The organism is Cupriavidus oxalaticus (genome assembly GCF_038900635.1).
Classification (GTDB): Bacteria; Pseudomonadota; Gammaproteobacteria; order Burkholderiales; family Burkholderiaceae; genus Cupriavidus; species Cupriavidus oxalaticus_B.
Genome location: NZ_JAYMRX010000010.1, coordinates 170,966 through 228,636, shown reverse-complemented (window position 1 = coordinate 228,636; position 57,671 = coordinate 170,966). Strand labels below are relative to the sequence as shown.

At 64.8% G+C, this 57,671-nt stretch carries 50 protein-coding genes (2 of these 50 running past the window's edge); 25 read left to right on the top strand and 25 right to left on the bottom strand.

The features are described 5' to 3' along the window. Together VSR71_RS18290 and VSR71_RS18285 are read right to left on the bottom strand one after the other, a co-directional pair. Positions 1 to 391, bottom strand: partial view of an aldehyde dehydrogenase family protein gene (locus VSR71_RS18290; RefSeq protein ID WP_342915255.1) — the beginning only. It extends 1,106 nt beyond the left edge of the window; 391 of the gene's 1,497 nt are visible here — the first part of the coding sequence; it begins with the start codon at positions 389 to 391; its stop codon lies off the left edge, out of view. Positions 392 to 755: 364 nt separating this feature from the next. Further along, positions 756 to 1,700 (bottom strand): cupin domain-containing protein, encoded by a 945-nt coding sequence (locus tag VSR71_RS18285; RefSeq protein ID WP_342915254.1) that lies wholly within the window; start codon positions 1,698 to 1,700, stop codon positions 756 to 758. Between the two features lie 262 nt (positions 1,701 to 1,962). On the opposite strand from VSR71_RS18285, the gene VSR71_RS18280 reads away from it, so the two are divergent. Next, complete coding sequence (locus tag VSR71_RS18280) at positions 1,963 to 2,820, top strand: GNAT family N-acetyltransferase (protein WP_342915253.1); 858 nt, start codon at positions 1,963 to 1,965, stop codon at positions 2,818 to 2,820. A gap of 58 nt (positions 2,821 to 2,878) precedes the next feature. Further along, positions 2,879 to 4,048 (top strand): aminotransferase class V-fold PLP-dependent enzyme, encoded by a 1,170-nt coding sequence (locus tag VSR71_RS18275; RefSeq protein WP_342915252.1) that lies wholly within the window; start codon positions 2,879 to 2,881, stop codon positions 4,046 to 4,048. A gap of 57 nt (positions 4,049 to 4,105) precedes the next feature. Here VSR71_RS18275 and VSR71_RS18270 read toward each other — a convergent pair whose 3' ends face one another. From VSR71_RS18270 to VSR71_RS18245, 6 genes are all read right to left on the bottom strand, one after another. Then, positions 4,106 to 4,429 (bottom strand): hypothetical protein, encoded by a 324-nt coding sequence (locus VSR71_RS18270; RefSeq protein WP_342915251.1) that lies wholly within the window; start codon positions 4,427 to 4,429, stop codon positions 4,106 to 4,108. Between the two features lie 213 nt (positions 4,430 to 4,642). Next, positions 4,643 to 6,625 carry an acetate--CoA ligase gene (gene acs / locus VSR71_RS18265; RefSeq protein ID WP_342915250.1) on the bottom strand — a complete coding sequence of 661 codons (1,983 nt, stop codon included), beginning with the start codon at positions 6,623 to 6,625 and terminating at the stop codon, positions 4,643 to 4,645. Positions 6,626 to 6,770: 145 nt separating this feature from the next. Further along, the gene (locus VSR71_RS18260) at positions 6,771 to 7,886 is read right to left on the bottom strand and encodes a porin (protein ID WP_342915249.1); all 1,116 of its coding nucleotides are present in this window, start codon (positions 7,884 to 7,886) and stop codon (positions 6,771 to 6,773) included. A gap of 218 nt (positions 7,887 to 8,104) precedes the next feature. Further along, entirely contained in the window at positions 8,105 to 9,073 is a 969-nt protein-coding gene (locus VSR71_RS18255; RefSeq protein ID WP_342915248.1) for a glyoxylate/hydroxypyruvate reductase A, read from the bottom strand. Positions 9,074 to 9,112: 39 nt separating this feature from the next. Further along, positions 9,113 to 10,732, bottom strand: a complete 1,620-nt coding sequence (locus tag VSR71_RS18250) for an ABC transporter substrate-binding protein (RefSeq protein WP_342915247.1) — start codon at positions 10,730 to 10,732, stop codon at positions 9,113 to 9,115. Between the two features lie 155 nt (positions 10,733 to 10,887). Further along, positions 10,888 to 11,553 carry a haloacid dehalogenase type II gene (locus VSR71_RS18245; protein ID WP_342915246.1) on the bottom strand — a complete coding sequence of 222 codons (666 nt, stop codon included), beginning with the start codon at positions 11,551 to 11,553 and terminating at the stop codon, positions 10,888 to 10,890. A 524-nt stretch (positions 11,554 to 12,077) separates the two neighbouring features. Between VSR71_RS18245 and VSR71_RS18240 the strand changes: the two genes are divergently transcribed. The 3 genes from VSR71_RS18240 to VSR71_RS18230 are packed head-to-tail and all read left to right on the top strand — an operon-like array spanning position 12,078 to position 15,009. Continuing rightward, entirely contained in the window at positions 12,078 to 12,452 is a 375-nt protein-coding gene (locus VSR71_RS18240; protein ID WP_342915245.1) for a (2Fe-2S)-binding protein, read from the top strand. Then, positions 12,449 to 13,846, top strand: coding sequence for an NAD(P)/FAD-dependent oxidoreductase (locus VSR71_RS18235; RefSeq protein ID WP_342915244.1), 1,398 nt, complete (start codon positions 12,449 to 12,451; stop codon positions 13,844 to 13,846). The genes VSR71_RS18240 and VSR71_RS18235 overlap by 4 nt, the downstream gene beginning before the upstream one ends. Continuing rightward, the gene (locus tag VSR71_RS18230; RefSeq protein WP_342915243.1) at positions 13,843 to 15,009 is read left to right on the top strand and encodes an FAD-binding oxidoreductase; all 1,167 of its coding nucleotides are present in this window, start codon (positions 13,843 to 13,845) and stop codon (positions 15,007 to 15,009) included. Before VSR71_RS18235 ends, VSR71_RS18230 begins: the two co-directional genes overlap by 4 nt. 120 nt (positions 15,010 to 15,129) lie before the next feature. Here the strand turns inward: VSR71_RS18230 and VSR71_RS18225 are convergent, their stop codons facing one another. Both VSR71_RS18225 and VSR71_RS18220 read right to left on the bottom strand, forming a co-directional pair. Beyond that, positions 15,130 to 15,483, bottom strand: a complete 354-nt coding sequence (locus VSR71_RS18225; protein ID WP_342915242.1) for a cupin domain-containing protein — start codon at positions 15,481 to 15,483, stop codon at positions 15,130 to 15,132. A gap of 30 nt (positions 15,484 to 15,513) precedes the next feature. After that, a complete protein-coding gene (locus VSR71_RS18220; protein WP_342915241.1) occupies positions 15,514 to 16,695 on the bottom strand; it encodes an amidohydrolase in 1,182 nt (393 codons plus the stop codon). A gap of 383 nt (positions 16,696 to 17,078) precedes the next feature. Here VSR71_RS18220 and VSR71_RS18215 point away from each other — a divergent pair, with 383 nt between their 5' ends. Further along, positions 17,079 to 19,256, top strand: a complete 2,178-nt coding sequence (locus VSR71_RS18215; protein ID WP_342915240.1) for a TonB-dependent siderophore receptor — start codon at positions 17,079 to 17,081, stop codon at positions 19,254 to 19,256. A gap of 200 nt (positions 19,257 to 19,456) precedes the next feature. Continuing rightward, positions 19,457 to 20,563 carry a tartrate dehydrogenase gene (locus VSR71_RS18210; RefSeq protein ID WP_342915265.1) on the top strand — a complete coding sequence of 369 codons (1,107 nt, stop codon included), beginning with the start codon at positions 19,457 to 19,459 and terminating at the stop codon, positions 20,561 to 20,563. Between the two features lie 30 nt (positions 20,564 to 20,593). Here the strand turns inward: VSR71_RS18210 and VSR71_RS18205 are convergent, their stop codons facing one another. From VSR71_RS18205 to VSR71_RS18190, 4 genes are all read right to left on the bottom strand, one after another. After that, positions 20,594 to 24,007 (bottom strand): adenylate/guanylate cyclase domain-containing protein, encoded by a 3,414-nt coding sequence (locus VSR71_RS18205; protein WP_342915239.1) that lies wholly within the window; start codon positions 24,005 to 24,007, stop codon positions 20,594 to 20,596. Positions 24,008 to 24,469: 462 nt separating this feature from the next. Beyond that, the gene (locus VSR71_RS18200; protein WP_342915238.1) at positions 24,470 to 24,709 is read right to left on the bottom strand and encodes a carboxylesterase family protein; all 240 of its coding nucleotides are present in this window, start codon (positions 24,707 to 24,709) and stop codon (positions 24,470 to 24,472) included. Between the two features lie 446 nt (positions 24,710 to 25,155). Then, positions 25,156 to 25,659 (bottom strand): hypothetical protein, encoded by a 504-nt coding sequence (locus tag VSR71_RS18195; RefSeq protein ID WP_342915237.1) that lies wholly within the window; start codon positions 25,657 to 25,659, stop codon positions 25,156 to 25,158. 255 nt (positions 25,660 to 25,914) lie between these two features. Continuing rightward, positions 25,915 to 26,877: a LysR substrate-binding domain-containing protein gene (locus VSR71_RS18190; RefSeq protein WP_342915236.1), complete on the bottom strand. Its 963-nt coding sequence runs from the start codon at positions 26,875 to 26,877 to the stop codon at positions 25,915 to 25,917. A gap of 161 nt (positions 26,878 to 27,038) precedes the next feature. Here VSR71_RS18190 and VSR71_RS18185 point away from each other — a divergent pair, with 161 nt between their 5' ends. From VSR71_RS18185 to VSR71_RS18125, 13 genes are all read left to right on the top strand, one after another. Further along, positions 27,039 to 28,502 (top strand): 2-hydroxymuconic semialdehyde dehydrogenase, encoded by a 1,464-nt coding sequence (locus VSR71_RS18185; RefSeq protein ID WP_342915235.1) that lies wholly within the window; start codon positions 27,039 to 27,041, stop codon positions 28,500 to 28,502. Between the two features lie 19 nt (positions 28,503 to 28,521). Further along, on the top strand, positions 28,522 to 29,343 hold the full coding sequence (locus VSR71_RS18180; protein WP_342915234.1) for a 2-keto-4-pentenoate hydratase: 822 nt from the start codon (positions 28,522 to 28,524) through the stop codon (positions 29,341 to 29,343). A 1-nt stretch (position 29,344) separates the two neighbouring features. Next, the gene (locus tag VSR71_RS18175; RefSeq protein ID WP_342915233.1) at positions 29,345 to 30,292 is read left to right on the top strand and encodes an acetaldehyde dehydrogenase (acetylating); all 948 of its coding nucleotides are present in this window, start codon (positions 29,345 to 29,347) and stop codon (positions 30,290 to 30,292) included. 11 nt (positions 30,293 to 30,303) lie between these two features. Further along, on the top strand, positions 30,304 to 31,341 hold the full coding sequence (gene dmpG / locus VSR71_RS18170; RefSeq protein ID WP_342915232.1) for a 4-hydroxy-2-oxovalerate aldolase: 1,038 nt from the start codon (positions 30,304 to 30,306) through the stop codon (positions 31,339 to 31,341). After that, positions 31,338 to 32,105, top strand: a complete 768-nt coding sequence (locus VSR71_RS18165) for a 2-keto-4-pentenoate hydratase (protein ID WP_342915231.1) — start codon at positions 31,338 to 31,340, stop codon at positions 32,103 to 32,105. Before dmpG ends, VSR71_RS18165 begins: the two co-directional genes overlap by 4 nt. 52 nt (positions 32,106 to 32,157) lie before the next feature. Continuing rightward, a complete protein-coding gene (locus VSR71_RS18160) occupies positions 32,158 to 33,138 on the top strand; it encodes a tripartite tricarboxylate transporter substrate binding protein (RefSeq protein WP_342915230.1) in 981 nt (326 codons plus the stop codon). A gap of 8 nt (positions 33,139 to 33,146) precedes the next feature. After that, a complete protein-coding gene (locus tag VSR71_RS18155) occupies positions 33,147 to 34,487 on the top strand; it encodes a sulfatase family protein (protein ID WP_342915229.1) in 1,341 nt (446 codons plus the stop codon). Between the two features lie 26 nt (positions 34,488 to 34,513). Next, positions 34,514 to 34,942 (top strand): RidA family protein, encoded by a 429-nt coding sequence (locus VSR71_RS18150; RefSeq protein WP_342915228.1) that lies wholly within the window; start codon positions 34,514 to 34,516, stop codon positions 34,940 to 34,942. A gap of 8 nt (positions 34,943 to 34,950) precedes the next feature. Continuing rightward, positions 34,951 to 35,484 carry a 3-hydroxyanthranilate 3,4-dioxygenase gene (locus tag VSR71_RS18145; protein WP_342915227.1) on the top strand — a complete coding sequence of 178 codons (534 nt, stop codon included), beginning with the start codon at positions 34,951 to 34,953 and terminating at the stop codon, positions 35,482 to 35,484. A gap of 26 nt (positions 35,485 to 35,510) precedes the next feature. After that, the gene (locus VSR71_RS18140) at positions 35,511 to 36,512 is read left to right on the top strand and encodes an amidohydrolase family protein (RefSeq protein WP_342915226.1); all 1,002 of its coding nucleotides are present in this window, start codon (positions 35,511 to 35,513) and stop codon (positions 36,510 to 36,512) included. A 171-nt stretch (positions 36,513 to 36,683) separates the two neighbouring features. Then, the gene (gene tcuA / locus VSR71_RS18135; protein WP_342915225.1) at positions 36,684 to 38,114 is read left to right on the top strand and encodes an FAD-dependent tricarballylate dehydrogenase TcuA; all 1,431 of its coding nucleotides are present in this window, start codon (positions 36,684 to 36,686) and stop codon (positions 38,112 to 38,114) included. Next, entirely contained in the window at positions 38,098 to 39,312 is a 1,215-nt protein-coding gene (gene tcuB / locus VSR71_RS18130) for a tricarballylate utilization 4Fe-4S protein TcuB (protein ID WP_342915264.1), read from the top strand. Before tcuA ends, tcuB begins: the two co-directional genes overlap by 17 nt. Before the next feature lie 66 nt (positions 39,313 to 39,378). Continuing rightward, positions 39,379 to 40,359 carry a tripartite tricarboxylate transporter substrate binding protein gene (locus VSR71_RS18125; RefSeq protein ID WP_342915224.1) on the top strand — a complete coding sequence of 327 codons (981 nt, stop codon included), beginning with the start codon at positions 39,379 to 39,381 and terminating at the stop codon, positions 40,357 to 40,359. A 43-nt stretch (positions 40,360 to 40,402) separates the two neighbouring features. On the opposite strand, the gene VSR71_RS18120 is transcribed toward VSR71_RS18125, so the two are convergent. Further along, the gene (locus tag VSR71_RS18120) at positions 40,403 to 41,329 is read right to left on the bottom strand and encodes a LysR substrate-binding domain-containing protein (protein WP_342915223.1); all 927 of its coding nucleotides are present in this window, start codon (positions 41,327 to 41,329) and stop codon (positions 40,403 to 40,405) included. A gap of 353 nt (positions 41,330 to 41,682) precedes the next feature. Continuing rightward, on the bottom strand, positions 41,683 to 42,675 hold the full coding sequence (locus tag VSR71_RS18115; protein ID WP_342915222.1) for a tripartite tricarboxylate transporter substrate binding protein: 993 nt from the start codon (positions 42,673 to 42,675) through the stop codon (positions 41,683 to 41,685). Between the two features lie 178 nt (positions 42,676 to 42,853). Here VSR71_RS18115 and VSR71_RS18110 point away from each other — a divergent pair, with 178 nt between their 5' ends. Further along, the gene (locus VSR71_RS18110) at positions 42,854 to 43,606 is read left to right on the top strand and encodes an SDR family NAD(P)-dependent oxidoreductase (protein ID WP_342915221.1); all 753 of its coding nucleotides are present in this window, start codon (positions 42,854 to 42,856) and stop codon (positions 43,604 to 43,606) included. Positions 43,607 to 43,820: 214 nt separating this feature from the next. Here VSR71_RS18110 and VSR71_RS18105 read toward each other — a convergent pair whose 3' ends face one another. Continuing rightward, positions 43,821 to 45,182 (bottom strand): MFS transporter, encoded by a 1,362-nt coding sequence (locus tag VSR71_RS18105; RefSeq protein WP_342915220.1) that lies wholly within the window; start codon positions 45,180 to 45,182, stop codon positions 43,821 to 43,823. A gap of 307 nt (positions 45,183 to 45,489) precedes the next feature. Here VSR71_RS18105 and VSR71_RS18100 point away from each other — a divergent pair, with 307 nt between their 5' ends. Beyond that, positions 45,490 to 46,020: a nuclear transport factor 2 family protein gene (locus tag VSR71_RS18100; RefSeq protein WP_342915219.1), complete on the top strand. Its 531-nt coding sequence runs from the start codon at positions 45,490 to 45,492 to the stop codon at positions 46,018 to 46,020. A gap of 40 nt (positions 46,021 to 46,060) precedes the next feature. On the opposite strand, the gene VSR71_RS18095 is transcribed toward VSR71_RS18100, so the two are convergent. The 7 genes from VSR71_RS18095 to VSR71_RS18065 form a co-directional block, all read right to left on the bottom strand. After that, entirely contained in the window at positions 46,061 to 47,152 is a 1,092-nt protein-coding gene (locus VSR71_RS18095; RefSeq protein WP_342915218.1) for a porin, read from the bottom strand. 140 nt (positions 47,153 to 47,292) lie between these two features. Further along, positions 47,293 to 48,480 (bottom strand): SDR family oxidoreductase, encoded by a 1,188-nt coding sequence (locus VSR71_RS18090; RefSeq protein ID WP_342915217.1) that lies wholly within the window; start codon positions 48,478 to 48,480, stop codon positions 47,293 to 47,295. Between the two features lie 2 nt (positions 48,481 to 48,482). Beyond that, positions 48,483 to 49,247 carry a glucose 1-dehydrogenase gene (locus VSR71_RS18085; RefSeq protein WP_342915216.1) on the bottom strand — a complete coding sequence of 255 codons (765 nt, stop codon included), beginning with the start codon at positions 49,245 to 49,247 and terminating at the stop codon, positions 48,483 to 48,485. Between the two features lie 13 nt (positions 49,248 to 49,260). Then, on the bottom strand, positions 49,261 to 50,220 hold the full coding sequence (locus VSR71_RS18080) for an acyl-CoA dehydrogenase family protein (RefSeq protein ID WP_342915215.1): 960 nt from the start codon (positions 50,218 to 50,220) through the stop codon (positions 49,261 to 49,263). Beyond that, positions 50,217 to 51,431, bottom strand: coding sequence for an acyl-CoA dehydrogenase family protein (locus VSR71_RS18075; RefSeq protein ID WP_342915214.1), 1,215 nt, complete (start codon positions 51,429 to 51,431; stop codon positions 50,217 to 50,219). The genes VSR71_RS18080 and VSR71_RS18075 overlap by 4 nt, the downstream gene beginning before the upstream one ends. An 8-nt stretch (positions 51,432 to 51,439) precedes the next feature. After that, positions 51,440 to 53,581, bottom strand: coding sequence for an acetate--CoA ligase family protein (locus tag VSR71_RS18070; protein ID WP_342915213.1), 2,142 nt, complete (start codon positions 53,579 to 53,581; stop codon positions 51,440 to 51,442). 2 nt (positions 53,582 to 53,583) lie between these two features. Next, positions 53,584 to 54,354, bottom strand: a complete 771-nt coding sequence (locus tag VSR71_RS18065; RefSeq protein WP_342915263.1) for an enoyl-CoA hydratase/isomerase family protein — start codon at positions 54,352 to 54,354, stop codon at positions 53,584 to 53,586. A 259-nt stretch (positions 54,355 to 54,613) separates the two neighbouring features. Between VSR71_RS18065 and VSR71_RS18060 the strand changes: the two genes are divergently transcribed. After that, a complete protein-coding gene (locus VSR71_RS18060; RefSeq protein ID WP_342915212.1) occupies positions 54,614 to 55,492 on the top strand; it encodes an SMP-30/gluconolactonase/LRE family protein in 879 nt (292 codons plus the stop codon). Here the strand turns inward: VSR71_RS18060 and VSR71_RS18055 are convergent. Then, positions 55,489 to 56,439, bottom strand: a complete 951-nt coding sequence (locus VSR71_RS18055; protein ID WP_342915211.1) for a LysR family transcriptional regulator — start codon at positions 56,437 to 56,439, stop codon at positions 55,489 to 55,491. The two genes, VSR71_RS18060 and VSR71_RS18055, sit on opposite strands and share 4 nt — an antisense overlap. Positions 56,440 to 56,546: 107 nt before the next feature. On the opposite strand from VSR71_RS18055, the gene VSR71_RS18050 reads away from it, so the two are divergent. Further along, entirely contained in the window at positions 56,547 to 57,623 is a 1,077-nt protein-coding gene (locus VSR71_RS18050; protein WP_342915210.1) for an LLM class flavin-dependent oxidoreductase, read from the top strand. Between the two features lie 10 nt (positions 57,624 to 57,633). Next, a protein-coding gene (locus tag VSR71_RS18045) for a flavin reductase family protein (RefSeq protein ID WP_342915209.1) crosses the window boundary here: on the top strand, positions 57,634 to 57,671 show its 5' end (the start). Its footprint extends 760 nt past the window's final position; the window shows 38 of its 798 coding nt (coding positions 1-38); the start codon lies at positions 57,634 to 57,636; the stop codon falls past the right edge of the window.

The window sequence follows — 57,671 nt, the reverse complement described above, 5'->3', positions numbered from 1 at the left end:
CGCCCAGCTTGTCGGCATATTCGGCGAAGAATCGCAGTCCCTCCGCCGTGAACGGTACATCCCAGGCGGTAGCATCGCGGACCGGCCGCGTCGAGCACACGGCTTCGAGCGGGGCCAGGCAGCCCACATCCGCTTCGATCAGGTCCGCCCATCGACGCAGCACGCGGGCCCGCTCCCGCGGCGCCCGGCGCGCCCAGTCGCTGGTCCGCCAGGCCTTCCATGCGTCAAGCACGGCAGCATCGACCGCGGCGGCTTCGGCCACAGGAAGCTCGGCGTGCACCTGGTTATCGGAGGGACGCCGCACGGCAATACGGCCGGCATCGGGCACGAACTGTCCACCAATGAAATGGCCGGTGGATACGGCGACAGCGCGGGGGTCGAATACTTGCACGGAATGATGGGCGCTTCAGCTCGGCGCCAAGGGTGGGTTGATGCCTTCCATGCTAGACAAGAATGCCCAGAATTTATCTCAGTTAAGGACAGCACTTCCGCATCGAATTGCAAAACTGGCACCCGGCGCAAACGAATCTTCCGAGTTAAGGAGAAACCCCAATGTATTGGGGTTCCCTGGCACGAAAGCTCCTCCCGGATTGCACCAGCACGCCGCCTGGTGTGCCGGGCGAGCGCGCCCTCTTGCAGGCATGGCCGGCGAGTTATCGTCTCGTCCGAAAAAAAACCCGCAGGCATCGCTGCCTGCGGGCAAGGCTTCACAGGGAAGCGGAGACCACCGAAGTACGACGGCAAAGCTCTCCCGCCTAGGCTGGCCGGAAGATTGCATAAACCTTGGCCACATGTTCGCGGCTTTCCCAACTGCATTGCGCGTGCTGCTCGACAAGAAAAATGTCGCCTTGCGAGAACGTTCCGCGCCGGCCCGCGTCGTCTTCGAACGTCACGCTGCCGGCCAGCAGGTGCATCAGCTCATAGTGCGGATAGGACATCGCCCGCCGATGGTACGGCGTCGAATCCCATGTCCCGCAGACGAACTGGGTGTCTTCGGAACGGTAGTCCGTGAAGTTGCGACAAGCCGGCGTTGGCGTGAGCAGCAATTCCGCAGCGGGCGTGCCCGATGGCACCAGCGTCGGTGCTTCCGCGATCGGCAGGACCGTGCGCGCGCCTGGCTGGCTGATGCCGTAGCGCATGAAGATGACCGAAGCCGGGCCATCCGCGGACCAGCCGAACTCGGCGTCGTGCAACAGCATGGCGCTGCTGCCCTCGCCCAAGGCAATGGTACGGCCCTGCTGCGTCAGGATCAGCCTGCCTTCGCTGACAATGATGAATTCATCCGCCGGCTGTCCCCTCACCGTCCCACTGCCGGCATCGAGGCTGATGACGCCGACGGTGACTGGCCCCGGCGGCAGGTCCAGCAGGCGGCGGCTGGAAAGGAAGTCGTTTTCGCCGGATGGCCGGGGGAAAGGAATGCCCAGCGCCTGGTCTTGCGCAAACGCGCGCAGATCGACAAATGAAGGGGGTCTGGCGCGCAACGTGGCGCCCGGCTGTATGCTCGACATGACGTGCTCTCGCGATTCGTGAGGATCAGGCTGCATTGGTGTGGCTCGCACGATCCCTGGATAGGAAGACATGGATCCGCGCAGGCGCTGGCCGCGCTCATGGAGAATTACAGCACCATCGTGCCTGCGGTATATCGTGTTCAGATGGGCTTCAAACCTACAAGCCGTTGCATTTGGGCTCTGAATCAGCATGATTTGCTGCAGCCATCCCCCGCTTGCGTGGGATGGGCACCGGCCGTTCCTTAACGTGGGACGTGGCCGGTGCGCACACAAACCGATGGCAGGGGCATGGTTTTAGCAATGGATGCGGTCTGACACCGGCTCGACGGCATAAGCCTGGCGTCCCGAAGCGGATGCTCAGGCGAATATGTGGAATCGCATTTTCCGGCCCGGCCCTCCGTAAAAGGCATGGCGACTATGGCAAGATGGATTTTCGTACTCAAAGGAAGACGCCATGCCCAGCCACGACAGCAATGATTCAGTGACCTACCGTGCAATGACCGAACAGGACGTGCCCGCGGCGTATGCCTTGTCGCAAGCGCTGCGCTGGCCCCATCGGGCCGAAGACTGGCAATTCGTGCTGCGCCTCGGAACGGGCTTCGTCGCCGAAGAAGGCGGTACGGTGATCGGCACCGGGCTATGCTGGAAGCAGGGACAGCAGGCATCGCTGGGAATGATCATTGTGTCGTCGGACCATCAGGGCAAGGGCATCGGCAAGGAACTGATGCGCCTTGTGCTGGAAGTGCTGGGCGATCGCACCACGCTGCTCAATGCAACCCGGGCCGGGCAGCCGCTATATGAACGCCTTGGCTTTGTTGCCACCGGCACCATCCACCAGCATCAGGGCACCATGAACGCCGTCGGCCCGGTTGCACTGGCGGCAGGGGAACGGCTCCGCCCGTTCGGGCCGCGCGATATCGAGGCGGTGACTGCACTGGCAAATCGCGCTACCGGCATGTTCCGCAGCGAACTGATGAAGGCACTGTTGCCCATCGCCGAAGCTGTCGTACTGGAACGCAATGGCGAAGCTGTCGGATTTTCGGTCTTGCGCCGGTTCGGCCGAGGCCATGTAATCGGGCCGGTGGTGGCCTCCGACAGCGAGCGCGCCAAGGCCTTGATCGCCCACTGGGGAGGCGCCTGCGCCGGATCCTTCGTACGTGTGGATGTCACCGGAACCAGCGGCCTGCAGGACTGGCTCGCGCAGGCGGGATTGCCTCAAGTGGACACCGTGGTGGCCATGGCACGCAATGGCGTGCCGCAGGCCGATAACGCGCTGCAGCAGTTTGCGCTGATCAACCAGGCGCTTTGCTGAGCCATGCCCACAGCCGGCCCCTTCTTTGAATTCAAAAATAGTACTTGAGGAGCATCGAATGTCGAGCAGTCATGCCGCCGACGAATCATTGTGGGAGCGAGTTCGCGACGCTTATCCCAGGCAACAGCCGTTGCTGAATCTCAACAACGCTGCGGTCAGCCCACCGCCGCTCGTTGTCGAACAGGCGATGATCGACGCCTATCGGCTGATCAGCCAGAATCCGGACGTGAACATGTGGAGCAAGCTCGACGCTGCGCTCCCTTCCATCAAGCAGCAGCTTGCGGAACTTGCCGATTGCAGCCCGGAAGAAATCGCATTGAACCGCAATGCCTCCGAGGGCCTGAGCACGGCGATCTTCGGCATACCGCTCACCGCCGGCGACCAGGTACTGATTTCGGCGTGGGACTATCCAAGCGTGCGGGCGGCATGGGGCCAGCGGCAGCAGCGGGAGGGCATCGAGGTAGTCTCTGTGGACTTTGCACTGACGGCAAGCGATGAGGAGATCGTCGAGTCGTACGAAGCCGGCATGACGCCGAAGACCCGGGTGCTGCAACTCACCCACATGTTTCACTGGAACGGCCGCGTCTTGCCGGTGAAGCGCATCTGCGAGGTGGCGCGGGCCAAAGGGATCATCACGATTGTCGATGGGGCCCAGTGCTTCGCGCAGATGCCAGTCAGCTTCCGCGACCTCGACTGCGACTACTTCGTGACAAGCCTGCATAAGTGGCTGGGAGCGCCGGTCGGCAACGGCATGCTGATCGTCAGGGCAAGCCGGATCGACAGCACCTGGCCGTTGCTGGCGCCCTTCGATCCGCCGCCGCTGCGCATCGACAAGTTCGATCACTGGAATCTCGGCACCTACAACTCCGCCATACAGGCCGGCATTGCACCCGCGATCCGCTTCCATCGCGAACTTGGCACGGCGAACATCCACGCACGGCTGCGCGAGCTGACGCGCTACTGGATCGACCAGGTGCGGGACCTGCCGGGCTTCCAGTTGTACACACCGGTGGATACGGACAACCTGGGTGCAGTGAGCCTGTTCTCCATCGAGAATCTGGACGCCAAAACCATCGAGCAGGCACTGCGGCAGACCCACGCGGTGCACGTCAAGTTCCGCCAGGTCAGGCATGTCGCCGGGCTTCGCGTATCGCCGCATATCTATATGCTCAAGCGCGATCTCGATGTCTTTGTGAATGCACTCAGGCAGGTCGTCAGGCAAAGCTGAGCCTGGCAGCAGGTGGCGGCGTGGCAGGCTGGGGCGCCCCGCCCCGCCATGCAGCCCCTACTGCCGGTCCGACGAAAACTCGGAGACAAAGGCGGGCGCTTCCTCCATACGGTAACGCCCATCCTGGCTCACGTAGTACATGACGCCGTGGCCCCTGCATGCAAAAGTCACGCAGCAGGAATGCTCGAAGCGTCCGAAGCGGGTGATGCCGATGCCCGGCGCACCGCGCCACTCCCATATGCGCTGTTCCTCGATGCAGTCCAGAACGCGATGCTGTGTCTTTGGATGCATGGAGGAATTGAGCATCATGCTGACGTAGCCAAAGTCACCCAGCGCGGGGTAGCGCTCCCGCATTGCCACCCAACGTTGCTTAGGAGACATTGGCACTCTCCCTGTCCTGCCTGATTTTATCCGTCTGCTGCATTGCTTTTGCTTTCAGATCACGATTCCAGTGTCCGCGTTTGGTCCTTTCGCGCATAAGCTTGGACTAGATGGCGTTCGTCACACGTATCGCTTCGTGTGGCCGCTGTTGAATCGACCGGTTAGCCGCGCGGGCCGGGCCCATGGTGCGCAACGCACGGTCGGCAGCCTGGATTACCGGGCTTGCCTCAATTGATCGAGGATCGCCGGGTCTTCCAGGGTAGACAGGTCCTGCGTGATTTCCTCCCCGCGCGCGATCAGGCGCAACAGCCGCCGCATGACCTTGCCCGACCGGGTCTTGGGCAGGTTGTCGGCAAAACGGATCTCCCTGGGCTTTGCGATCGGGCCAATCTCCCTGGCCACCCAGTCACGCAGTTCCCGGGCCATTTGCTGCGCAGCGTCGCCCTGGGGGCGGACACCTTTGAGCACCACAAACGCGCAGATCGCCTCGCCAGTTGTGTCGTCCGGCTTGCCGACCACGGCGGCGTCGGCCACGTACTGGTTCGCAGCGAGCGCGGATTCGATCTCCATGGTGCCCATACGGTGTCCGGAGACATTGAGCACGTCGTCGATGCGCCCGGTGATGCTGAAATAGCCGGTCTGGTCATGGCGCACCGCACCGTCGCCAGCCAGGTAAAGCTTGCCGCCAAGGTCCTGCGGGAAATAGCTGGTGCGGAACCGCTCCGGGTCGCCCCAGATGGTGCGGATCATGGATGGCCACGGGCGCTTGATGACCAGGATGCCACCTTGCCCATGGGGCAGTTCATTGCCGGCTTCGTCCACCACGGCCGCCATGATGCCGGGCAGCGGCAACGTGCACGATCCCGGCTGCAGCGGCATCGCGCCTGGCAGCGGGCTGATCATGTGGCCGCCGGTTTCGGTCTGCCAGAAGGTATCGACGATCGGGCAACTCCCGTTGCCCACGTTCTGGTGGTACCACATCCAGGTCTCGGGATTGATCGGTTCGCCTACAGACCCGAGCAACCGCAGGCTGGACAGGTCATACTGCCCGGGGTGCACCGACGGATCCTTGTCGCAGGCCTTGATCAGCGCCCGGATCGCCGTCGGGGCCGTATAGAAGATGGTGGCGCGATGCTTGCTGGCCATCTCCCAGCACCGCCCCGCATTGGGATAGGTCGGCACACCTTCGAACACGATCTGCGTCGCCCCGACCGCAAGCGGACCGTAGGCAATATAGGTGTGGCCGGTGATCCAGCCGATGTCGGCGGTGCACCAGAACACGTCAGAAGGCTTGATGTCGAAGGTCCACTTCATCGTCAGCATTGCCCACAGCAGATAGCCGCCGCAAGCATGCTGCACGCCTTTTGGCTTGCCGGTGGAACCCGAGGTGTAAAGGATGAATAGCGGATGTTCGGCGTCAACCCATTCCGGCTCGCAGGATGCGTCCCGGCCGGCGACCAGGTCATCCAGCCACAAGTCACGTCCGGCAATGAAGCCGATGTCGGCGCCCGTGCGGCGGTAAACGACGACGCGCCGAACCGTCTCGCAACCGCCCAGGGCCAATGCTTCGTCTACGATGGCTTTCAGCGGCAAGCGCTTGCCGCCGCGCACCTGTTCGTCGGCCGTGATCACGGCCACCGCGCCAGCGTCGATGATGCGCTCGCGTAGCGACCTGGCCGAGAAGCCGCCGAACACAACCGAATGCACGGCACCGATGCGCGCACATGCCTGCATGGCGGCAATGCCCTCGATCGACATCGGCATGTAGATCACCACGCGGTCGCCCTTGCCGATGCCAAGCGCACGCAAGCCATTGGCAACCTGGCAGACCTTGGCGTGAAGCTGCGCATAGGTGATCCGGCTGACCTCCCCCTCGTCCGCCTCGAAAATGATTGCCGTCTTTCCGGCATTGCCATTTACCAGGTTGCGGTCCAGGCAGTTGTACGAAACGTTCAGTTCGCCGTCCTCGAACCAGCGGTAGAAGGGAGCATGGTCCTGGTTCAGCGTCTGGGTAAACTGCTTGTGCCAGCTGATGTTGTCGCGCGCATGCCGGGACCAGAAGCGTTCGTAGTCCTCTTCGGCCTCGGCGCACAGCGCCCGATAGGCTTCCATGCCGGAGATCCTGGCTTGCTTCACAAAATCCACGGGAGGGTGAAAGAGCCCGGAGTCCTGGTTCAACGGGGCGATGTTGGACATGGCTATATCTTTGAGCGAATGGACGGCTGTCAGCTGATGAAGATTGCACGCCGATCAGTCAGCGCGCTGTTTGTGCTGACTGATCGAGGCCTAACCCCGGGGATTCAGCTTTCACCCCCGGGGTCGGCGCGAATGGGACGTGCGTTCAGAACTTGTGGCGAATGCCAACGATCGCGCCAAACTGGTTGGCACCCGGGCGAACCGCTTCGCTGCTTGCACCGAGCTGGTCATTGAACCCGACCACACCGAGATTGGATTTGCCGCGGTTCAGCGAGTACGCAACCGAGGTATAGATATCGGTGCGCTTCGACAGCGTATAGTCGATCAGCGCGACGAATAGCCACGGATTCCCGGCATTCCCCTCACGCAAATTCTGATAGTACGCAGAACCGGTGACCGACAGCGCCGGCAACACCTGGTAGCCAACCCCGAACCAGCCGAGGTTTGACACCGTGTTCGTCACGGCAACGCCAGGCAGCGTAGCCCCGTTGAACGCATGCGCGTAGCGATATCCTGCGTAGAGCCTGGCCTGACCGAGTGTGTAGGTGCCGGCAACCGCGGCCCGGCGGATCAGGCTATCGGTCGAAAGCGCGGTGGCGGCGGACCGGTTAGACTGGTCGTAGATGGCGCCGACCGAGAACGGGCCGCCGTCATAGCTGAGAGCCAGCGAGTACGAACGTCCGTTGGTGAAGTTGCCTGCCACCTCCTGGTTGTTGCTGTTGAAGCTGTACAGTGCCGTCACGCTCAGCCCGCCGAACTTGCCCATGTATTTCGCGGAGTTGTCGGCGCGTGCTCCGCCCATGTATGGGTCCTGCGCACCGGAGGAATAACGGGCCGCGATGGCCATCGGGTCGTAGTAGACGCCAAAGTCAAAGAACGGGGTCGTGTGCCGGCCCAGGGTCAGCTGGCCCCATTGGTTCTTCAGGCCAACGTAGGCTCCCCGTCCGAACAGACGGCCACCTTGTCCCGACGTGCCGGTATCAAGGTTGAACCCGCTTTCGAGCAGGAAGATGCCGCTCATTCCACCACCGAGGTCTTCCACACCGCGCAATCCCCACCGCGATCCGGACTGGTTCCCCGACTGCATGGCCCAGAGATTGTGGCTCTGCGCACCCGCAGGCACGGTACCGGTCGAGGCCACGGCGTGGTTGAGATACTCGATACCCACATCGGCAACCCCATACAGCGTCACGCTGGATTGCGCATATGCGGCGGAGCCAGCCAGCAAGGCGGCCGACATGGCCAGCAGCTTCAATTTCATGAAATTGTTTCCTCGAATGATGGCAAGCATATTGTTTGCCTTGCCTGAAATTGGCCGGCAAATTCTGCTTTGCTTTTTTTTGACAACCGCAAATACGCAGCGACACTACCGCTGCAAATCTATCCGAATCAATTCTTCCAACCTGATCCGTCCACACCGCGAAATTCTATTGATTCGATGCGCATGAGCTGTGGCTGCGCTGCATGTACGCACCGCACTCAATATCCTCGCGCGCGGTCCACGAGCCCGATAAGCGGCTCGCCGCGCTCGAAACGGCGGATGTTTTCCAGCACGGCCATGGTGGCCGTGTCCGGTCGCGTAACACTGGCGATATGCGGCGTGATCCAGACCCTGGGGTGGCGCCACAATGGATGGTCGGCAGGCAGCGGCTCCGGGTGAGTCACGTCGAGAATGGCATCGCCAAGCTGACCTGTATCGAGTGCCGCCATCAGATCGGCATTATTCAGCTGCTGCCCGCGCCCGACATGCACGAGCCCGGCGCCGCGCGGTAATGCGTTGAACACGCGGCTTCCCAGCAACCCGCGCGTTTCCTCGGTCAGCGGTAACAGGCAGACGAGGATATCGGTGCGCGCCAGGAAGGCGTCAAGGGACTCGGCCCCGGCGAAACAGATGACCCCTTCGATGCTGCGCTCCGACCTGGCCCAGCCGGCACAATCGAATCCGAACAGCCGCAGGCGCTCCAGCAGCGATTGCCCCAACGAGCCCAATCCCAGCACGCCAACGCGCCGCTCATGCGCAGCCCGGACCTGCAGCGGGTGCCACAAGGCCTGTGCCTGTTGCCGGCGATACGCCGGAATATCCCGATGCAGTGCGAGGACCGAGAACATGGCGTACTCCACCATGCCTTCGACGATACCCGGCTCGATCATCCGCACCAGCGGCACGTCGGCAGGGATCGCGCTCAGGTCGAACTGGTCGATGCCGGCACCGGTCGAGAACAGTACCTGGAGGTTGGGCAAGCATTGCTGCAGGTCGTCCGGCGGTACCCAGGCCACCAGGTATTTGACCTTTTCCGGATCGCCGATGTCCGGCCAGATGCGGAATTCAAGATCGGATTGCTCCCGCGCAAAGATCTCAGCCCACTGGCGGCCTCGCACCGGGTCAGCCTTGTAAAGAAAAGCGTTCACGTGATCAGTTTCCTCTGTTCGAATGCATTGATGGCGCAACTGAGGGGCGGAGCCGGCAGCGCCGTGCCATCTGCCACATCACGCGTCGAGCCAGACGTGCTCGGCAAACGAATAGCCCATCAGTCCGCCAAGCGGGATCGGCGACAAACCCTTCAGTTTCGAGGAGTGTGCATCGACACTGGCGAGGAACAAGGGGATACCGATGCCCGCTTCAGCATGGATCATCGTCTGCATGTCGGCATACATCTGCTTGCGCTTTGCAAAATCCGTCTCAGCCCGCGCCGCGAGCAGCAGCTGATCGAACTGCGGGTTCTTCCAGCGCGATTCGTTCCACGGTGCATCGGACTTGAAGAACTGCGTGAGAATGGTGTCGGCGCTGGGGCGCGGGTTCACGTTACCGAATCCAACGTGGCTGCTAAGCCAGTGGTTGGACCAGTAGCCGTCGGCAGGCATGCGCTTGATGTCGAGGTCCAGGCCCGCGCGCTGCGCGGTCTGCTGCAGCACCATCGCAATCTCCACCGAGTACAGGGCGGCCGGCGAGGTCACCACCGGCACCCTGCCCGTCACGCCGGACTTGCGCAGATGGTATTTCGCCTTGTCCAGGTCGAAGACGCGCTGCGGCAGGTCCTTGAAGTAGAAGCGGTTGGTGGGGTCGATGGGCTGGTCATTGCCGATGACGGCGTAATCCAGCGCGATTGCCTTCTTCATCTGCTGACGGTCCTGCAAGTACTTCAGCGCCATCACAAAGTCGGGATTGGTGCCCGGGCCAACATCCTTGCGTACGACCAGGTCCGAGTACTGCCCGGATTGCGTGACCATCACAGAGTAGCCTGGCGTAGCCTTGATCCGGGCCACGGAGCGCGGATTGATCATGGCCACCAGATCCATCCCCCCCGACAACAGCGCGTTGATACGCGCGCTGTCGTCGGCGATGCCGACCAGTTCGATCTCGTCGAGGTGGGGCTTGCCAGGCTTCCAGTAGGCTTCGTTGCGCACGACCAGGGTGCGTACGCCAGGCTTGAACTCTTTGAGCTTGTAGGGTCCGGTGCCGATGCCGGCAGAGAAGTCGGTGGTACGGTCCTTGACGATCTGAAAGTGCGACGTCCCCAGGATCGCCGGCAGGTCGGCGTTGGGACTCGTCAACACGACGGTGACCTCGTTCGGGCCTGTGGCTTTCACGCTCTCGATCTGCTCGGCCAGCACCTTCGCTTTGGAAGCGGTGCCGGGGTCCTTATGGCGCATGATCGAATAGACCACATCAGCCGGGGACAACGCCTTGCCGTCGTGGAAGGTCACGCCCTTGCGCAGCGTGAAGACCCACGTCCTGGCGTCCGTCGTATTGAACGATTCGGCCAGGGCGGCACGCGGCGTCAGGCTGGCATCGAGCCAGGTGAGGCCGTTGTAGACCATGTTACAGCGCACATAGTCGTTCTGGTTCGACTGCTTGGCCGGGTCGAGCGTATCCGAAGCGGCTGCCGTGCCGACGGCCACGCGGAGTCGGCCGCCCTTCATCGGCGTCTGCGCGTGGGCCGTGGCGGCCGCGCCGGCCAGGCTCCCTGCAAGGGTTGCCTGCATGCCTCCCGCCAGCAGCATCGCAAGAACGTCACGCCGAGTCGCGCCGCGCTTGAGCAGGTCCATCACCCGAAGGCTATCGCTGGGACCGACAAGCTTCTCAAACTCGTTGCGGCTATCGTTCATGGTTGTGCTCCTTTGATTGGTCTAATAAGTGGGAAACCGCTGCGGGGAAACAGCGAGGGGCGAAAGAGAATGCGCAGTGAAAGCACAAGGCTGGCCAAGCCGGTCCTTGAACCGGTCCTTGGACCAGACAGACAGGCCAACAGCGGGAAGGAACCTCAGAGACCCACTACGCCAGGCAGGCCAGCGATGTCCTGAATCTCGGTGTACTGGTACGCCGGGTTGCCAGGACCATGGCCGCGGTTCACGAACACCTTGTGCACGACGCCCATGTCATGGGCCGACATCAGGTCGTAACGCAGGCTCGACGACACATGCAGCACATCCTCGGGATTGCAGCCGAGCGAGTCGAACATGTACTCGAAGGCTTTCAGGCGCGGCTTGTATGCCTGCGCCTGCTGCGCGGTGTAGACGCGGTGGAACGGCGCGCCGAGCATGGCGACATTCTGCTGGATCTGCGCGTCGGCGGCATTCGAGAGAATCACCAGCGGGATTTCCCTGGCCACTCTGGCCAGTCCTGCCGGAACATCTTCATGCGGACCCCACGTCGGCACGGCGTCGTAGTACTGTTGGCCATCGCTGTCCAGGTACTGGATCTTCCACTTCTTGCACAGGCGGCGGACGGCGTTCTTCAGCACCACTTCATAGGGTTGCCAGTCACCGAGTACCTCATCGAAGCGGAAGGCGCTGAAGTCTTCGATGAAATGCTCCATGTGTTCCGCGGGAATCCGATCGGCAAACAGGTCGCGCGTTATCTCTGCCATCCGGAAGCGCGTCAGCGTGCCATAGCAGTCGAAGGTGATGTATTTAGGGCGGAACGTCATGGCTTCTGATCCTCAATGGTGGGTTCCGGGGGAACCTGCGTTTTTGCGCGCAGAAGGGAGTCTTGATTCCGAATGGATTAAAGCACGCAGGCGCACGGCGTTTGTTGGGAAGATCGCTCGTGGCACGCGGTGAAACTGCGGTTTGTCAGGGGCTCTGCGGCATGTCCTGCGGTATGCACCGACGGTGGGCGTCGGGCCGTCCACGACACACCGCCAGCGCGCTGCAGCAAACGCCGATCAGCATGGGTCCGGGACTGACTTTCATCGACTGGCAGGCACGCTCGCACATTCGGCAGGCGCCAGTGCGATCGCATCGCTTGCAAGACTCGGCCGCCGAAGCAGCCAGAGAGACTCCGGCATGGCGGTCGGACCAATCGCGCCGCAGATATTGCTGCCTCAGCCCGCATAACAGCAGCATGCTCCGTGCAGCGCCCCCAATGCAGCACCATGCCGCGCCACTCCACTCCTAAACTTCAGGGGATTCGTTGTTCCGAGTGCCCAGTCATTCTTTCCGAGCCAACGCCATGCCCGATCTTTCCCAACCCCTGCCCCCGCGCTTTGTGCGGCTGGCAGAATCCGACCGCCTTACCATCACGCTGCGCATCGACGGCGTGGCCGCCACCGCGCTGGCCGGCGACACACTGCTGGTCGCCTTGCTCACGCACGGCCGCCGCGTGCGCGACAGCGAGTTCGGCGACGGGCCGCGCGCCGGCTTCTGCCTGATGGGCGCCTGCCAGGACTGCTGGGTCTGGACCCCCGCCGGCGAACGCCTGCGAGCCTGTTCCACCCCAGCCGAGGCCGGCATGGAGGTGCTGACTCGCCCGCCCGCGCACCACTGGCCCGTGACGCCGGACCTGCAGGAATCGCTCGCACGCCACTGCCAGGGAGCCGCCGCATGAACGCGCCCGCGTCTCCGCGCATCGTCGTGGTCGGCACCGGCCCTGCCGGCGTGCGCGCCGCCCAGGCCCTCGTGCAGGCGGGGCTGCGCCCCACCGTGGTCGACGAAGGCCGGCGCGACGGCGGACAGATCTACCGCCGCCAGCCTGACGGCTTCAAGCGCTCCTACGCCAAGCTCTATGGCACCGAGGCCGCCAAGGCCCAGGCCCTGCACCGCGACTTCGACGCGCTGCGTGCGCGCGTCGACTACCAGCCGGACACGCTGGCATGGAACCTGACCGAGGGCGAACTGCACGTGGTGCGCAATGCGCAGCCCCTGGCGCTGCCGTTTGACGCGCTGCTGGTGTGCTCGGGCGCCACCGATCGGCTCATGCCGGTGCCGGGTTGGCACCGCGCCGGCTGCTACAGCCTGGGCGCCGCGCAGATCGCGCTCAAGGCCCAGGCCTGCGCCATCGGCTCCCAGGTCGTCTTCCTCGGCAGCGGGCCGCTGCTCTACCTGGTGGCGTCGCAGTACGTGCAGGCCGGTGCGCGTGTGGCCGCGGTGCTCGACACTGCCCCGGCCACCAAGTCGTGGGCGGCTATCACCGGGCTGCTGGCGCGACCGCGGCTCGCACTGCGCGGCCTCGGACTGATCCGCGCGCTCAAGTCAGCCGGCGTGCCGGTGCTGCAGGGCGTGACGCCGCTGGCCATCGATGGCACCGAGCAGGCGGGTGTACAGGGCGTCACCGTGCGCGATGCACACGGCGGCACGCAGCGCTTCGCGTGCAACGCAGTGGGTCTGGGCTGGCACCTGCGCGCCGAGACGCAGCTGGCCGACCTCGCGCGCTGCGAGTTCGCCTTCGAACCCGTGAGCCGCCAGTGGCTGCCGCGTATCGACGTTGACGGCCGCAGCAGCACCCGCGGCGTCTACCTGGCCGGCGATGGCGCGCGCATCCTGGGCGCCGATGGCGCCGAGGCCGCAGGCCGGCTCGCGGCGCTGGCGGCATTGGCCGACCTCGGGCACGCGCGCGGCCGCGACCTCTATACCAGCGAAGCCGCGGGCCTGCGCCGCACCCTCGACAAGATGGACCGCTTCCGCCAGGGGCTGGCCCGCGCCTTCCCGTGGCCGCACCAGCAGGCCGCCGCACTGCCCGATACCGCGCTGGTGTGCCGCTGCGAGGCCGTGACCGCGGGCGAGCTGCGCCGCTGCGTGACCGAGCTCGACAGCCAGGAACTCAACCGCGCCAAGGCCTTCAGCCGGGTCGGCATGGGCCGCTGCCAGGGCCGCTTCTGCGGCCATGCCGCGGCCGAGATCGTTGCGCACACCTGCGGCATCCCGGTCGAGCAAGTCGGCCGCCTGCGCTCGCAGGCACCGGTCAAGCCGTTGATGATGAATACCCGCGAGGTGGAGGCATGACCAGCACGGCAACCCGCACCCATGACGCCGACGTACTGATCCTCGGCGGCGGCCTGATGGGCACCACCACCGCACTGTTCCTGCGCCAGCATGGCCTGTCGGCCGTGCTGCTCGAGCGCGAACTGATCGGGCGGCAGGCCAGCGGCACCAATTTCGGCAATGTGCGCCGCCAGGGGCGCGCGCTGCACCAGATGCCGCTGGCCAATCGTGCGCGCGCCGTCTGGGGCCGCGTGAAAGAGTTGCTGGGAGAGGATCTCGAGTTCGTTCCCTACGGTCACTTGCGCGTGTGCTATACCGAACAGCAGGCCGCCGTGCTCGAGCAGCATGTCCATGACGTGAAGCCGCTCGGGCTGGACCTGCAGCTCTACACCGCCGAACAGCTGCGCCAGCGCTGGGGCATTTTTGCGCCCGGCATCGTGGCGGGGTCCTATTCACCGCAGGACGGCCATGCCAATCCGCGCCTGGCCGGCCCCGCCTTCGCGCGCGCCGCACGCCGCGCCGGCGCGCAGATTGTCGAGCATGCCGAGGTGATGCAGGTCGAGCACGACGGCGGTGGTTTCCTTGCCCACACCGCCGACGGCCGGCGCTTCCGTGCGCCGCAGATGCTGGTGGCCTGCGGCGCGTGGTCCAACCGCATGGCCAGCCAGTTCGGCGAAGCCGTGCCACTGGACGCACGCGGGCCGCAAATGGGCGTCACCGAGCCCCTGCCCTATGCCATCGGCCCTTCCATCGGCATCTCGTCGCCGATTGAGTTGGAAGGTCTGTACTTCCGCCAGATCGCGCGCGGCAACATCGTCTTTGGCGGCGGCCTCAAGGGGCCCGCGCTGATCGACAGCATCCGTGCCTACGTCAAGCCCGACAACGTGCTGCGCCAGCTACGCGAACTGCGCCGCTTCGTGCCGGCCTTCGAGCATGTGCAACTGATTCGGGTGTGGAGCGGGATTGAAGGCTATACCGCCGACCTGCAACCGGTGATCGGCCCGAGCACCAGGGTCCCCGGGCTGCATTACGCCTTTGGCTTCAACGGCGAGGGCTTCGCGATCAGCCCTGGCGTGGGCGAGACCATGGCCGAGCTGATCGCCACTGGCCGTACCTCGATCCCGCTTGAGCCGTATGCCATCGGACGCTTTGCCGGCACGCGGGCGCTTCAGGAAACCAGCTGACACAACAGGCATCACAATGGACTGCGTCGCTCGTCGCAACGGGTAATGCAGTTTATTGCGAGGACGATAATCAAGGCGGAACCGGCAGTATTTCGGTTCCGCCTGAAACTTCATCAGGCCTCAGTCCGACAGCACCACGAACACCTTGCGCAGCGTTTCGGTCACGTGCCACTCCCCGGTCGTGTTAGCGGAAAAAAAGAGTGTATCGCCTGCGCGGATCTGCTGCGGCTGCCCATGCGTGGGCGTGAACGTGCAGGCGCCAGCGAGGATGTGCATGACCTCGGCATTGGCGATCTGGCGCTCGAACCGCCCCGGGGTGCATTCCCAGAGTCCGGCAAGATTATCGCCGGCGCCGTCCATCTCGACGTCGATACCGCTGAGCTGGGGCGGCGGCTGGGTAAGCGGGCGTGCAGGCGTGCCCTGCTGTGCGAAACCGTCGACGCAGGCCGACTGGCGGATGATGGTGATAGGCATGAGTATTCCAGTTCAGGTCAGGGGAAAACGTCAGGGGGCAACCAGCGCGCGCCGGGCGACTTCGCAAAACCAGCGCACCCCGAGTGCCAGGGCGTCGTCATTGAAGTCATAGCAGGGATGGTGCAGGGGTCGCTCGCCATCCGGACCCGGTTCGGCGCGGCCCTGCCCCAGCCAGAGATAGGCGCCGGGCTTGCGCTGCAGCATGAAGGCGAAATCCTCCGAGGTAAACGCGGCGCGCGGCGCCATCTGCGCCTGCAAGCCGACGGCACGTGCCGCATCCAGCGCCAGCGCTGCTTCGCCAGGACTGTTTACCGTGGCCGGGTAATAGCGGTCGTAGTGGACCTCGACTTCGGTGCTGCTCGCCAGCGCGACACCTTGGGCCATCGCACGCAGGGCAGTCTCGATCCGGTCTTGCGACGCGGCATTGAAGCTGCGCACCGTGCCGGTGATCCGCACCTCGGCCGGTAACACGTTGTGGCTATGACCACCTTCGATCCGCGTGACTGACAGCACGGCAGACTCGGCCGGATCGATGCGGCGCGCGACGATGGTGTGCAGTTGCGACACGAGTTGGCTGGCAGCAAGGATGGCGTCAGCCGTATGGTGCGGCTGCGCGGCATGTCCCCCGCGTGCGCGCAGCACGATATCGAACCGATCTGCTGCCGCCATGATCGCGCCGGGCAGCGTCTGTGCATGGCCGAGCGGCAAGTCCGGCCAGTTGTGCAAGGCATAGACGCTGTCACAGGGAAAGCGCTCGAACAGGCTGTCATCGATCATGCGGCGGGCTCCTCCCTTGCCCTCTTCGGCAGGCTGGAAGATGAAGTGCACCGTCCCGTCGATGCCGCTGCGCGCGAGTTGACGCGCTGCACCCACCAGCATGCTGGTATGGCCGTCATGACCGCAGCCGTGATGCTTGCCGGGCGTGCGGCTCGCATAGGCTACGCGGCCCAATTCCACCATCGGCAGGGCATCCATATCCGCGCGCAAGCCCACGCTGCGCGTGCCGCGACCGGCGCGCAGCGTGCCCACGATACCGGTGCCGCCGATGCCCTCGTGCACCGCGAGACCCAGCAGGCGCAGCGACTGCGCCACGATACCGGCCGTACGGCGCTCCTCGTAAGCCAGTTCCGGATTGGCGTGCAGGTCGCGGCGCAGCGCCACGAGGTCCGGCAGCAAATCCGCCACCGGTTCGGTGATGCGTTGCCAGGTCACGGACGGGTCCCCCCTGTAGCGACATGCCTGGTCCCCGTAGAAAAGGGATGCAGGGGCAAGACTTCGTGACGGCGAAAGGCCATTGGCGCGATCCTGAGAGTGGTGCAGAACAATGAGAGAGGGCATCAGCCAGGCAATGCTGCATCGTCCCTAGAGTAAGGGCAGTACCACCAACGATTGTGGCGATCGCGGGGGGGCGTACCGCAGTGAATTGCGTTTCGCCCCACCGCGCGAGCAGATTGTTCGGCTGGCGTGCAACCCTCGTGTCCGACCCAGTGCCCGTTGCGTTGGCGATGCTGTATCGACTTGCCCCGCGCTAGCACGCAACCATCCGTTCCTCACTATTCCCGCGCAAAAAATATGTTAATGCGAACCACTCTCATTTGCGCCGCTACATTGTGGCGCCTCTTGCTCTTGCCTTTGCTTTTGCCCCGCTCATGCCAGCATTTCCCTCTCACGCCAGGCGCATCGCCAGCCATGCCTGTGGCGCCAGCCTGATCCTGTTTCCTCTGTCCGATGCCGCGCTTGCCCAGGCGCAAGACGTTGCGGCCTCGGCCCACCTTCCTGAAGTCCGCGTCAGCGCGAATGCCGGTACAGGCGGATACGTTGCTGCCGAGGCCAGCGGAGCAACCCGAACTGAAACACCACTGCGCGAAGTACCGCAGTCAGTGCGCGTGGTCACCTCGGCACTGATCGACGACCTCGGCGCGACGCGCCTTGCCGACACGGTCGACTATGTGAGCGGCGTGTCCCGCCTCAATGACTTCGGCGGGACCTGGGACAACTATGCCATCCGTGGCTTCAGCAGCACCGATATGGGATACCTGGTCAATGGCTTTCCCGGCTCGCGCGGCTACAACCCGATGCGCGATGCCGCCACGGTCGAGCGCTTTGAATTCTTGAAGGGCCCTGCCGCGGCGTTGTACGGCAGCAGCGAACCGGGCGGCACCATCAACATCGTCACGAAGAAGCCTCGCTTCATGCGGGCCACTACCGCGGAACTCAGTGCCGGTACGCTTGGCTTCGCGCGTGCCACCGTGGATACCACCGGCCCAATCAACGACCAGTTGGCCTATCGCCTCAATGTCATGGCGGAGGATAGTGCCAGCCGAAGCTCCCTGATTGACAGCAACAAGTATCTGGTTGCCCCCGCATTCGCCTGGGTGCCCGACGATCACACCCTGATTCAGTACGAAGGGGAATTCATGCGCGTGCGCACGCCACTGGACCGTGGCCTCGTCAATGTGAATGGAGAGCTGCCGCTTCCCCGCGACCGCTACCTTCAGGAGCCGAACGACCCCAACCTTCATCTTTCCAGCAACACACATCAATTGACGCTGGACCGCGAAGTCGCCAGCGGCTGGCGGGCCCGGCTTGGCGTCAGTTACAAGGAATCGGGCTTCGAAGGCTATGCGGCTGAGTTCGGCAGCGTGCTGGCGGACGGCCGCACGCTCACACGACGCAACAGCTGGCGAACGCTACCGTCACGCGACACCTCGGCGCACGCCGAGGTGGAAGGCAACTTCCATACGGGTGGGCTGGCGCACAGGATGCTTGTTGGCGTCGAGGCATCGCGCCTGTACATGGGGATGGACATCTTCTATTCGAGCCTGGCGGCAAACCCGTATGCGATCGATATCTACGAGCCGGTGTACGGACAAGCCAAACCGCCGGTATCGCTCAGCATCTCGACACGCGAGAACCAGCGAAACCTTGGCGCCTACCTTCAGGACGAAGTTTCGCTGAATGACCAATGGAAGCTGATGGCGGGTGTCCGGTTCGACAACTACCACCAATCGGTCGCTAACCTGCTTACCGCGACATCGACCCGCCAGAGCCAGACCGCCGTCTCGCCCAGGATTGGCCTGACGTGGCTGCCCACCGCCCAACTCTCGGCATATCTGTCACTCGGCAAGTCGTTCCGCCCCAACAGCGGCGTGGACGAGGCAGGCAATGCGTTCGACCCCCAACATGCGCGCGCCATCGAGGCGGGGCTGAAATGGCAGTCCACGGACGCGCGCGTCGGTGCAACGCTTGCGGTCTTCGATATTCGCAAGAACAACGTCCTGACGCGCAGCCCCACCAACCCCAACTTCAACATCGCCGCCGGCGAAGCCGCGAGCCGCGGGCTGGAGATCGACGTCTTTGGCCAGCTGGATCAGCACTGGCGCATCAGCAGCAGTTTTACCCTGTTGAACGCCAAGGTCACCGAGGATACCGCTATCGCGCCCGGCACCCGCCTGACAAATATTCCCAAGGTCAGCGCGAGCCTGTTCGCGATTCGTGAAGATGCCATGCCGGTCTTCGGCGGGCGGTATGGCATCGGCACAGGCATCGTCTATGTGGGATCGCGCTCAGGCAATGCCACCGACACGTACTCACTGCCCGCCTATGCCACCGTGAAACTGGTCAGCTACTGGCAGATCGATCGCCGCACACGCGTCTTCCTGGACGTTCATAACGTGTTCGACAAGGCCTACTATCCCGCGTCGTGGGGCAACCTCGCCGTCACGCCGGGGCTGGAGCGGCAGTTTGTCGCCGGACTCCGATACCAGTTCTGAATTCCTGCTGATGCGGCACGGCAGGCAAGCCGTGCCTGCGCACAGCATGCCGGACACGACGGCGAATAAAGAATTTCCTTCTGTCGCGGGACCGGAATACGCAACGTGCCACTGAAACCCCGCATCTACAATAGCGGTCATTCTCGCGGCCCTGGCACGGACCATGGCGCAGTCTCGTTATTTCACAGGAAATCGTCATGATGACCCGGACTTTCAACATCGCGGTGATCCCAGGGGATGGCATCGGCAAGGAGGTCATGCCGGAAGGCTTGCGCGTGCTCGGCGCCGCCGCGAGCCGCTTTGGTATTAACCTCAATTTCACCCATATCGAGTGGGCAAGTTGCGATTACTACGCCGCCACCGGAACAATGATGCCGGATGACTGGAAGGCGCAACTGGCCGGCATGGATGCCATCTACTTCGGTGCCGTTGGGTGGCCGGATATCGTGCCAGACCATATCTCGCTGTGGGGTTCGCTGCTGAAGTTCCGTCGCGAGTTTGACCAGTACATCAACCTGCGCCCCGCACGCCTGTTCGAAGGCGTGCCTTGCCCACTAGCCGGCAAGAAACCGGGGGATATCGACACGATCATCGTGCGCGAGAATACCGAGGGCGAGTATTCCTCGGTCGGCGGGGTGATGTATGAAGGCACGGAGCGCGAAGTCGTCATGCAGCAAGCCATGTTCTCGCGGCATGGCACGGACCGCGCGCTCCGATTCGCATTCGATCTGGCCCGGCAGCGGCAGCGCAGGCATGTCACGGTTGCCACCAAGAGCAACGGCATTGCCATCAGCATGCCGTGGTGGGACCGCAGGGCATCCGCTATCGCGGAGGACTATCCGGATGTCAGCTGGGAAAAACAGCACATCGACATTCTGTGCGCCCGCTTCGTGCTGCAGCCGCAGCGCTTCGATGTGGTGGTGGCGTCCAATCTGTTTGGCGACATCCTGTCGGACCTCGGCCCGGCCTGCACCGGTACGCTGGGCTTGGCGCCTTCGGCCAACCTGAATCCGCAGCGCACGTTCCCTTCGCTGTTCGAGCCGGTGCATGGCTCCGCGCCCGACATCTATGGCAAGAACATTGCCAACCCCATCGGCATGATCTGGTCAGGCGCCATGATGCTCGATTTCCTCGACACCGATAACGACGCCGGAAGGAAAGCGCACGACGCGATTCTCGCCGCGATCGAGCACGTTTTGATCCACGGTCCGTGCACAGCCGATCTGGGCGGCGATGCCTCGACCACGGAAATGGGCGAAGCCATTGCCAACGCCATGGAACGCGTCAGTTTCGGCGGGAAAGCGTAGCGGTTCGTCTCACGTGGCTGGCATCGCCCCTCAGGACAATTTTTCCTGTAATTGTCCAGCCTGATGCCAGTCCACGGAATTCCTGTCTTCAGGGCAGAGATCGTGCAAGGAGGCCAGCAATCGCCGCGCCGCATCGTCCCTGCCCTGACGATGCCACAGATGGGCAAGGCTTACCGCGCATCGAAACTCGATGGCTTTGGCCCCTTGGTCGCGGGCCAACTCCATTGCCTGGAAAAAACATGACTCCGCTTCAAGTGCAGCCGCGGATGAACCAGTATCCCCGCACATCGCCTGCAGCACCTCGCCTTTAAGCCTGATCAAGGCAGGCTCATCAAAGCGCTCGCCGGTCTTTTCCACCAGAGCCAGTGCTTCGCCCAACACATGAAGCGCTGCGTCGCCATTTGCAGCACGGCGATAGGCGTCGGCCAGCAAACCCAGCAGTGAGGGTCGTCCCAATACTGCGCCAGAGGCTTCGAGTCCGTCAAAGCCGCGGCGCATCAACGCGATACCGTCTTCGGGTGTACCCTTCGCAGCAAGCGCCCAGCCGCGCAATATCGTCCCCCAGGCCAGATAGAGCTGGAAGCCATGTTCCTCCGACAGCGCGATCGCGGCTTCCGCGCACTCCAGTACCCGCTGCGCGTCGCGCCGGCGCTGATGCAACTCGGCTGCGAAGATCAGGCTGAGCGTGAGACCGAATGGATCGCTGGCCTGCCTGGCCAATGCTATTGCCTCCTCGCTTCGGGCACAGGCCTGTGCCGACAGGCCGAGGTACCAGAGCACCCAACTCAGGGAGCTGCGCATATGGACTGCGGGGTTCCGTGCGTAACGGAGCAGATGAGCATATGCGTGATGAGCGGGCCGGTGCAGTGCCAGGGCTTGCTCCAAATGAGTACGAGCCATGCCGATCTCGCCCCGCCGGAATCGGGTGACGCCCAGCATGCGCTGCGCCTCAGCCGCCTGTTCAGTATCCCCGCTGTCCTCGGCGAGGCAGTGCAGCCCGTCAGCCAAGGCTTGCGCTGTCAAAAGCTGACCCCGCAAAAGATAGAATGACCACAATCCCAACTGCGCCGAAAAGCGCTGCGGTGTTGCCGCTCCCTGTTCGCACAAGGCTAACGCGCGCGTATAGATCGTTTCTACCTCGGGCGCCCCATGGCCTCGCGCCGTGATACACGCAATGCCGAGATTCAGCAGCAGGTTGAGCTCGTCGCGCGCGCGCTCCGGAGAATCTGGCAGCGATCTGAGCAGTTCCAGCGCGTCATTGAAATGACGGATCGCCTCGCGCTGAGCGGAATGCTGTGCGGCATGCTGCCCCGCAAGGGTCAGATACTCGATCGCTTTTCGGGTATTGCCGCTTTTGCTGTAGTGGTGCGCCAGTTCGCTGCAGTAATCCGTCAGGTTGTCGGGAAACAGCGTCTCCATGGCCTGGGCCGTGCGCTCATGCAGCGCACTGCGTCGGTCGCTCAGCAGAGAACTGGCAGCAACCTCCTGGGTCAGCGCATGTTTGAACGCATACTCGAGTTCTGGGAATGCCGGACGTTCGTAAATGAAATCACCCGTCTGCAGCTCGCCCAGCATCGCATGGAGTGCCTGATCAGGTAGCGCCGTGACCTGTCGGGCCAGGCTTAACGTAAACTCCTCGCCGATGATCGCGAGTGTTTGCAGCAACTCCTTCTGGGCGGGCGGAAGGCGGTCAATGCGCGCAGCGAGCACGCCTTGCACCGTGGTCGGCATATGCAGCGACGCTATGCGCTTCTCCAGCCGGAAATCGCCCCGCTCGCCTTGCAGGACCTTCTCTTCGGCAAGCGTGGTGACAACTTCCTCCATGAAAAAAGGATTGCCCTCTGTCTTGGCCTGAATCTCCCGCTTCAACGACTCGAGTGAAGGATGCTCACCCAGCAGTGCCGTGAGAAAACCCTGTGCATCCACCTGACCCAATGGCTCGAGTTGCAGATTGAGGTGGCAAGGTACGCCGCCATCATGGGCGTATTCCGGGCGGTAGTTGACCAGCAGAAGTATGCTTGCACTCGGCACGTGATCGGCGAGGACATTGAGGAAAGCTTCCGTCTCACTGTCCAGCCATTGCAGGTCATCGAACAGCACCATGAGCGGTTGAATCTCGCTTTCACGCACCAGCAGCCGGACAATGGCATCAAAAGTTCTCTGGCGGCGAACAGAAGCTTCCATCATCGACAGTGCCGACCCTCGCTCCCTGGTTCCCATCAAATAGAGAAGGTAGGGAAGCAGTTCCTCCGGCATGCAAGCGATCTCCGCCAGCCTGCCATTGACCTTGCCGCGAATCTGCTGGTCGTCATCCTGCGCGGCAATATCAAAGTACGCTTTGAGCAAGTCAATCAATGGCAGATAGGGGAACGCCTTGCCATGCGAAACCGAAAAGGTTTCGAGCACCTTGCAGCCCTGCTGAGCCCGTGCCTTGAACTCGTGAAACAGACGCGATTTTCCCACGCCGGCCTCGCCGGCTACACCGACGACTCGCCCATGCCCCTGCTTTGCCGAATCCAGGGCATCCTGCAGGCGCTGCAATTCCGCCTGGCGGCCGACAAATCGCCCCAGGCCGCGATGCGCCGCCACTTGCAAGCGGGTACGTAACACGCCGGCGCCGACAACCTCGTACACAGCCAGCGGTTGCTGAATGCCCTTGACCGAAGTGGTGCCCAAGGCACGGAATTCGAAGTAGCCTTCCGTCAGCCGATGGGTCGCTTCGCTGACGAGGATCGATGAAGGTGTCGCAACGCCTTCCATCCGTGACGCAATATGAATGGTGTGCCCCACGGGATCGTAATCGGTGCGCAGGTCATCCTTTCGGATCGAACGCACCACCACTTCGCCAGTATGAACACCGACGCGGATCTGCAGCGGCAAGCCCATCTCCCGATGGCCCCGTTCATTATGACGATGCATCGCTTTCTGCATGCGCAGCGCGGCGTAGAGCGCACGCAACGGGTGATCCTCGTGGGCGATCGGCGCACCGAACAGGGCCAGGATCCCGTCGCCCAGGAATTTGGCAACATACCCCTCAAAGTGGTGAACGGCTTCCATCATCAAGGCCACCACCGGGTCGATCAGATTACGCGCATCCTCGGGATCCAGATGCTGGATCAGTGCCGTCGACCCGGCGATGTCCGCAAAAAGAGCCGTAATGGTTTTGCGTTCGCCATCTGCTTGCCCCCTGGCTTCCATGGCCGCCTGTTCGGCAAGAATGCGCTCCGCAAGGTGCGGCGGCGTATAGAAAACGGGCGCAGCCGGAGCGGCGGCGAATTGGCCAGTGGGCGGAGTTGACAGCAGCATGCCGCAAAGGCCACAGAATTTGGCAGTGGGCCCGGACTCATGGCCGCATTGCGGGCAGATTTGCGCAAGGCTCTGCCCACATTCCTCGCAGAATCGCCCCCCTGCAGGGTTATCGAATCCGCACTTTGTGCAGCGCATATTCCCCTCTGGCCGCAAGGTCTGCCCCCAGTCATTAGAGCGCACATGGAGTACGTCTAGCAACCCGAATCTTATGCACGAGGCTCCGCGAAAGAGCGGCATTGCAGTGGCCTGGACCAGCAAGTCAAAGCCCCGCGCCAGAAGCCTGGGCGGCCACTGCTATTGGTCTCGGATTGACATTGGCCGCGCGCCCTCAACGCTGCAGCAACCCTCGCTCCCAACGTCGCGTTGAAAGTCCACCATCGGAGAACTCGTTGATCCACGAGGCAAGTGGCGAGTAGCGCTGCCATTCCCCACCCGTTGTAGCGCCAGGGATGCCGTCCCTCACGAAACCACAAACCGCCTCTCGTAGCGCATCGCCGACATGCTCAAACACTGCATTTGAGATATTGGCAAGCATTGGAGCATCCGCCCAGTCCTGCCTATTTCCAAACAAGAACGGAAGCTCCAGGCAGTGTGGGCTCATGAGATTCCGAACATCGGTCTGGACATTGAAGAAGTATGGATATGCTGCCTTGCCAGCCTCGCTATTCGCCGGCCGAGAGCACCCAGCCGATAGTTGACAGTAACGACGACAATGTTCCCCGCTCGCGCCAGGCGCTCGCCGTCATACCAAGGCGCGGAGCCGCCACCCGATACAAAGCCTCCTCCATGAATGAACACAAGAACAGGCAATGAATCAGCGTTGACCGGGTCCCACACATTAAGTACGAAGGCGTCCTCCGATTGCGAGTTGTTTCAATGCTGTCGCCCATGACGGCTGCCAATCTCGACCGGAACTGCGGGAACACCATTCCAGACCTGGAAACGTCCAGCTCACCGATCCAGGGCGCAAGTGGCCTGATACCGGAAGATCGACGATTCGGCTCCTCTCGCTCCCCGAATGGTACCCCTTTAAACGCGCATACCCCCTCACTCAATGAGCCCCGTAGCTTCCCACTATTCACGACAATCACCGGGAATTGTCCATTTAATTTCATCAGCTTATATCTCCCAAACCGCGCAGCGCACGAGACAAAAGAAATGCAAGTAGCGCGCAAGCCAATACCGTCAGTGTCAGGCAGGAAATTAACTGGTTGAGTGGAACTCCCAGCTGCACCAGCCACCCTGTTGAACCCGCGCTAGCGAATGAACCGAGCCGCCCGCAGCTACTCGCCCAGCCGACACCCACGCCCCGAACCGATGTCGGATATGCTAAAGCTGAAACGGCACTGATCACGACAATCGGGCCGCTGATCAGGAAGCCAGCTATAAAAACTCCGATCGCGTACAGTGGCATCGAGTTTGGCGAAGCTACCAACGATTGAGTTGGCATTGAAGAGCTGTCCAACCAACAGTCCCGCATCGGCCAGGAATCTACCGGACAGTCGAAAGTATGCAGACGTATTGGCCCCCAGTGACTCGGAACCATTGAACGCAAGATAGTTTGGGCGGTTGGGCGCGGTATCCACCGCATACCGGGCACCACCGGCAATATCGGATGTGTAGGTTGGGCCGGCCCCGACCAGACCACTAATCGTGAGGCCGTCAGCATGGGCCGCCATGCTTCCCACCAGGCTAACAGCTGCGCTTACACGTCGCAGCAGAGGAAAAATTCTGTCGTTTCTACTTAAAAAATTCTTTGAAATACGCCGCTCATTAGTCGACTCCAAGTACATCCTTCTCCTCCATCTATTCTTATAGGACTGCGCTTCAATTCATTGGCTGAAGCTGCATCGATTACATCTGCCTCAGTCAGACGACAGGTGTGTCGATGTTAGTTGCGGGAGAGCGGAACTAGATATGCGGAGTTTGAGAAGCCCTATGCGCTTCCCTCATGACCGGGTTCGGATCCGGGCTGCCTTCGTCTTCAACGCCACGACCGTCGGGTTGGCCGAGGCAGGCCTTGGCTTGACCGTGGTACCGGCCTACGTCGGCATACCGCGCAGGGCCTGTGTGGCGGCATCGCGCAGGCAGGCCCTGAACAGGGTAACCGCCTGCGCCGGCACACGGCCGGAACAGGCAAAGCAACCGATCTCGCCGAATCCCGGCAGCTCCGCCAGCGGCAGGATGGCCAGCATGCCGGCCTCCGCGAACTGCTGCGCCTCCGTGCGCGGCATCAGGCCGACCGTTTGCTGGTCGAGCATCAGCGCGACATTGGTCAGCACGGAAAGGGATTCGACCACGTTCGACGGCGCGCCCAGCCCGGCTTCAAAGAAGAGCCGTTCGGCCGTCCGGCGCAGGGAGGAATCGCGCGTCGGCAGGATCCACGGGAACGCCAGCATTTCCGCCAGGCTGGTGGCGTTGCGCGAGGCCAAAGGATGATGGGCGCCGCCGACCGCGCAAAGCTGCTCCGCATAGAGCGCCTCGGCTTCGAGCCCAGGCAACTTGCCCTGCCAGCTGCCGTCGTCGGGAATCCTGGCCACCACCAGGTCGAGGTCGCCGACGCTCAACGCGGGAAGCAACTGGTCCATCTGGCCCACGCGCAATGTGACGACCACCGCCGGGGCCCGCGCCTTGAGCAACTGGATGGCACGCGGCAGCAGCACCGCCGACGCCGAGATCAGCGTGCCAACCAGCACCTGTCCGGCGGCGCCCTCCTGGAAGGCGTTGACCTCGTCGGTCATATGGCGCAGCTCCGCCAGCAGGGACTTCGACCGCCTGGCCACCAGCTCGCCGAGTTCGGTGGCGGTGACGCCGCGGTTGCCCCGCACCAGCAAGGGGCCGCCGAAATGGCCCTCCAGTTCATGGATCACCTTGGTGACCGCTGGCTGCGTCAGGTTGAGTTCCTGGGCGGCGCGCAGGATCGAGCCGCTGCGCAGCACCTGCTCGAAGACGATGATCTGGGCAAAGCGCAGTTTCCTGCCCAGGGAGTTTGCGTGATGTGCCATGGAGATGCAGGGACAAAGGATAGGGCTGGCGGCGCGGCGCGGACGCCCTGGCCCGCAGCCTTGCTATTCTAGTTAGGAATACACGACGACGAAACTTTCATTTTTCAGGAATACAACGCCTGCCTACACTGCGTCTCAGATCATCGCCCGGAGGCCGCACCGTGTCGTCACGCCCCATTCTGTTTCGAAACTATGTCGATGGCCGCTTCGAGGAGGCAGCCAGAACCTTTCCCAATATCTCGCCGGTCGACGGCACCGTGATCGGCCAGGTCTGCGAGGCCGATGCAGGCCTGGTGGACCGCGCGGTGCGGGCCGCGCGCGCCGCCCTGGAAGGCCCATGGGGCAAGACCAGCCCCGCCGAGCGCGCCAGGCTGCTCCATGCGATCGCCGACGGCATCGAGAAGCGCTTCGATGCCTTCGTGGCGGCGGAAGTCGCCGACACGGGGCGCCCACAGCATCAGGCGCGCGCCCTGGATATCCGCCGCGGCGTACAGAACTTCCGTACCTTCGCTGAACTGGCCGGCCAGGCCGGCGGCGAATACTTCGACATGCGCACAGCCGATGGCGATGTCTTCAGCTACACGGTGCGCAAGCCCCATGGCGTGGTGGGCATCATCTCGCCCTGGAACCTGCCGATGCTGCTGATGACCTGGAAGGTCGCGCCGGCACTGGCCTGCGGCAATGCCGTGGTGGTCAAGCCGTCCGAGGAGACGCCCGGCAGCGCCACGCTGCTGGCCGAGGTCATGCTTGAAGCCGGCGTCCCGGCGGGCGTCTTCAACCTCGTGCACGGCTTCGGCGGCGGCTCGGCGGGTGAGTTCCTGTCGCGGCATCCGGACATCGACGCCATCACCTTTACCGGCGAATCCCGCACCGGCAGCACCATCATGAAAGCGGTGGCGGACGGCGTGAAGGAGGTGTCGTTCGAACTGGGCGGCAAGAATGCCGCGGTGGTGTTTGCCGACTGCGATTTCGACAAGGCCGTGGCGGGCGTGATGCGCTCCAGCTTCACCAATACCGGCCAGGTCTGCCTGTGCTCGGAACGGGTCTATGTGGAGCGCCCCATCTTCGAGCGCTTCGTGGCGGCGATGAAGGCCCGCGCCGAAACGCTGCGCATCGGCTATCCCGACGCCGACGGCGTGGAAATGGGCTCGCTGATCTCCCACGGCCATCGCGACAAGGTGCTGTCCTACTTTGCGCTGGCGCGCGAGGAAGGCGCCACCGTGGTCGCCGGCGGCGGCGTGCCGCATTTTGGCGACGCGCGCGACAACGGCGCCTATGTCCAGCCCACGATCTGGACCGGCCTGCCCGACTCGGCGCGCTGCGTGCAGGAAGAGGTGTTCGGCCCGGTCTGCCATATCGCGCCGTTCGACAGCGACAGCGAAGTGGTCGCGCGCGTCAACGATTCCCGCTACGGGCTGGCGGCGTCGGTCTGGACCCGCGACCTGGCGCGTGCGCACCGCGTGACCCGGCAGTTCGACGTGGGCATCGTCTGGGTCAACACCTGGTTCTTGCGCGACCTGCGCACGCCCTTCGGCGGCACCCGCCTGTCGGGCATCGGGCGCGAAGGCGGACGCCATTCCCTCGATTTCTATTCCTCCCTGACCACCATTTGCGTCAACCCCTGAGCCAGTTACGAGAACCCGCATGCTGAACCCTGAACTCATCAAGGCCGCGGACCGCCTCTGGTCCGCCGCCGAGCATGGCCAACCCTGCCCGCCTGTGCGCGATGTCATTGCGCAGGCCGCCGGCGCCGGTGCCGATCCGGTGGCGCTGGCCTATGCCATCCAGCAGCACAACACCGAGCGCGCGCTTGGCGCCGGGCGCCGCCTGGCCGGCCGCAAGATCGGCCTGACCTCCACCGTGGTGCAGCGCCAGCTGGGCGTGGACCAGCCCGATTTCGGCATGCTCTTTGCCGACATGGCGCGCCAGGACGGCGAGGAGATCGATTGCGGCGACGTGCTGCAGCCCAAGGTCGAGGCGGAAATCGCCCTGGTCCTGGAGCGCGACCTGCCGCATGCCGTTCACACCGTTGCCGATGTGATCCGGGCCACCGCCTTTGCCCTGCCGGCGATCGAGATCGTCGGCAGCCGCATTGCCGGGTGGGATATCCGCCTGACCGACACCATCGCGGATAACGCCTCGTCCGGCCTGTTCGTGCTGGGCACGCGGCCGGTCAGCCTGTCTGAGCTGGACCTGGTCAACTGCGGCATGAGCATGGAACTGGCAGGCGAGCCGGTTTCGGTCGGCGCCGGCGCGGCCTGTCTTGGCAATCCGCTCAATGCCGCCGTCTGGCTGGCCAACACCATGAGCCGCGTCGGTGCGCCGCTCAGGGCCGGCGACATCATCCTGACCGGTGCCCTTGGCCCCATGGTGACGGTGCAGCCGGGCAACGTCTTTACCGTCCGCATCGAAGGACTGGGCGCCGTGACGGCGTCGTTCCAGGCCACCAGCAAAGGAGACGCCTGACGTGATTCCCTGCAAGGTTGCCATCATCGGTTCCGGCAATATCGGCACCGACCTGATGATCAAGGTCCTGCGCCACGGCAAGCACGTGGAGATGGGCGCCATGGTCGGCATCGACCCCGCCTCCGAAGGCCTGGCACGCGCGGCGCGGCTCGGCGTGCCGGTGACGTCGGAAGGCATCGACGGCCTGCTGGCGATGCCGGGATTCGGCGACATCCGCATCGCCTTCGATGCCACGTCCGCCGGCGCCCACGCCCGCCACAACGCAGCGCTGCAGGCGCGCGGCGTGCGCGTGATCGACCTGACGCCGGCCGCCATCGGACCGTACGTGGTGCCCAGTGTCAACGCCGGCGCGCATCTCGACGCGCCAAATATCAACATGGTGACGTGCGGCGGCCAGGCCACCATCCCGATGGTAGCGGCGGTGGCCAGCGTGACCGCGGTCCACTACGCGGAGATCGTGGCGTCGATCGCCAGCAAGTCCGCCGGCCCCGGTACGCGCGCCAACATCGACGAGTTCACCGAGACCACCTCGCGCGCCATCGAGACCGTGGGCGGCGCCACCCGCGGCAAGGCCATCATCATCCTGAACCCGGCCGAGCCGCCGCTGATCATGCGTGACACGGTCTGCTGCCTGACCGATGAAGCCGACTCCGGCGCGATCGAGGCCGCCGTGCAGGCGATGGTGGAACGCGTGCAGGCCTATGTGCCCGGCTACCGCCTCAAGCAGCGCGTGCAGTTCGACCGCATCGACGGCCCGGTGAAAGTGCCCGGCCTCGGCCCGATGACCGGGCTGAAGACCACCATCTTCCTGGAAGTGGAAGGCGCGGCGCACTACCTGCCCGCCTATGCCGGCAACCTGGACATCATGACCAGTGCCGCCCTGGTTTGCGCCGAACGCGTGGCGGAATCGCTGGGTAGCGGCCTGGCCGCATCCCCGGCGGCAGCCTGAGGAACCCGACCATGACCAACAAGAAGCTCTATATCTCCGACGTGACCCTGCGCGACGGCAGCCACGCCGTGCGCCACCAGTATTCGGTGGCGCAGGTGCGCGCCATTGCACGCGCCCTTGACGAGGCCGGCGTCGATTCGATCGAAGTCGCGCACGGCGATGGCCTGGCGGGTTCCAGCTTCAACTATGGCTTCGGGGCCCATGCCGACGTGGAATGGATTGCCGCCGTGGCCGAAACGGTGCAACGCGCCCAGGTCGCCACCCTGCTGCTGCCGGGCATCGACACCGTGCATGACCTGCGCGAAGCCTATGCCGCCGGCGCGCGCGTGGTCCGGGTGGCCACGCACTGCACCGAGGCCGACACCGCGCGCCAGCATGTCGAGACCGCCCGCGCCATGGGCATGAATGTCGCCGGTTTCCTGATGATGAGCCACATGGCTTCCCCGGCAACGCTGGCGGAACAGGCGAAGCTGATGGAAAGCTACGGCGCCCATTGCGTCTACGTGGTGGATTCCGGCGGCGCCCTCACCATGGACGGCGTGCGCGACCGCTTCCGCGCCTTCAAGGATGCGCTGCGGTCCGAGACCGAAACCGGCATCCATGCCCACCACAACCTCAGCCTGGGCGTGGCCAACAGCATCGTCGCGGTCGAGGAAGGCTGCGACCGTATCGATGCCAGCCTCGCCGGCATGGGCGCTGGCGCCGGCAATGCGCCGCTCGAGGTCTTCATCGCCGCGGCCGACCGGCTGGGCTGGCATCACGGCTGCGACCTGTACCGCCTGATGGACGCCGCCGACGACATCGTCCGCCCGCTGCAGGATCGCCCGGTCCGCGTCGACCGCGAAACGCTGGCGCTGGGCTACGCCGGGGTGTACTCGAGCTTCCTGCGTCACGCGGAAAGCGCGGCCGCCAAATACCAGCTCAAGACTGTGGACATCCTGGTCGAGCTGGGCCGGCGCCGCATGGTTGGCGGCCAGGAAGACATGATCGTCGACGTGGCGCTCGACCTGCTGCAGGCTGGCGTCAGCAAGCGCAAGGAGGCAGCATGATCAGCCGTAACACATTTATCGCAGCCGCTCTGGACGACGCCGCACGCGGCGCCGAGGCGGTTGCGCAATTCAGCGCCACCACGCCCTTCTCGCTCGAGCAGGCCTACGCCATCCAGGCCTTGTCGATCGAGCATCGCCGCCAGCGCGGGGAGCGGCGCATCGGCATCAAGCTGGGTTTCACCAGCCGCGCCAAGATGGTCCAGATGAGCGTCGACAGCCTGATCTGGGGCTGGCTGACCGATGCCATGGTGGAGGAAGACGGCGGCCGCATACTGCTGGACAACTACATCCACCCCAGGGCCGAGCCGGAAATCTGCTTCCTGACCCGGCGCGACATCGATCGCCCGCTGACCTTGCTGGAGGCCACCGACTACCTGGAGGCCGTGGCGCCCGCGATCGAGATCATCGATTCGCGCTACCGCGACTTCCGGTTCACACTCGAGGATGTGGTTGCCGATAATTGCTCGTCGGCCGGACTGGTGGTGGGCCCATGGTCGCGCCAGTTCGACGCGCTGGCCAATCTCGGCGTCGTGCTGCGCATCGATGGCCGTGTTGTGCAGACCGGCTCGACCGCCGCGATCCTGGGGCATCCGCTGCGCAGTCTGGTGCAGGCTTCCCAGGTGCTGTCCAAGGCCGGCGCAGTGCTCCCGGCCGGCAGCCTGGTCATGGCCGGCGCGGCCACCGCTGCCGAAGCCCTGGCCCGCGGCAATCATGTCTGCGCGACGGTGGGCGCGCTGGGCAGCGCCGCCTTCCACGTGGCGTGAAAACCACCGGCCCGGTGGCGCCAGCCGTCGGGCCGGTCAGGAGGAGACCCTCATGTTTCGGAACTATCTTCGCAACGCCTGCATCGCTGCCCTGACCCTGGCCGCGCTTGGGCAGGCCGCGCACGCGGGCAGCTATCCCGAGCGGCCGGTCGCGCTGATCATCCCGGGTCCGGCAGGCGGTACGCCCGATGCGGTGGCCAGGCTGATCGGCGAGTCGCTGCGCGAACGGCTCGGGCAACAGGTTGTGGTCGACAACCGCGCCGGCGCCAACGGCTTCATCGGCGTACAGGCCGCGGCCCGCGCCCAGCCGGATGGCTACACCTTGCTGATGGGATTCGCCCAGACCATGGCGCTGAACCCCGCTACCTTCAAGCGCATTCCCTACGATCCGCTGCGCGACTTTGCGCCGGTCGCCCGTCTGGTCGAGTTCGAACTGGTGCTGGCCGTGCCCGCCTCGCTGCCGGTAAAGACCGTCGCAGATCTGGTCGGTTGGCTCAGGACGAACAAGGGCAAGGCCGCCTTCGGCTCCTTCGGAGCCGGCTCGCCTTCGCAGTTTGCCGGTGAAATGTTCGCACGGAGCAGCGCAACGGATGCGCAGCATGTGGCATACAAGGGTTCGGCCCCGCTGGTGACCGATCTGGTTGGCGGGCAGGTGCAGTATGGCTTCGTGGTACTGCAGGTCGCCCAGCAGCTGGCCAAGGCCGGCAAGGTCAGGCTGCTTGCCGTGACGGGCAGTGCGCGCCAGGCCGCCGCGCCGGAGCTTCCGACCATGGCCGAGGCCGGCTATGGCGACGTCGTGGCGACAGGCTGGTATGGCATCTATGCACCCAAAGGCACGCCGGAGCCGATCCTGCAGCGACTCGAACACGAGATCGGCGCAGTGATGCGGAGCCCGGACCTGCAGCGCCGGCTCGCCGAACAGGGCGTACGGCACGCCTTTGCCGGCCGTGCAGCCTTCCAGGCATACGCCCAGGCCGAAATCGACCGCTGGCGTGACATCGTGCAGAAGACCGGCTTCACTGCGCAGGACTGACAGCATCCATGAACGCCACCATGAACGCCATGAATTCCAAGCGCTCGCCGGCGCCTGGCCGGCCGAATCTCGTCTTCATCCTTGCCGATGATCTTGGCTACGCCGACCTGGGCTGCTACGGCGGCCGCGCTCCGGTTTCGCCCAACCTGGACCGGCTGGCGGCCGAGGGCGTGCGCTTCACCGATGCCTACGCGAACTCCCCGGTCTGCTCGCCCAGCCGCTTTGCGCTGATGACGGGCCGCTACCAGTACCGGCTGCGCGGCGGCGCCGAGGAGCCGATGACGGGGCGCGCGCGCGGGCAATCCCATCTGGGCCTGCCTCCCGGGCACCCGACCCTGCCATCGCTGCTGCGCGAACACGGCTACCGCACCGCGCTGATCGGCAAGTGGCACCTGGGCTTCCCGCCGCACTTCGGCCCGCTCAAGAGCGGCTATGACGAGTTCTTCGGCCCGCTCGGCGGTGGCGTGGACTATTTCACCCACTGCGACCGCGGCGGCACGCACGATCTCTACGAGAACGAGCATGAAGTCGAGCGCAGCGGCTACCTGACCGACATCCTCAGCGAGCGCGCGGCCGACTGGCTGCAGGCGGTGCCGCCGGACGCGCCCTTCATGCTGAGCGTGCACTACACCGCCCCGCACTGGCCCTGGGAGACCCGCTCCGACCAGGCGGAGTCCGAACGCATCCGGGCGGCGATCCAGCATACCGACGGCGGCTCGGTCGAAACCTACCAGGCCATGATCCGGCAGATGGACGAAGGCATCGGCCGCATTCTCGATGTCCTGGCCAACAGGGGCCTGGCGGAGAACACCCTGGTAGTCTTCACCAGCGACAACGGCGGCGAGCGCTTCTCCGACACGTGGCCGCTGTCGGGCAAGAAGATGGATCTGCTCGAAGGCGGCATCCGCGTGCCCCTGATCGCGCGCTGGCCGGCAATGATCCCGGCCGGCGGAATCACCCCGCAGGTGGCCATGACCATGGACTGGTGCCCCACCATGCTCGATGCCGCGGGCATTCCCCCCGCGCCGACGCACGAGCCCGACGGCATCTCGCTGCTGCCATGCCTGGCCGACCCCGCCCGGGCCAGTCCGCGCACGGTCTATTGGCGCATGAAGTACCGCGCTCAGCAGGCGGTGCGCCATGGCAGCTGGAAGTTCCTCGCGGTGGACGGCAACGAATACCTGTTCGATCTGTCCCGCGACGCGCGCGAACGCGCCAACCTGGCCAGGCGCGAGCCCGCCATGCTGGACGCCCTGCGCAATTGCTACCGGGACTGGGCCCAAGGCATGCCGGAGATTCCCGAGCAGGCCGGCGTAGAACTGGTCTACACCCATAAAGACATGCCGTGACAGACGGCGAGCCAAGGAGAACAAGCATGCAAGCAACGTCGACATCGTCCGTGGTGGCCGGCAAGGCAACACCGCGCGGCACCTTCCCCCATGTGCGACGGGCCGGAGACTTCCTGTTCGTGTCGGGCACCAGTTCCCGCCGGCCCGACAACAGCTTCGAAGGTGTGGAAGTCGATGCCATGGGCACGACCTCTCTCGATATCCGTGCCCAGACCCGGGCCGTGATCGGGAATATCCGCGATATCCTGCGCAGCGTCGGCGCGGATCTCGCCGACGTGGTGGAGGTCACCAGCTTCCTGGTCGACATGAACGACTTCGGCGGCTACAACGTGGTGTACTCGGAGTACTTCGGCTACGAGGGCCCTACCCGCACCACGGTGGCCGTGCACCAGCTTCCGCATCCCCATCTGCGCATCGAGATCAAGGCGATCGCTTACCATCCGCTCGCGCGCTAGGAGGCCTCATGCTCAAGTACGGTCTTCCGTTCAGTTTTCCCGAATGGATCGACGAGCACGCCCACCTGCTCAAGCCACCAGTGGGCAATCAGCAGGTCTGGAAAGACGCCGACATCATGGTCACGGTGGTGGGCGGGCCCAATCACCGCACCGACTACCACGACGACCCGCTCGAGGAGTTCTTCTACCAGATGCGCGGCAATGCCTATCTGAACCTCTGGATCGACGGTCGTCGCGAGCGCGTGGACCTGAAGGAAGGCGACATCTTCCTGCTGCCGCCCCATGTAAGGCATTCGCCGCAGCGGCCCGAGGCCGGCAGCGCCTGCCTGGTGATCGAGCGCCAGCGCCCGGCCGGCATCGTGGACGGCTTCGAATGGTATTGCGACGGCGAGGATGGCTGCGGCCACCTCGTCCATCGGGTGGAAGTGCAGTTGCAGAACATCGTCACTGACCTGCCCCCGCTGTTCGAGGCCTTCTATCGCAGCGAGCAGCACCGCCGATGCCCCAACTGCGGCAGGATCCACCCGGGCAAGGGTGCCTGACGCGTTATCACACCGCTTTAACCATCATGAAGAAGATTGATATGCACGCCCACTTCTTCCCGCGCATCACGCGGGAAGAAGCCGCCGCGCTGGACGCGGACCATGCACCCTGGCTTGCCATCGACGCCGATGGCGAAACCGGCCACATCATGGTGGGCGACCAGCGCTTCCGGCCGGTCTATCGCGCGCTGTGGGACCCCGCCCTGCGCATCGAGGAAATGGACCGCAACGAACTGGACATCCAGATTGTCTGCGCCACGCCCATCATGTTCGGCTACCGCTACGAAGCCAGCGCCACGTCCGCATGGGCGCAGCGGATGAATGACCTTGCCCTCGAGCATTGCGCCTACCGGCCCGATCGCCTGAAGGCGCTGGCGCAGGTGCCGCTGCAGGACCTGGACCTGGCCTGCCGCGAGGCATCGCGCGCAAGGGCCGCCGGCCATGTCGGGGTGCAGATCGGCAACCACCTGGGCCCGCACGACCTGGATGACCGGCACCTGGTCGATTTCCTGGTGCACTGCGCGAACGACGGCATTCCGGTACTGGTTCATCCGTGGGACATGATGACCGACGGCCGCATGAAGAAGTGGATGTTGCCGTGGCTGGTGTCGATGCCCGCGGAAACCCAGCTCGGAATTCTTTCGCTGATCCTGTCCGGCGCCTTCGAGCGCATTCCCGAGACCCTCAGGCTCTGCTTTGCCCATGGCGGCGGTGGCTTCGCCTTCCTGCTGGGCCGGGCGGAAAACGCCTGGCATTGCCGCGATATCGTCCGCCAGGACTGCCCGCATCCGCCGTCCCATTACGTGAAGCGCTTCTTCGTTGACAGCGCCGTGTTCGACGACCGCGCGCTGAGGCTGCTGGTCGAGGTCATGGGCGCCGACAGGGTGATGCTGGGCTCGGACTACCCTTTCCCGCTGGGCGAGCAGCAGATCGGCAAGCTCATCGCCGACAGCCCCTGGCTCGACGACAAGACCCGGGGACAGATTATGGCGGCCAATGCCGCGCGATTCTTCGGCCTGGCAGAGTGACGGGTTATGTTCCCACACTGCCGTTGCCACCCCCGCAGCACACCGTTCGTCCCGTTCGCCCCAACGGCAGCTAATCGACCAACCCTTTACAAAAACTGAACACGCCTTCACTACCACCACCTTTCCCCGTTTCCGGTCTGCGCATACAGTCGCGGCCTAAGGAGACTTCCCATGAAAGATGTGCTCGTGATCGGCGGCGGCAACGCCGCGCTGTGCGCCGCATTGATGGCGCGCGAGGCGGGTGCCTCGGTTCTACTGCTGGAGGGATCACCCCGTGAATGGCGGGGTGGCAACTCTCAGCACACGCGCAATCTGCGCTGCATGCACGATGCGCCGCAGGATGTGTTGGTGGACGCCTATCCGGAAGAGGAGTATTGGCAGGACCTGCTTAAGGTGACGGGTGGACTTACCAATGAGCACCTGGCCCGCCTGACGATTCGTGCATCTTCGCGCTGTCGCGGCTGGATGCGCCGTCATGGGGTGCATTTCCAGCCGCCGTTGTCGGGCGCGCTGCATGTGGCCCGGACCAACGCCTTCTTCATGGGCGGCGGCAAGGCGCTAGTCAATGCGTATTTCCGCAGCGCGGAAGGGCTTGGCATTGGGGTGCGCTACAACACGCCGGTGGTTGCCATCGAGCGGGATGGCGACCGGTTTGTGGCAGCCGTCACCGCCTCCGGCGAGCGCATCGAGGCGGCAGCCTGTGTGCTGGCGGCCGGCGGCTTCGAGTCGAACCGCGACTGGTTGCGCGAAGCGTGGGGCCAGAACGAGCGCGGCGAATGGCCTTCCGACAATTTCCTGATCCGAGGCACGCGCTTCAACCAGGGCGTATTGTTGCGCCACATGATCGACAGCGGCGCAGATGCGATCGGCGATCCGACCCAGGCACACATGGTGGCCATCGATGCGCGCGCGCCGCTGTACGACGGCGGCATCTGCACGCGGATCGACTGCGTCTCGCTGGGCGTGGTCGTCAACGGGCAGGGCGAGCGCTTCTACGACGAAGGCGAAGATTTCTGGCCAAAACGCTATGCGATCTGGGGCCGCCTCGTAGCCCAGCAGCCAGGACAGATCGGTTACTCGATCATCGACCAGAAGGCGATCGGCCGCTTCATGCCGCCGGTGTTTCCCGGCACCACCGCCAACACGCCGGACGAACTGGCCCGGAAACTCGGAGTTCCGGAAGCGGCCTTCGTGCGTAGCATCGAAGCATTCAACGCGGCATGTCGTCCAGGCACCTTCGACCACACCGTACTGGACGACTGCGCCACGGAAGGCATTGCGCCGCCGAAAACCCACTGGGCCCGCCCGCTTGATACCCCACCGTACATTGGCTATGCCTTGCGTCCGGGCGTCACGTTTACCTACCTGGGCTTGAAAGTCAACGACCAGTCCCAGGTGCATTTTGACGGCCGGCCGAGCCCGAACCTGTTCGTCGCCGGCGAAATGATGGCCGGCAACGTGCTCGGCAAGGGCTATACCGCTGGCGTTGGCATGGCGATCGGCACGGCATTCGGCCGCATTGCCGGCGTGAGTGCTGCGCGCGCATGCGGCTTGCGCCACCCTGGTTTCGAACTGGAGCAATCCGATGCCCTCACTCTCTGAACTGGTCAACCAGGCCCGGGCCGATGCAGAAGGTGCCGGCAACGCCGTGCATCGCGTCATTCCGATTCACCCTGTCACGCCGCTGACGGCTGCCGAGGAAGAGGTTTCGCGCGTCCTGCAGATCTGCAATGCGTGCCGCTATTGCGAGGGCTTCTGTGCGGTGTTTCCGGCGATGACCCGCCGCCTCGAGTTCGCGCGTGCCGACATGCACTACCTGGCCAACCTGTGCCACAACTGCGGTGCCTGCCTGCATGCGTGCCAATACGCGCCGCCGCACGAATTCGCTGTGAACGTCCCGGTTGCCATGGCCGAGGTCCGAGGCCAGACTTATCAAGACTACGCATGGCCGCCCTTGCTCGGCAAACTGTACCGCCGCAACGGGTTGGCCCTGTCGATGGCGCTGGCCCTCGGCCTTGCGTTGTTCCTGATGCTGGCGGTCGCGCTAAATGGCTCCTTGTGGGGCGGTGCTTCGGCCAGCGGCAGTTTCTACGCGCTCTTTCCACACAACCTGCTGGTCGCGCTGTTCGCTCCGGTGTTCGGCTTCGTGGTCTTCGCCCTGGCAAAGGGCGTGATGAAGTTCTGGCGCGAAGTAACGCCTGCCACCAGCGGTGCCGCGGTGAGCGCACCGGCAGCCGCCGAGGCTGGCGACGCCGTGCTGCGGTTGAAGTATCTCGACGGTGGCCATGGATCCGGCTGCAATAACGCGGACGATGCGTTCACTTTGTCGCGCCGGCGCTTTCACCACCTGACGTTCTACGGCTTCCTGCTGTGCTTTGCTGCGACAGCCTTGGCAACGATCTATCACTATGTGTTCGGCTGGCATGCACCGTACGAATTCCCGAGCCTGCCAAAGCTCCTGGGCGCGGTCGGCGGCGTCAGTCTGGCGCTTGGCACAGGTGGCCTGGGCTGGCTTCATCTGCAGCGCCACCGCCTGCACGTCAATGTGCGCCAGCGGCCGATGGACCTCGGATTCATCGGCCTGCTGTTTCTGACTGCGGTGAGTGGGCTCGCGCTATGGCTGGGCCGCGCCACGCCGGCCATGGGCATCCTGCTCTGCCTGCACCTTGGCGCCGTCATGGCGCTCTTTGCCACCCTTCCCTACGGCAAATTCGCACACGGCATTTTCCGTACCGCCGCCCTGCTGCGTCATGCCGTCGAAAAGCGGCGGCCGAATCCTGTCGGCCTTGGCGCCGACTGATTGACGCCACCCTTGGCACCCACCTCCTCATAGCATTCCCAAAACCACGATACGGAGACTCAACTCATGAACCGTCGCCAGTTACTTCGTGCGGCTCCGCTGGCTGCACTCTGCGCTTGCGCAATGATCCCTTCCGCATTCGCCCAACCCATTGCTGGCGGGAAGCCAGTGACGCTCGTGGTGGGCTTTTCGGCAGGTGGCGCGGCCGATGCCGCGGCGCGGCTGATCGCAAAGAAGCTCGGCGAAAACCTCGGCCAAACGGTCGTCGTCGACAACCGCGCCGGTGCCGGCGGCAATATTGCGCACCAGTTGGTCGCCCATGGTCCCGCCGACGGCAGCATGCTGCTGTTCGGCTCGATCGGGCCGCTCACCATTGCGCCGCACCTGATGAAGCTGCCCTATGATCCGTTCAAGGATCTCGCGCCGGTGTCCGGCGGGGTCTACTTCCCAAATGTGCTGGTGGTGCACAAGGGCGCGGGCGTAAAAACCCTCGCCGAATTTGTCGCGCTGGCCAAGAAAAAGCCGGGATCGGTCGATTTCGCCTCGACCGGCGCCGGGTCGGCTTCTCACCTCGCAGGCGAACTATTCAACCAGCGCGCGACGGTCGAGATGGTCCACATTCCGTACAAGGGCGGAGCGCCGGCGCTGCAGGATCTGCTCGGCCAGCGCGTCACCTCCTACTTCGCTGCGCCGCCGACCGCGATGCCACAGATCGAAGCCGGCAAGCTGGTCCCGCTGGCGACCACCGGTCCGACCCGTCCGGCGTATCTGCCGAATATCCCGACCGTCGCAGAGTCCGGCTATCCGGGCTTCGAGGCGCTGAACTGGTACGCCTTTGTTGCCTCGGGCAAGACCCCCGCGGCCGTCCTCGATCGCTGGAACAAGGAAATCGTCAAGGTGCTAAGCGACCCGTCGGTCAAGGATGCGCTGAACAAGCACGGACTGACACCTCAGCCCACCACGCGTCCTGAGCTCACTGCCTTCATGAAAAAGGAAAGCACCAAGTGGGGGGCGATTATCAAGGAACGCCACATCACGGCCGACTGACATGCAAGCCCCTTCGGCAATTTGAAATATTAGCGGCGCGCCATCACTTCTCGTTCAAGGTGGCGCCGATCCACTGCCCATCGCGCACCAGTGCGCGCGCCGTGTCCGCCAGTACCACGCGTGCGGCGAGCGCAGCAGGCGACAGTTCGTCATCCGACAAACTGGCGAGCATATTGTGGCGGCCGGCCTGGGGATCGCTCACGAGCGAACGGACCAGGCCAGGATCGTCCAGTCGCGCGGTTGCTGCTCCTGGCTGTATCGTTGCACCAAAGCCGGCTTGCACCGCATCCATCAGCATCGATAGCCCGTCGATCTCCGCGACGATATTGGGAGTGACGCGCACGCGCGCAAAGGCCGCTTCGATCAAGGCTCGCAGGCCATGGCTGGCGCTGGGAAGGATCAGGGGCAGCGTCGACAACTGGGTGAGCTTTACCCGGCGCGCTGCGGGCAACCCGGGCAGGCCTGTCGCGCCTAGTACGTAGAGCTTCTCGTCCAGCAGCGGCATCACGCTCCAGCGCCGCGCAGCCTCCGTGCGGAACACAACGGCCAGGTCTAGACGCCTGGCGTTCAGCATTTCCGTCAGATGACCTGAAAGCGCTTCGACGATATGCACCCGGACGTCCGGGTAACGCCTGGCCATGGCGCGTAGCAGCGGCACGCCCAACACGCCTGCTGTCGTCGATGCAAGCCCAATGCTCACATGACCTGACAGTCGCGCCTGCCGGGCAGCACGGACCGCGTCGTCGGCATGGCGCAGCGTGAGCTGAGCCTGCTGCAAAAAAGCCAATCCGGCATCGGTAGGTATCACCCCGGTGGATTGGCGCTGCAACAGACGAGTCGACAGTTCACGCTCGAGCCGACTGATCTGTTGGCTCAATGCCGACGTGACAAGACCCAACTCGAGCGCCGCCTTGCCGAAGCTTCCACTCTCGCAGACTTTGGTGAAATAGCGCAACTGTCGTAGTTCCATGGCGTCAGACAGACTGCTCCCGGAATGCAAAGCAGTCAATGTAGCACGCGCAGTGCCTACCTCGCGCAAGCGAATGATTGTCGTTGCGGGATAAGCGTAGTGATCAATTGCGCTGGGGCAAGCATCACCTTCCTGCAACTCCCGTCGCGCATCAGGACCGTATCGTGAAACCAGGCGAAATAGGAACCGGTACGAAACCAAGAAGTCCGCAAGGTAGAACCGGCTCCGCTATGCGCAGAGCATCTTCCATAAGATCAATGCCGGCTCAGGTCTTCCCCTTACCCTGGCCGGCTTACGTCCGCCTGCTGTCCGTCAGAACCCATGAGCCCAGCTCCAATGCGACCCGATCCGCCTCACTCGATCCGCAGGTTCGCCACGTTGGCCAGGCCCTGCCATGTACTCACATCCTCGCGTACCACCGCGGCGAACTGGCTGACCGTCGGCGTGGCGGGCTTCGGCATGTTTTGCAGGGCGAACTTCTGCACGACGTCATCGGTCGCCAGGATGCGATTGATTTCCTTGTTCAGCCGCTGCACGATCGGCGCCGGCGTGCCGGCTGGCGCGAACACGCCGTACCAACCGTCCTTGTTGAATCGATAGCCTTGCTCGCTGAGAGTTGGCACTTCCGGCAACGCGGGACCGCGCGCCGTGCCGGTGCAGCCGAGCGCCACCAGCTTGCCCGAGCGGATATGCGGCACCGGCGAGGCGATGTCAGTGAAGCCAACCAGCATGTTCTTCGATAGCAGGTCGGTAACGAGCTGGGCACTGCCCTTGAAGGGAATGTGCTGCATCTTCAGGCCGTAGTGCGCCTTGATGCCTTCCATCACCAAGTGACCGGTCGAACCATTGCCCCAAGAGCCATACGGCAGCTTGTCCGGGTTGGCCTTCGCATAGTTGACCAGGTCGGGAAGGCGCTTGAAGCCAGTGGACGGATGCGCAACCAGCAGGATGCCGGCGGCGCCAACTTGCGCAACGGGAGCGAGGTCCTTCAGTGCGTCATACGGCATCCTGGGCTGGATCACGGGATTGATCGCTATTGCCGACGAGGGAGACATCAGGAGCGTATAGCCGTCCGCGGCGCTCTTGGCCACCATGTCGGTACCGATCAGGCTGTTGGCGCCGGGACGGTTGTCGACGACAACCGGTTGGCCCAAAGCTTCGTTCAGACGCGCCGAGATCAAGCGCGCGAAGATATCCATGCCTGAACCGGCAGGACCCGGGACAATCAGCCGGATGGGACGCGAGGGCCATTCAGTGGCCGCAAGGCCGAGTCGCGCCACGGTGTGCGAGGCGAGCATGACGGCGCCGCCAATAATGGCGCGTCGACGCATGGGCGAGTGGTTCATCGCTTTGTCTCCAGTAATTTTTGTCAGTTTGCCCGATGCGAGCTTGCGGGAATTCTAGCGAGGAATGGCATCGCACATTGCTGCAACAAGCTTGAATGTGTTCTGCGAAAAACGCAGGAAGCGGCGCCCTTGCACCGCTCTACCATGGCTGCGTTTTCTCTCATTCGGCAGGGTCAAGATGCAACCATTACAGGGCAAGGTGTCACTGGTCACCGGGGCAGGTTCCGGTATTGGACGGGCCAATTGTGTTTTGCTGGCCGCGCGCGGCGCGGCAGTGATTGTCAATGACATTGACGAAGCCGGCGCACACGAGACCGTGAGGCTGATCCGAGAGGCGGGAGGGGTGGCGGTGCCTTGCATCGCCGACGTGTCGAAGCATGATGAAGTGGAGCGGGCTTTCGCCTGCGCGCAGCGCGAAACAGGGCCCGTGCAAATCCTCGTCAACAATGCCGGCATCCCAGGGGGCATGACAGCGTTCGAGGATATCGACGACATAATCATCGATCGCATGTTCAGCGTGACGGTCAGGGGGGCAATGCTTTGCACGCGCGCGGTGCTGCCGGGCATGAAGCAGCGTCGTGACGGACGCATCATCAACACCTCGTCGATCACTGCGTTCGGCACGCATCCGCGCGGCTGCGTCTATGCCGCGGCGAAGGGTGCCATGATCAGCCTGACGCGTGCGTGGGCTCGCGAGTTCGCCGAGTGGAACATCCTGGTCAATGCGGTCGCGCCAGGGCGCGTGGAAACACCGATGAGCGCTCGGTTGAGCGCGGACCCGGCATACCAGGATGAAGTGCGTCGCCGCGTGCCGCTTCGTCGCAGGGCGGTACCGGACGAGATCGCAACAGTAGTGGCATTTCTGGCGTCTGCGGACGCCAGCTACATGACTGGCCAGGTATTGAGTCCCAACGGCGGCGAGATCATGTAACGCATGCAATCCGCGGTTGCCTGTCGGCCGACAGCAGGAGGGCAGCAGGTTGCTGCTTGTTGCAGCGGCCTTCCAATGGGCGCAATCCGACGCGTGCCCACACTGAAGTTGATGATCGGATCGGCCTGGCTGCAAGGAGTCTTGTGCATCCTTCCAACAGTCAGGCCGTGCGTGCCGAGCATTTCAGTGCAGACGATATCGCAGTTGCTGCCCTTCAGTGCTCCACCATGGCGGCCCCCGGAAAATCCGCTTCTTGCTGCGGCGGACCATTGCGACCCAGCAAGAACAGGCATATCGCCGCGATGACGGCCGGGATCGCGAGCAGGCTGAAGATGGCGCCAAACGCCCATCCAATCCCCAGCAGCCATGCGCCGCCCATGGTTCCCGCCACGCCGCCGAAGCGGCCCATGCCCAGCATCCAGGCAATGCCGGTGACCCGGCTGGTGGTCGGATAGTAATGGGCGGCGAGCGGCGACATCGACGCAGACGCACCGGAGATGGCCATGCCCACGATGACGATCATCGTCGTCAGTCCTGCGTGCGCCCCGCTGTACCCGATCACCAGCACCAGTACGGCGGCGGCCAGAAAATACGCCGCGACGACACGGGCAGGCGGGAAGCGGTCAGTCAGGAATCCCGCCAGCAGGATCCCCGCGCATCCACCCAGATGGAACAGCGATGAAGTGACGGTTGACTCCTGCAGCGAATACCCCGAGGTCGTGAACAGGGTGGGAAGCCAGCTATTGACCAGGTACAGGATCACCATGCACATGAAGTAGCACAGCCAGATCAGGCAGGTGCCGACGGCATACCGCTCGCGGAACAGCTCTGAGAGCGGCGACTTGCGGCCATGTCCGGCGTCTTCCTCGCACACGAGATGGACATCGCCGAGCCGGGCGCCCGGCGCCAGGCGGCCCAGGATGTCCAGTGCATCCTCGCGTGGGCGCCGGTTGGCCACGAGAAATTTCACCGATTCGGGCAGCAGCGGCACCAGCGCCAGCGTCAGCAGCACCGGCGCCACGCCGCCGACCACCAGCACGCCGTGCCAGCCGAAGCGCGGGATCAGCCAGGCCGTCATCAGGCCGCCCAGCCCATTACCGGCTGCGAAGCCGACCAGCATGGCATTGACCACGGTGCCGCGAATCCGCGTCGGGGCATACTCCGCCATCAGCGCGACAGCGTTTGGCACGGCCGCACCCAGACCGATTCCCGTCAGGAAGCGCAGCGTGGCCAGCATTTCGAGCGACTGCGCGAACGCTGATGCCACGCTGCACACCCCGAACGCGAAGACCGAGCCGATCAGTACCCGCTTGCGGCCAATGCGGTCGGCAAAGGGGCTCACCACCATGGCGCCAAAGCCGATGCCGACCAGTGTGGCACTCAGCACGGGGCCCAGCGCGGCACGCGACAGGTGCCACTCCTGGATCAACGACGGCGCGATATAGCCCATGGCGCCGGTGTCCATTCCGTCCAAGGCGATGATCAGGAAGCACAGGACGAACAGCAGGATATGAAACCGCGAGAAACGCTGTTCGTCGAGGAAGGCTTGTACGTCGACCTTGCGCTGGAGATTCATCGCGCACCTCGCGGCGGCCGGGAGGGGTGTGGGGCGCGCATCGGGGGCGTGCGCATGGTGGTACCAGCGTGTCCTGGCATTGTCTGTCTCCTTGGTTTGTCGCATCGTGTGAAAGCCGCACTGCCTTGCGGTTCCTCTGTGCGCCGGCTGTGGCGCCGGACATGGTTCTGAACTGATGTTACGACCAGGGTGAGACGGCGAATATGCCCCCGCAGTGCAGAAGACAATCAACCGAACGGCAGGCAATGGACGGTGACGGGAGGCAGAGAATTGCGGCTCATGCCCATCCTGTCAAATCACGCCCATCATGACCCCACATCACCCCTCCGCCCTCGGCGAACTGCTCGACCGCGAAGCCATCCGCGAATGCCTGTATCGCTACTGCCGCGGCATCGACCGTTGCGACGAGGCGGCCCTGCGCAGCGTGTACTGGGACGATGCCACCGACCGTCACGGCCCCTATTCCGGCTCCGCCAGCGGGTTTATCGACTGGGTACTGGACCGGCTGCGGACCAGCGAACGCTCGATCCACTTTCTCGGCAACCTCTCGATCGCCCTGCACGGCGACTGGGCGGCGGTGGAATCGTACTTCCAGGCATTCCAGCGCCGGCCCAACCCCGATGCGGCGCAGCGGGAAGTCTTCCTGGCCGGGCGCTACGTCGACCGATTCGAGAAGCGCAACGGCGAATGGCGGATTGCACGGCGCGTGGTGGTCTACGACTGGGTCCGCCCGCTTGGCACCCCGGAGGGCACCGAGACGGAGCGCTTCGGCCTGCGCCAGCCTGTTGGCGCGCCCTGGCCGCATGATCCGCTCTACACGCTGCTCAGCGGAGCGTAGACCGGACACGCGAGAACAAGGCGGCACGAGCCGCCTGCCATCAAAAGATGTGCCGAAGGCCGATGGTGGTGCCGAACTGGTTGGTGCCCGCAGCGGTCGTCCCGAAGCCGGAACCGCCCGCGCTCAGGCCAAGGTTGGAACTGCCCTTGTTCTTCGTGTAGCCGACGCTGAGGTAGGCGTCCGTGCGCTTGGAGAAGGCATACTTCGCCATGCCGACAAACAGCCAGGGATCGTTGCCCGTGTTCCGGAACTCCTGGTAGTAAGCGGCGGCGCCGAGGCTGACGGCGGGCCCGGCCTGCCACGTCACGCCGGTCCACCACAGGTTCGAGGCCTGGTTGGCCTGACCCGGAACCGCCCCCGCCAGCAGCGCCCCGTCGTACGCCTTGGCCCAGCGGTAGCCCGCGAAGACCTTGACCGGGGAGAAATCATAGGTGCCGGTCAGCACGGCGCGCCGCGTCTTCGCGTCAGGATTGACCGTGACCGTGCCTGTGTTGACCTCATCGTAGGCAGCGCCCACGCTGAACGGGCCGCTGCCGTAGCTCAGCCGGAAGCCGTACTCGCGCCCCAGCTTCGGTTCGCCCGGTACTTCGCTGCCGTTGGCTGTACCGCTCTCGGCGCCGAAGCTGTACATGGCGGACGCCACCAGGCCTCCGAACGTGCCCGTGTACTTGATGGTATTGTCGGCACGCGACACAAATGCCAGGTCCTGCGTGAAGATCGAGTACTTTGGCGCAAGCAGCATCGGATCATAGGGACCGATGAGGTCGAACAGCGCGCTCTGCTGCCGCCCCAGCAACAGGCTGCCCCACTTGCCCTGCAAGCCAACGTATGCCATCCGCCCGAACAGGCGGCCGCCCTGCGCGGACTTGCCCGTATCGGTGTCATAGCCGCTCTCCAGCACGAACACCCCTTTCAGGCCGCCGCCCAGGTCTTCCGTGCCGCGCAGCCCCCAGCGCGACCCGGCGACGTTGCCAGATGTCATGCGGACGACGGAATTGCCGCCTCCGGTCTGGTGGTTCGCGAATTCGATACCCGCGTCCACCACGCCGTAGAGCGTGACGCTGGTTTGTGCGGCTGCCGGAAGGCTGCAAAGCGCGCAGAAAAGCGCGGTCGCGCCAGCTTTGTATTGCATGTCTCCACCTTTTGTTGTTAAGCCTCGGGCCTGTGCGGACCGAGGCAACCCGTGAAATGGGCGTGAGCCGCCCTGCCCGCGAAGCGGGCATATCGCTTTTCAACTACTCAAACTCAATGGCCTGGGGTGCGTGCCGGATGTCAGGCCACCGGCAGCACTTGCCCAGTCAGGTATTGCGCGCCGGCGCCCGCCATGAAACGCAGCAGCGGCGCGACGGCTTCCGGGTCGGCCCGCGAGATCGACAGCGCGTTCACACGCAGCGCCCGCGCGCCCCACTCGCACGCCAGCGTGGCCACCAGCATGCCGGCCGCCGCAAGGTCGCCCGCGTGCCGCCAGTTCTCGCCGGCGTCGGCCGGAAGCACCAAGGTGAGGCTGGCCTGTTGTGCATGCTCCTGCGCGAAGCGCCGCGCAGCCTGGTGCACCGCCGCCAAGCGATCCCCGGGAGGCGCGCGCAGCGGCGAGACGTCCAGCACCGCCGCATAGCCATCGCCTTGCTGGCCGACCGCGGACCACTGCCCCGCCACGTCGCCAGCCACGCGAAGGCCAAGCGGCGTGTCGAACGGAACCGGCGCGACGGCCGCCGGTGCAAAACCCTGGCTGCCGCCAAACACCGACGAGCCGCCGTCGACCGACAGCAACAGCCCGGACGGCACGGCACCGTCCGCTCCGGCCAGGAAACGGATCGCCTCGGCCAGTTCTTCCGGCTCCGCCATCCCGCCGAGCGGAATCTTGGCCGTCACGCTTGCCCGCTCCAATCGGCCGGCTGCAATCAGCCGGTCGACCAGTTCGGTCCGCACGAATCCCGGACACAGCACGCTCACGCGAAGGTCCGTTCGCTCGCGCGCCAGTGCCTGCGACAGCCCGATCAAACCCGCCTTGCTAGCGCTGTATGCGCCGCGCCACGGGATCGCCCGCAGTCCGGCGCCCGATGCCACGTTGACGACCCGCGCGCCAGCCACCAACCTCGGCGTAAGCGCGTCGACCAGCCGTGCCGGCGCGTCAAGGTTGAGCGCCAGCAGCGTCCGCCAGTCGTCGCCATCCTGCTCGACGACAGGCCGGTTGGTGCGGTCCGACATTCCCGCGTTGTTCACGAGCGCGTCCAGCGGGCCGATGCGTTCCGTCAGCGAATCGATGGCCGCCGGGTCAGTGAGGTCAGTCTCCATCGCCTCGTGGCCGCCCGCTTCCGACGCCGAAAGGCCGGCCATCGTGGTGGCCAATGCTGCGCCATCGCGGTCAACCAGCACGCAGCGCCAGCCGTCGCGTGCGAACCGCCGCGCGGCAGCGCGGCCGATGCCGGCGGCCGCGCCGGTGATGAGGACGGCCGGCACGCTCAGAGATTGGTAAACGTGATGCCGCCATCCACCACGAGCGCCTGCGCCGTGATGAAGCGCGCCTCGTCGCTGGCGAGAAAGGCGATGCCACTGGCTACGTCGTCCACATTGCCCAGGCGTCCCATCGGGGTGCGGGCTACGCGGCGCGCGTCGCGCTCGACGTTGCGGTTGCGCTGCGTGCCCTCGGTCGGCACGGCAGATGGGCACACCGCGTTGACGCGGATGCCGCGCGGTCCAAGTTCGGCCGCCGCTGCGCGCGTGATGCCGAGAATGCCCGCCTTGATGCCCGAATAGACGACCGAGGCCGGCGCCGACACCAGCGCTGCCGTCGACGCCACATTGACGATGGCCCCGCCGCATTCCGCGTCCATCGCGTCCGCAGCAGCCTGGATCCCCCAGATCACCGCCTTGAAGCCGATGTCGAGCATGCGATCCATCGTCTCGGGCATGATTTCCGGCACCGACTGGTAACGCACCCACGCGGCGTTGTTGACCAGGATGTCGAAACGCTTGCCCTGCGTGGCCGCCATGCTGACCGCCTGCGCGATGCCATCCCGGCTCGCCACGTTCTGCACGACCGGGAAAGCCTCGCCGCCGGCCGCGCGGATCTCGTCCACCGTCGCGCCGACCAGCTCGTCTTTGAGGTCATTGACCGCCACGATGGCGCCGCGCGCCGCCAAAAGACACGCTGTGGCGCGGCCGATGCCGGCGCCTGCGCCGGTGACGAGCGCCACGCGCCCTGCCAGATCCTGTTGCATAAACATTCCCCCGAATTCCTCAAACGCCTTGGATGAATTCCTGCCCGACCGCACGCGCCAGCGCGCCGGACCCGAACGCCGCGTCAAGCTTGCGGACCTCGCGCAGCGAGTAGTGCAGCGGCACTTCCCACGTGAAGCCCATGCCGCCGTGCAGGTGGATCGCCTTTTCGATGACAAAGCCCGCGTTGCCGATGGCGCCTGCCAGCGCCGGCCGAGCGCTGCGCGCCGCGCCATACTCGTTGCGCGCCATGGCACGGCGCACGGCGGCCGCGGACGCCTCCGTCAGCAGCTTCATGCGCGCCAGCAGGTGCCGCACGGCCTGCTTGGCCGACAGCGGCCGGCCGAACTGCACGCGCGTCGCCATATAGCCGGCGGCCATCTCCAGCGCGCCGTCGGCCGCGCCGTTCGCCAGTTCGGCCATCAGCAGGCAGGCCGCATGATCGAGTGCCGCGCGGGCCGTGGCATCGAGTCGGGCGACCACCGTCGCGCCTTCCAGGTCGAGCCACGCCTGCGGAAACTCGGGATCGAGCGACCCGTCTTCCTCGCAGGCCAGTCCGGCCACTTCGACCAGCGCCGCGCCGTCGCCATCGTTCACGAGCACCCAGTCGCATTGCGCCACGTGCCGCGCATGGCCGGCCACGCCCTCGCTCAGGCTGCCCTGCCACGCAATGGTGGCGACCTTGTCGCCGGCCGCCAGCGCGGCGGCCACTGGCGAGCCGGGGAATGCCTGCGCCAGCAGGATGGTTTCGGGCAGCGGCAGGCGCAGTTGCAGCTTGCCGGCGGCATGCGCGATGGGCAGTGCGAAGTCGATGGGCAGGCCGAGCCCCCCGTCCTCCTCGGGGGCGCATACGCCGCACAGGCCTGCCCCGGCAAGCACCTGAGCGGCCTCGCGGAAGTCGCGTGGCCGCGCGTCATGGATGGCTGCGCTGGCGGCCTGGGCGAATTCCTCGGGCCGCAGATCGTCATCTCTCGTCGTCATGTCAAATCCTTGGGCAAGTTAAGGATGCGCTGCGCGATGACGTCGAGCTGCACTTCCGAAGTGCCGGCGTAGATCGTCTCGGCGCGCGAAAAGAGATAGGCAGTGCTGAACGCCTTGCGGGCGCGCCGCGCCTGCGGGCTGGAGCGGGGTGTCACGTGCGACATCAGCGACAGGGCCAGCCCCGCAAACGCCTGGTGGCATTCCGACCAGTACAGCTTGGTCAGCGACCCGCGCGCGCCGATGGATTCGCCAGACATCATGCGGGACACCGTCGTCTCCACCAGGCCTTTGAGGGCATCAATCTCGCAGGCCACGTCGCCGATGCGGCGCTGGGTGTAGCCGTCGTCGAGCAGGCGTGCCAGTTGCGCATCAGACTTGCAGGCAGCGACAAGGTGGCGCAGCTCGCATTCGAAGCGCCACGGGCGGTACATGCGGTTGGTCGCGCGTTCGATGGACAGCACGCGGATGGCGGCATTCCAGCCTTCGTCGGGCGCGCCCAGGCGGGCACTGTCCGGCACCACCACGTCGTCGAAAAATACTTCGGCAAAGGATTCCTTGCCATCGATGGACTTGATCGGCACCACGCGGATGCCGGGGGTGTTCATCGGCACCGCGAACATCAACAGGCCACGGTGCTTGTCAGCGACGGTACCGGTGCGGGTGAGCAGCAGGCAGTAGTGCGCCTTGGCCGCGCCGCTGGTCCAGATCTTCTGGCCGTTGATGCGCCAGTGCCCGCCCTCCTGTACGGCGCGCGTGCGCAGCCGGGCGAGGTCCGAGCCGGCGTCGGGCTCAGAGAAGCCCTGGCACCAGTACTCGCGCATGGCGAGGATGGCGGGCAGGAACGCCTCTTTCTGTGCCTCGGTGCCCACGGTCATGATGATCGGACCGGCCAGTTCCTTGCCGATGGAGCTGACGCTCTCCGACATGGGCAGCGCGCCGATCTCCTTGTTGACCGCGAGGTGCTCGCGCAGGGTCAGTCCGTGGCCGCCATAGGCGGTGGGCCACGTCATGCCGGCCAGTCCGGCGTGGTACATGGCGGCCTCCCAGGCGCTGGATTCTTCCAGCGTCGGGGTGCGGTAATCCGGGCTGTCGGCACGCATGTGGTCCGGCAGGTTGGCGCGCAGCCATTGGCGGGCGTGCTGGCGGTACACCTCCGGTCCGGAGGCCGGATCGGGGATCGCCGCGAGTGGATCGCGTGTTTCGATATGCATGCTGGTTCTCAGTGTGCGGGCATGGCCGGCGCTGCCGGGATCATCAGCGCGTCAAGCACCACGGCGCCCTCCCCTTCGGGACGGACGAGGATGGGGTTCATGTCGATTTCGGCGATGTCGGCCGCATGGCGGCACGCGAACTCGGACAGGCGCGCCACGCAGCGGGCGGCCGCGCGAATATCGGCTTTGGGCTGTCCGCGCACGCCATCCAGCAGCGGGAACATGCGCAGCGAGCGAATCATCGCGAGGGCTTCGTCCTCGCTGACCGGCGCGGCCTGCACGGCAACGTCCTTCAGCACCTCGGCGTGGATGCCGCCCATGCCGACCATCACGACCGGGCCGAACACCGGATCGCGGGAAATGCCGGCGATCATCTCGACGCCGCCCCTCACCATCGGTGCGACCAGCATGCCTTCCACGCGGGCCTGCGGCGCATGGCGGGCGACGCTGGCGGCAATCGTCCCGTAGGCGTCGCGCACGGCCGCCGCGCTGCGCAGGTCCAGCGCCACGCCGCCGGCTTCGGTCTTGTGCGGGATGTCCTCGGAGACGATCTTCAGCACCACGGGGTAGCCAATGGCTTCCGCCGCGCGCACCGCCTCGCCGGCAGAGTGGACCACGGCTTCCTGCGGCACCGCGATGCCGGCGGCCGCCAGCGCGCGCTTGGCTTCATACTCGTTGCGGAAGACCGCCGGGTTCACGGTTTCCTGCGGCACGGGCCGATGCGCCGCCGATGCCGGCTGGCCGGCAAGCTGGCCGAGTCGCACCAGCCCGGCGAGGCCGCTGGCGGCAGCATCGATGCTCGGGAACACGGGAATGCCCAGCGCGTTGATCTGCGCCACCGCATCGGCCGGCCCCTGGCTGACGATCATCAGCGCCCGTTCGGGATGCCTCTCGCGCGCCTGCGCCAGCGCCTCCAGGTACACGCCGCGCAGGCGGGAGTTGTACAGCGAGAGCGACATGAACATCACCAGCGCGCTCCCCGACGGGTCCTCCAGCAGCGCGGACAATAACTGCTGGAGGATGTCGGGGCGGCTGGACATTTGCGCCGTGGCGTCGACCGGGTTGCCAGTGCCGGCCATGGGCAGCACGCGGCGGATGCGGTCGCGGGACGCCGCGTCGAGCGCGGGCAGGCGCAGGCCGGCCTCGCTCATGGCATCGGCCATCATCACGCCGAAGCCGCCGGAGGCCGCCATCAGCGTCACGGCGTCGCGCTGCGGCAGGCGGCCTGGCATCAGGATCGAGGCGGCGTGGCCGATGTCGATCAGTTCCTCCACCGAGCGCACACGCAGCGCGCCGTGGCGGCGGAAAACGGCGTCGATGACGGCGTCGGAGCCCGTCAGCGCGCCGGTGTGCGAGGCGGCGGCGGCCTGGCCCTGCTCGGTCGACCCCACCTTCAGGACGATCACCGGCTTGCCGCGCGAGCGCGCCAATTCCAGCGCCGCGACGAGGCGCTCGCCGTGGCGGCAGGTCTCCATGCAGCAGAGGATGATGCGCGTCGCCTCGTCCTCGGCCAGCGCAGCGATACCGTCCGCCACGTCGACGTCGGCCTCGTTGCCCGTCGCCATGAACTGGCTCACGCCAAGGCCCCGGCGCGCCACCGTGTTCATGGTGTGGCTACCCACGTTGCCCGACTGCGAGACGATGCCCACACCGCCCGGCGGCGGCATGTATTCCTCCAGGCTGATGGAAAAGGACCCGATCATCCGGTCGGCCACGTTGACCGTGCCCAGGCAGTTGGGACCGAGGATGCGCATGCCGTGCCGGCGCGCGATGTCGACCAGTTCGGCCTGCATGGCCACGCCCTCGGCGCCGAGTTCGGCAAACCCGGACGACAGCACAATGGCAGCCTTCACGCCGCGCGCCGCGCAGTCGCGCAGGGCAGCCGCCGTGGCGGCCGCCGGCACGGCCAGGATCGCCAGTTCCGGCGCGGTGGGGGTCTCACGGACCGAGGCATACGCGCTCAGGCCTTGCACGGTGCCGCCCTTCGGATTGACCGGGTAGACGGTGCCCGCATAGCCATGCTTGCGCAGCATGTAGACCGGGCGCCCGCCGATCTTGGTGATGTCGTCCGAGGCGCCGACCACGGCGATGCTGCGCGCGTGGAAGAAGGGCCCGAGCCCGGCGCCCGGGCGTTCGGTGTGCGTCGTCATGGTCAGCGTCCCTTGAACTGCGGCTGGCGCTTTTCGAGGAACGCCATGCGGGCTTCGCGCGCGTCTTCGGTGCGGGACAGCGCCATCGTGAATTCCTGCTCGAAGCGGTAGGCATCGCGCTGCGGCATGACTTCCACCATGTTGGTGGCGCGTTTGGCGTACATGATCGCCAGCGGGGCCTTGGAAGCGATCTCGCGGGCCAGCGCCATCGTCACGGGCAGCAACTGGTCGGCCGGCAGCACGTCCTCCAGTACGTTGCGGCGGAGCAGGTCATGCGCCGTCAGTCGCTGGCCGGTGAAGAACATGCGACGCACGGTAGAGCGGCCGAACAGCGTGCGCAACATGGAGGCGCCGCCCGCCAATCCGACGTTGATCTCCGGCATGCCGAAGGTGGCTTCCTCGGACGCGTAGAGGATGTCGCAAGCAGCGACCAGACCCATGCCGGCGCCAAGCGCCACGCCGTTGACCGCCGCGATGACGGGCTTCGTGCATTCCCTGATGGCATTGCCGGTTTCGCGTGTCAGGCGGTTGTGATCCAGAAAGTCGCCAGCCGTGCTGCTATCGGGCCTGTCCTTCAGGTCGGCACCGGCGCAAAACACCTTGCCGGCGCCCGTCAGGACGGCGCAGCGGATATCATCGCGCTCCGAGATCTCGTCGAAAGTCGCCACGATCTGGCGGCGCATCTCGCGGTTCAGGGCATTGACCGGGGGGCGGTTCAGCGTGACCAGGGCGACGCCGTCCGAAACCTCCATCAGGACCAGTTTCTCGCTCATGCCTGACCTCCCGACTGTCTGAAAAATGCGCCGAGCGGCGCGGTGTATGCGTACGTCATGGTTGTCTCCTTGCATCGAATGAACAGCCGCGCTTCGCTGCGGGCCGGCTTTTTCCGATTGTAGGAGCGGGGATTGCTGTGGATTTCCGTCAGAGTTGTTGGTTGTGTTCTGCGGGAATCCGGCATATTCGGCGAACCGGGGAGCCGATAGCATGCGTACTCGTAGCCCCACCGGCCATCACGAAAGAGGATCGCAGACCATGGAGATCGCCCCCATTGGGACCATTCGGACCGATCTGGGGGAATGCCCCGTCTGGGACGCCGTCCGGCAACGGCTATGGCTTGCGGATTGCCGCCGGGGATGGATTCATGTGATCGACCCGGCGCAGGGCGCCGCGGTGCGGTATGACCTGCCGGCGCCACTGGGATCGTTCGCGCTGAACGGCGAGGACAAGCTCGTGGTGGCCCTGAAGGAGCAGGTGGCGCTCTATACGCCATCCACCGGCGCCCTGCATTGCGTGGCGGACATCGGCGACCGTCATCCTAATCTGCGCCTGAACGACGGCACGCCCATGCCGGACGGCAGCTTCGTGGTGGGCACCATGCACGTCTTTCGCGGGCCAGACGAATCGCCGCTGGGCGGGTTGTATCGGCTCGATACGGCCGGCGGCTTTGCACGGATCGAGCAGGGCTTCGGCATCGTCAACGGCCCGATGCCGCATCCTTCGCGCCCGGAGTTCTATGTCTGCGACAGCGCGGCACGCAGCATCTACCGCTACCGGCTCGATGCCGGAGGCAGGCTATCCGGCCGAGAGCGCTTTGTCGACACTGCGCCGCTTGGCTCCGCACCGGATGGCTGCTGCTTCGACAGCGAGGGCGGCCTGTGGACAGCACTCGTGCATGCCGGCGCCCTCGCCCGCTTCGACGCCGCGGGGCAACTCACCCATTGCATCGACCTGCCGGTGGCGCACCCGGCGTCGCTCTGCTTCGGCGGGCCAGCCCTGGAAGATATCTATGTCACGACGATCCGGGACAGCGGCCGGCTGTCAGCCGACGGCCCGTTGGATGGCGCCGTGCTACGTGTGCGCGGCACCGGCCTATGCGGCGCAGCGCGCCCGCACTGCAACATTCAGATCTAGCCGGCCGCCGGCACCGCCGACTTTCCGTAGGCACTGAAGCGCAATTCCTCGCCTGAAACGTGCGAGGCCACGAAGTCGAGGAACAGCCGGATCTTGGCCGGAATCATCGCCGTGTCCAGGATGGTGGCGTACATCCCTTCCTCGAAGGTGGTATTGGTCACCCGGAATTCCGGCAGCAGCCGCACCAGCGTGCCGCGCGAGATATCGTTGTGGACCGTGTAGTCGTCCAGCAGCGCAATGCCCTCGCCGAGCCGCGCCCACTCCAGCAGCGCGACGCCGCTGTTGGTCACGTGCCGGGGCTTGAAACTCACTTCCTCCACGCTCTCCCCGCGCTTGAACAGCCAGCTATGCTGGTTGCCGGGCAGCAGGTACGCCATGCAGTCGTGCTGCAGGATCTCCTCCGGCCGCGTCGGCGCGGGCCGGTTCTCAAGGTAGGCTGGCGATGCCACCAGGTAGCGCTCGCTCCGGAAGAGGATGCGCCGCTTCAGCCCGGCCTCCACCGGCGGTGAAATCCGGAAATCGATGTCGAAGTTACTGCGGCGCAGGTCAATCTTTGTCTCGGTCAGCACGAGTTCGACATGAATGTCCGGATACTGCTTGCGGAAAGCCGCGACCAGCGGCGGCAGCACGCCCAGCCCGAACATCATGCGCGAATGCACCCGCAGCGTGCCCTTCGGTGCGGCGCGGATCTCCGTGATGTTGCGATGCGCCTGGCCGATGTTCCACAGGATCCCTTCCAGCTCCCGCGCATACTCCTGCCCCGCTTCGGTCAGCACGACCTGGCGCGTGGAGCGCATCAGCAGCTTGACGTTCAGCTCGGTCTCGAAATCCGTGATCATGCGTGACACGGACGTGGCGGACACCCCGAAGTGCCGCGCCGTTTCCGAGAAACTCTCCGTCTTGGAAATCGACAGGAAGAGCTCCATGGCGCGAAGCCGGTCCATCATTCCTCCATTTTTTGCAGTACAGATCGCCGTGATTCCCGTATTCCGTCCAATGCCACCCGACTCCTAGAATTCTTCGAAACTTCACCGGGATTTTTTGGGAGACAACAATGGAATTCGGCGTATTCATCCTGGCCCAGCAGCGAGGTTACCACCAGACCTCGAAGCAAGTCATCAGCAACTCCATCGAGCAGACCGTCGTGGCGGAACAGGCCGGTTTCAACACCGCCTGGTACGCCGAGCACCATTTCAACAACTATTCGCTGTCGCCGTCGCCGCTGATGATGGTGGCCCACGCCGCCGCGAAGACGCAGCGCATCCGGCTCGGCACGGCGGTGTGCATTCTGCCGCTGTACCACCCCGCGCGCTTCCTGGCCGAAGTCGGATTCGTCGACACGGTGTCGAACGGACGGCTCGAGCTGGGCGTAGGCTCGGGCTACCAGCAGTTCGAGTTCGAGCGCTTCGGCGTTGACATCGCCGAGTCGGGGGCGATCTTCAACGAGTTCCTCGACGTCATCCCGAAGGGCCTGACGCAGAAAATCTTCGATCACGACGGGCAGTTCCTGAAGATTCCCCCCAGCTCCATCGCCGTGCGCTGCCTGCAGGAGCCGATGCCGCCGCTGTGGATCACCTCCGGCAACCCCGTTACCCTTGGCCGTGGCGTGCGCGAGAACCACAACCTCTTTGTCACCGCCCTGCTCAACGGCAATGACGCCATTACCGGGCTGCGCGAACGCCTTGACAAGGTCGCCGAAGAGAATGGCAAGGACCTGGACCGCGACGTGAAGTTTGGCTTCCTGCGCTGCGGCTTTGCCTCCGACAACAAGTCCGAGATCGACGCCTATCTCGACTGCGCGCGCTTCCAGCGGCGCATCTCGGAAAGCCTCAAGTTCCGCCGCGTGCAGAGCGATGACGGCTACATGGTCAAGGAAGTGCCGTCGGACACCGATCCGACGTTCGACCAGTTGCGCAAGAACCTGCCCGTGGGCTCCGTCAACCAGGTCATCGACAAGCTGCTGGCCGAAATCAGCATCCTGCGACCCAAGCACATCGCCCTCCAGACCCAGCTCGGCGACTTCGACCAGAAGACCATGCTGCGGCAGATCGAACTGTGGGGCGACCGGATCATCCCTGCCATCCGCAAGGAGCTCGGCGAACCGGGCACCAAGCTGGCCGTTGCCGCCTGAGGAGCCCGCCATGCGTATCCACCTGACCAATGCCGGCGCCATTACCCT

Coding starts and splice junctions, on each gene's coding strand:
- VSR71_RS18285 (WP_342915254.1), bottom strand. CDS start 1,700: ATGCTGATTCAGAGCCCAAATGCAACGGCTTGTAGGTTTGAAGCCCAT.
- VSR71_RS18280 (WP_342915253.1), top strand. CDS start 1,963: ATGCCCAGCCACGACAGCAATGATTCAGTGACCTACCGTGCAATGACC.
- VSR71_RS18275 (WP_342915252.1), top strand. CDS start 2,879: ATGTCGAGCAGTCATGCCGCCGACGAATCATTGTGGGAGCGAGTTCGC.
- VSR71_RS18270 (WP_342915251.1), bottom strand. CDS start 4,429: ATGTCTCCTAAGCAACGTTGGGTGGCAATGCGGGAGCGCTACCCCGCG.
- acs (WP_342915250.1), bottom strand. CDS start 6,625: ATGTCCAACATCGCCCCGTTGAACCAGGACTCCGGGCTCTTTCACCCT.
- VSR71_RS18260 (WP_342915249.1), bottom strand. CDS start 7,886: ATGAAATTGAAGCTGCTGGCCATGTCGGCCGCCTTGCTGGCTGGCTCC.
- VSR71_RS18250 (WP_342915247.1), bottom strand. CDS start 10,732: ATGAACGATAGCCGCAACGAGTTTGAGAAGCTTGTCGGTCCCAGCGAT.
- VSR71_RS18245 (WP_342915246.1), bottom strand. CDS start 11,553: ATGACGTTCCGCCCTAAATACATCACCTTCGACTGCTATGGCACGCTG.
- VSR71_RS18240 (WP_342915245.1), top strand. CDS start 12,078: ATGCCCGATCTTTCCCAACCCCTGCCCCCGCGCTTTGTGCGGCTGGCA.
- VSR71_RS18235 (WP_342915244.1), top strand. CDS start 12,449: ATGAACGCGCCCGCGTCTCCGCGCATCGTCGTGGTCGGCACCGGCCCT.
- VSR71_RS18230 (WP_342915243.1), top strand. CDS start 13,843: ATGACCAGCACGGCAACCCGCACCCATGACGCCGACGTACTGATCCTC.
- VSR71_RS18225 (WP_342915242.1), bottom strand. CDS start 15,483: ATGCCTATCACCATCATCCGCCAGTCGGCCTGCGTCGACGGTTTCGCA.
- VSR71_RS18210 (WP_342915265.1), top strand. CDS start 19,457: ATGACCCGGACTTTCAACATCGCGGTGATCCCAGGGGATGGCATCGGC.
- VSR71_RS18205 (WP_342915239.1), bottom strand. CDS start 24,007: ATGCGCTGCACAAAGTGCGGATTCGATAACCCTGCAGGGGGGCGATTC.
- VSR71_RS18190 (WP_342915236.1), bottom strand. CDS start 26,877: ATGGCACATCACGCAAACTCCCTGGGCAGGAAACTGCGCTTTGCCCAG.
- VSR71_RS18180 (WP_342915234.1), top strand. CDS start 28,522: ATGCTGAACCCTGAACTCATCAAGGCCGCGGACCGCCTCTGGTCCGCC.
- dmpG (WP_342915232.1), top strand. CDS start 30,304: ATGACCAACAAGAAGCTCTATATCTCCGACGTGACCCTGCGCGACGGC.
- VSR71_RS18165 (WP_342915231.1), top strand. CDS start 31,338: ATGATCAGCCGTAACACATTTATCGCAGCCGCTCTGGACGACGCCGCA.
- VSR71_RS18160 (WP_342915230.1), top strand. CDS start 32,158: ATGTTTCGGAACTATCTTCGCAACGCCTGCATCGCTGCCCTGACCCTG.
- VSR71_RS18155 (WP_342915229.1), top strand. CDS start 33,147: ATGAACGCCACCATGAACGCCATGAATTCCAAGCGCTCGCCGGCGCCT.
- VSR71_RS18150 (WP_342915228.1), top strand. CDS start 34,514: ATGCAAGCAACGTCGACATCGTCCGTGGTGGCCGGCAAGGCAACACCG.
- VSR71_RS18145 (WP_342915227.1), top strand. CDS start 34,951: ATGCTCAAGTACGGTCTTCCGTTCAGTTTTCCCGAATGGATCGACGAG.
- VSR71_RS18140 (WP_342915226.1), top strand. CDS start 35,511: ATGAAGAAGATTGATATGCACGCCCACTTCTTCCCGCGCATCACGCGG.
- tcuA (WP_342915225.1), top strand. CDS start 36,684: ATGAAAGATGTGCTCGTGATCGGCGGCGGCAACGCCGCGCTGTGCGCC.
- tcuB (WP_342915264.1), top strand. CDS start 38,098: ATGCCCTCACTCTCTGAACTGGTCAACCAGGCCCGGGCCGATGCAGAA.
- VSR71_RS18125 (WP_342915224.1), top strand. CDS start 39,379: ATGAACCGTCGCCAGTTACTTCGTGCGGCTCCGCTGGCTGCACTCTGC.
- VSR71_RS18120 (WP_342915223.1), bottom strand. CDS start 41,329: ATGGAACTACGACAGTTGCGCTATTTCACCAAAGTCTGCGAGAGTGGA.
- VSR71_RS18115 (WP_342915222.1), bottom strand. CDS start 42,675: ATGAACCACTCGCCCATGCGTCGACGCGCCATTATTGGCGGCGCCGTC.
- VSR71_RS18110 (WP_342915221.1), top strand. CDS start 42,854: ATGCAACCATTACAGGGCAAGGTGTCACTGGTCACCGGGGCAGGTTCC.
- VSR71_RS18105 (WP_342915220.1), bottom strand. CDS start 45,182: ATGAATCTCCAGCGCAAGGTCGACGTACAAGCCTTCCTCGACGAACAG.
- VSR71_RS18100 (WP_342915219.1), top strand. CDS start 45,490: ATGACCCCACATCACCCCTCCGCCCTCGGCGAACTGCTCGACCGCGAA.
- VSR71_RS18095 (WP_342915218.1), bottom strand. CDS start 47,152: ATGCAATACAAAGCTGGCGCGACCGCGCTTTTCTGCGCGCTTTGCAGC.
- VSR71_RS18085 (WP_342915216.1), bottom strand. CDS start 49,247: ATGTTTATGCAACAGGATCTGGCAGGGCGCGTGGCGCTCGTCACCGGC.
- VSR71_RS18080 (WP_342915215.1), bottom strand. CDS start 50,220: ATGACGACGAGAGATGACGATCTGCGGCCCGAGGAATTCGCCCAGGCC.
- VSR71_RS18075 (WP_342915214.1), bottom strand. CDS start 51,431: ATGCATATCGAAACACGCGATCCACTCGCGGCGATCCCCGATCCGGCC.
- VSR71_RS18070 (WP_342915213.1), bottom strand. CDS start 53,581: ATGACGACGCACACCGAACGCCCGGGCGCCGGGCTCGGGCCCTTCTTC.
- VSR71_RS18065 (WP_342915263.1), bottom strand. CDS start 54,354: ATGAGCGAGAAACTGGTCCTGATGGAGGTTTCGGACGGCGTCGCCCTG.
- VSR71_RS18060 (WP_342915212.1), top strand. CDS start 54,614: ATGGAGATCGCCCCCATTGGGACCATTCGGACCGATCTGGGGGAATGC.
- VSR71_RS18055 (WP_342915211.1), bottom strand. CDS start 56,439: ATGATGGACCGGCTTCGCGCCATGGAGCTCTTCCTGTCGATTTCCAAG.
- VSR71_RS18050 (WP_342915210.1), top strand. CDS start 56,547: ATGGAATTCGGCGTATTCATCCTGGCCCAGCAGCGAGGTTACCACCAG.